Here is a 57,403-nt window from a genome sequence, read left to right as displayed (position 1 = left end):
AAATATCAGGAATAAAGCAGATAAAGCGCTTGCATTTTAGAATAAAGTTTGGTTTTGCAAAATCGTAGAAAAATGTAAGCAATTAATTATTGTCAGACAAATCATAAATTAAAATTTATCAATAAGCGCTATTGTGGTTCGGTCAGCAAAAACTATAGGTACAAAGTCATGGCAACACAACAAAAACAAACAGCGGCTAAATCCTCCCTGAAAGAAGTCGTTATCGAAGGTGCTGAAAAGCTTGAACAAGTTGCAAAAGAAGCGAGTGTCCAAGCCACAGAAGCGGTCACTGAAAGCAAAGAAAAGATCGGAGCAGAGGCAAAGCAGTTGAATGCCAGTGTGCAAGATCAATTGCGTCAGTTGAAGCAAGATGTGTTGAATAAACTTGATCAGCTAAAAGTTCAGTTTGGTTCATCGCAAAAAGATTTTAGTGAACTCAAAGAATTTGTGAAAACTGAGTTTAATACGGTTATTGATGATCTTTCAAAACTTGGAAAAGAGCTGAAAGAAGATGTGACCCAAATTTCAGGAAAGCACAAAGATCATTTAACAGAAACATTTAAGCGTTCTAAGGAACATACTTTGGAAGCGTGGAAAAAAGTTTCACCAGTGAAAACTGATGTTACGGATCAAACCACAGATCTTAAAAGTTAATTGTGAATGACATGAATTTTAAAACGCTTAAGCTAAGTCTAGTCATTCCAGGGAGCTGGATTGGGTGAGAGCGAATTAAACTTCAAGTTAACGCTATATATGCATAAAGGAGTCATTAATGGCTCCCTTATTGTGAATGGTACATTTAAGTCCAAAGCACTTATTTAAAAATAAGCAGGCAATAAAAAAGCAAAAGATCGTACTTTTGCTTTTTATCGAAGATCAAAACATTAAAAAGTTTAGAACTGATGTAGCCAATCACGTTTGTTGTGAAAGTCAGCATTTGGACTACTATGCTGCATGGCATAGTACTGTTCACCTTGAGGGGTTTTCAGTACTGCAGTTAGACCAATATAGAGATCTTCCCATTTAAGTTTGTACTTCAGCATAAATTCTGTCAGATCAAGACTGACATTTAAGCCATAGTGCGTCCGTTTCAACTGATTCAGTTCAATATCGTAAGCAGCTTGTGGCGGCATATCTTCTGGATAGCGATATTCTTCAAACTGGTAAGCCTGCCAAGCTTGTGAAGGGGAGAGGTTGATTTCACGATAAAAGTCTTCATTGCGTACACCAATAAAAACTTCTAAGCAGGTCTGTTCCCACAAAAAATCGATTCGTGGGTGAGATGATACCAATTCTGGCCATTGAATCAGTTGGTTTGGGTCTCGAATCCAATAACCCACATTTAAAGTATATGGGCTTTGTTGTTCGATAGCACCAACGACTGATACAGCCTGAAAGCGACGATCAAAAGCGCTGAGTTCGAAACTTGCCATAAATGCTTAGTTAGACAGGTGTGCGTAGCGAACAAGGTTAGACAGTTTTGCATTTTGTTTTGCCGCTTTGCGGTAAATCAAAGCAATCTTACCAATCGTTTGAACAACTTCAGAACCTGAAACAGTCGCAATTTCAGTAATCATTGCAGCACGAGCTTCACGGTCTTCTGCCACAACTTTCACTTTAATTAACTCATGGTCGTTTAACGCACGGTTTAATTCTTCAACAACGCTTTCTGATAAGCCTTTGTCCGCAACCATTACAACTGGGTTTAGGGTGTGACCAATTTGACGTAAGCGTTTACGTTCTTGAATAGATAAAGCCGCCATAAATATAACCTAATTTTAAAAACGACCTAGTATAGCAAAATCAAAGTTGAAGCGCTGTATTTAATCGGCATTTTCTCGATGAAGATTATTGAAAAAAACATGATTTAAGATGCTTTTTAGATACACATGTCTACTGCAAAAGTGCTGAATTTCACGTACAATCAAGACTGAGAAGTTTTTTTTATTTAGAGAGTTATGGCTACCCGCATTACTAACCAGAAATTATCCAAAAGTAGTCGTGACTGGATGCGTGAGCATCTTGATGACCCCTTTGTGAAAAAAGCACAAAAGGAAGGATATCGTGCGCGTGCCGCTTATAAATTGCTTGAAATTCAAGAAAAATACAAATTGATCAAGCCAGGCATGACCGTTGTCGACTTAGGTGCTGCACCAGGTAGTTGGTCGCAAATTGCCGGTAAACTTGTTGGCGACAAAGGTTTGGTTATTGCTTCAGATATTTTACCAATGGATGCTTTACCCGATGTGACCTTCTTGCAAGGTGACTTTCGTGAACAAGAAGTGTTCGATGAATTGTTAAAAATTTTAGATGGACGTACTGTAGACGTTGTAATTTCAGATATGGCCCCCAATACATCAGGTAATAAGGCTGTAGATCAACCGCGTCAGATCTATCTTTGTGAATTAGCAATCGACTTTGCTCAAAAGGTTCTTGGACCAAATGGACAGTTTGTTGTTAAAGTGTTCCAAGGTATTGGATTTGATGAATACCGTAAGCAAGTTGTAGACACATTTGATGTGCTGAAAACAGCAAAACCGGCGGCTTCACGTGCTCGATCTAAAGAAGTGTTTTTAATCGGGCAGGGACGTAAGAAAGCTTTCAAGTAAAGTTTACTTGCCAACTCGTTAAAAATTGTGCATTTTGTACGTTTTTAAATTATTGCGAAGCTACTCTGCAGCGTAAGTATTAGAGTCACCCATGTAAATGGGATTGAACGAATTAGATAGAAATGGGAATAAAGCTTTGAGCGATCTTTTTAAGAATGCCGTGTTGTGGCTGGTTATCCTAGGCGTGCTGGTTTTAATCTTCAGCAACGTCAGTGACCGCAATCAACCGACCGCGATGAACTATTCTGAGTTCGTGGCAGCCGTAAATGCGGGTCAGATTAAACAAGTCACCATTGATGGCGAAAGAATTCGTGGCGAAAAATCAAACGGTTCAGAGTTTGAAAGTATCCGTCCTGCGGTTCAAGATCCTGAACTTATGCCGAACCTGATCAAGAACAATGTTGTTGTTGAAGGTACAGCGCCACAGCGTCAAAGTATTTTGATGCAACTTCTGATTGCAAGTTTCCCTGTTCTTTTAATCATTCTGTTATTCATGTTCTTTATGCGCAACATGGGTGGTGGAGCTGGTGGTAAGAATGGCCCAATGAGTTTTGGTAAGTCAAAAGCAAAAATGCTGTCTGAAGACCAAATCAAAGTGACATTTACTGATGTAGCGGGCTGTGATGAAGCTAAACAAGAAGTTGTTGAAATCGTTGACTTCCTAAAAGATCCATCTAAGTTCAAACGACTTGGTGCAAGCATTCCGAAAGGCGTGCTTATGGTTGGTCCTCCGGGTACGGGTAAAACTTTACTTGCTAAAGCGATTGCGGGTGAAGCGAAAGTACCGTTCTTTAGTATTTCGGGTTCTGACTTTGTTGAAATGTTCGTGGGTGTGGGTGCGTCTCGTGTCCGTGACATGTTTGAACAAGCAAAGCGTCATGCGCCATGTATCATTTTCATCGATGAGATCGATGCCGTTGGTCGTCACCGTGGTTCAGGTACAGGTGGTGGTAATGATGAGCGTGAGCAAACATTAAACCAAATGTTGGTTGAAATGGATGGCTTTGAAGGCAACGAAGGTATTATCGTTATTGCTGCAACAAACCGTGCTGACGTATTGGATAAAGCTTTACTTCGTCCGGGTCGTTTTGACCGTCAAGTGATGGTATCTCTACCGGATATTAAAGGTCGTGAGCAAATCCTGAATGTACATTTGAAAAAATTACCTTCTGTGACTGGTGTAGATGTTAAAGTCTTGGCACGTGGTACACCTGGCTTCTCAGGTGCTCAGTTAGCTAACCTTGTAAACGAAGCAGCACTGTTTGCTGCACGTCGTAACAAGAACACGGTCGATATGCATGACTTTGAAGATGCAAAAGATAAGCTTTACATGGGTCCTGAACGTAAATCGATGGTGATTCGTGAAGAAGAACGTCGTGCGACGGCTTATCATGAAGCAGGTCATGCAATTGTTGCTGAAATATTGCCGGGTACAGACCCTGTGCATAAAGTGACAATCATGCCGCGTGGTTGGGCACTGGGTGTGACTTGGCAGTTGCCTGAACATGACCAAACCAGCCATTACAAAGACAAAATGTTGAATGAACTTTCAATTTTGTTTGGTGGTCGTATTGCAGAAGAAGTCTTCATTAACCAAATGTCGACTGGTGCTTCAAATGACTTTGAACGTGCAACGAAAATGGCACGAGCAATGGTTACTAAATACGGTATGTCCGATAAAATGGGCGTCATGGTTTACGAAGATGATTCACAGCAGTCATTCATGGGTGGTTTAGGAAGTCGTGTGATTTCTGAAGCAACGCAGCTTGAAGTTGACCGTGAAGTTCGCCGTATTTTAGATGAACAATATAAAGTTGCTCGCGATATTCTTGAAAATAACAAAGATATCGCACATGCCATGGTGAAAGCATTGCTTGAATGGGAAACCATTGATCGTGATCAAATCCGTGACATTATGGAAGGACGTGAACCTCAACCACCAAAAGTGTACATTGCTGAGAATCCAGTGATTGATGTCACACCAACGGATGGTCCAGATGTTCCACCACCATTACCGTCATTGCCAAAAGCATAAAAATTTAAAACCACCTTCGGGTGGTTTTTTTATATGAAAATAAATGCATGTGAACGAAATGCTGAGCAAACTTAGCGTTAAAATAAGCACAGCAAAATCTGGGATGTGTACTATGAAGTTGGTGTCTTTGCCTAATAAAATTTTAAACTGTGGTAATTTGCAATTAGATTTGTCAGAGCCACATGTGATGGGGATTTTAAATGTCACACCGGACTCTTTCAGTGATGGTGGCAAACACAATGGTAAAGACCAAGCTATAGCACATGCCTTACAAATGATAGTGGATGGCGCGACAGTGATTGATGTCGGTGGTGAGTCAACACGTCCGGGTGCATCTGTTGTTGAGGTTGAAGAAGAAATTCGACGGGTCGTACCCGTCGTTGAAGCCTTAACTAAACACAATGTAGTGATTTCTATCGATACCTCACAGCCTGAGGTGATTGAGGCAGCGGTTCAGGCAGGTGCGCATATCTGGAATGATGTACGTGCATTAACTCGGCCGAATGCCTTAGAAACCGCTGCAAAACTGGACATTCCAGTGATCATTATGCATATGCGCGGCGAACCCACCACGATGAATAATCTAGATCAGTATCAAGATGTCGTGGCTGACGTCATCGATGAATTAAAGCAACGTGTGCAAGATGCATTAGACGCCGGTGTGCGTGCAGAAAACATTATGATTGATCCAGGTTTTGGTTTTGCTAAAAATGCACAGCAAAACTTAAAGCTTTTACAGCAATTCTATCAATTGAATGACATGGGCTATCCGATCCTGTCGGCATTATCTCGTAAGCGTTTTATCGGTGAGGCACTTGGTGGTGCAGATGCACAAAATCGCGCTGTAGGCTCGGTTGCAGCGCATCTACTCAGCATTCAACAAGGTGCATGTATGGTTCGCGCACATGATGTCAAAGCAACGGTAGATGCGATACGTGTTTGGCAAGCCATGCGGAATGCAGTCTGATTTGAAAATACTGAATCCCAATAAATTTGGTGAATTGTAGTATTTGTGTTATATAAGCGCCCTGAATATTTTGTGATAGAGTTTCGTATGTTTGCAGATTTACTGCTACCCATGTTTGATGATGAATATTACCCAGATGTGTTGGTTGCAGAGGTGAAGTTATTGGTTGTTCAATTTGCGAAGAAAATTGCAAAAGCAGATTTAAGTTCAACTGATATCTACCATTTTGCCAATGAAACGGTTGCACAGCTCAATAAGATGAAACCTCAATTTGAAGATTTAGATTCGTCTTTGGATGATACGGCTGCAGATTATATTGCAGAAGCCATGATGATGGTGCTGCAAGATGAAGGCCATATGGATATTGAAATGGAAGAGTTGGTTGCTAACCGAGAATGGTAATTGAACTTTAAAAAAAGCCCTGTAGTGACAGGGCTTTTTTGTATCTAGGGATTTAAAAATTATTCAGCTTTGTCTAAAAAATCTTTAAACGATGATTTGATCGATGCTGATAGTTTTTGTTCTTCTTGCATGGCTTGTAGGTGAAGGGTGTAGAAATACGTTTGATGTTCTTTTTGTTTTAAGGATTGTTGGTAAGACCAAAATGCCAGTTGGCGAAGCTTTTGTAGTTTTACTCGTTCAATGGCGCTGCTTTCAGGTTTATAAAATAATTCAGTAAATACACATAAAAAGAGACTAAAAAAAAGTCCACAGAGACTGATGAGGTTTAATACATCTATTTGTAGATACTTAAAGTTTATAGCAAGGATAAATGTGAATCCTCCAAGGAAATACAGTTGTATTTGCAGACGGTGAACGGCGGACTTGCTGCTAAAACGTGCTTGATAATGTGCATACCAGACATAGCAATAGATCCATGGAAGAATAATCAATAAACCAAGATTAAACGCCATTTTGGGGTCGTGTATTGAAAGTGCCGTTGAAAGCATATGACCAAGTACAGCGCTGCTAAGGGGGATAGAAAGTATCAGGCAAAAGCTAAATATTAAAACAGGTGCAGTGGGTGTGAGATTGATAATTTTAAAATGTGCAAACAGCAGCCGTTGATAAAAGGCATCGGGATGCTTGAGTTGTAGTGCGGGGAGATTAAAATCTGAAGGTGTCGGCATCAAATAATAATAGATTTCTAAATTTTAGGCATAAAAAAACCAGCAAATTGCTGGATCTTTTATTGCACCAATCTTAGAAGTATAAGAATGGTGCCCGAGGCCAGACTCGAACTGGCACGCTTTGTGGGCGGGGGATTTTAAATCCCCTGTGTCTACCGATTTCACCACTCGGGCATGTGCGCAATAATAGAGGACGAAATGGAGCTTGGCAAGTGTATTTGATGGTGTTTGTTTTAAAATCAATCAATTCATGCATATAAGTTGAAAATATTCAAAAATAGCGATGTATTGAATGACTTTTTGAGCAGTGATTTAAAGTTTTTTGCACTATATCAATGCCAGCTTATTTCATTAACTCATCAAGATAATGTTCAACATTTTGGTGCTTTAGCTTTTTACATAGCTGATTTTCCTGATGCAGCATTTGTATGTGCAAATTTTGGAACAGGGTAAAGCGCTCAGATAACTGTTTATGATTTGCCTGATTCGGATTACTGAGCGACAAACGTAATTTTGCTTTAAGCATTTGTTTATACGACCAATATGCAATACGACGTGTCTCTTGCAGAAAATAGTATTCTTGCGTGTTACTTCCACCTTTGAAAAGATTTTCTTTATAAAAACGCACAAAGCCGAAACTCATGGCGAAAAAGAACAATACAGATTGAACAAAGGTGCTTTGTAAAAAGGCGATATTGAGTAATTGTAATAAAATCACGATCGCAAGTCTGAACGGCGTATTTTTCAAACTTTGATACAGGGACATTGAACTGTGCTTGATTTGCTTGATGACTAAGGGCACAACCAGCATGAAAAACAGCATAATACTTAGTACAGCAATACCATGAGCGCGAAACTCACTCATTTCTGGAAAATACAGTTGCACTGCATGTCCAATACTCATGCTCAAAGAAATAAAAATCATCGCCGCCAAAACCCAAGGAATAAGCTCTTTAAGTTCGTCTAAAATGCCTTGAGTTTTCAGTTGGCTATAAAATAAATAATTATGTTTAAAGGCTGCTGGATATTGCTGTTTCAGTTGTTGAAGGTAAAGCGCAGCCTGTTTCTTTTGAGCCATATTGTGACGTTAGTATTAAAGCGTGAAAGTAATATAGTTGATTTCGATATTTTTGACAGAATTTTTTTCTAAATCATGTTGTATATCTGAACATTATAAGAGAAATCACAATTTCTATAGTGAAGGTCGCAGTTTTCATCCTTCTTTTATGCGAAAATACATACTTATTGAATATTAAGTTTTTATAGGCAGTTTATGACTGATCATTCTCCTGAAACATTAAGCGATATCGAAATTCTAGACATTCTTCAGTCGATGAAATCAGATGTTTTAAATACTGAAGCAAATGAAGTGATTCGTAGTGGGGGAAAAGCTGGTCGTCAAGAAGCACACAAACAAGCTTTGGTAAAATTAAATCAAGCATTTGAAGATAAATTTGTTGAAGCTGTGACTTTAGCTTTAGGCTTAAATGAAGGCCAAAGTAAAAAAATCCGCTACAAAAAAGACCGTATCCGTATTTTGAAAGTTCGTGGTATCGATTATTTAGCGATTGATGGTGCTGAAACTGCACAAGTATTGTCGCAAGTTGCACAAGCGATTGTACGTGAAGACGCAACGGTGACTCATGACCTCCATAACATTTTTCCATTTTGGAAAGAAGGCTGGCCAATGGTGCAATTCGACAATGTTTATAAAATTTTAGAAGATGATATTCGCATTCATTATGAAGCAGTTCTAGAAGCATTAATTTCAAAGCATTAATTACTACAAATGAACCTGTGAGTGTAAAGCACTGGCTAGTTCTATTGTTAAGCATAAAAAAGCACCTGATGGTGCTTTTTTATCTTTAAAATTTTAAGTTAAGCTCGAATAAAACGGAAACATCCCAAAGATCAGGCCTGCTGCTAACATGACAAAACACGTGATTACAGCCCAGATAATGGTAAATTTCTGATGTTGTCCAAACTCGATACCCGCAAGTCCACAGAGTAAATAGGTCGAAGGGACAAGTGGAGAGAGTAGGTGTACAGGTTGCCCTACGATGGAGGCACGTGCCATTTCTACAGGTGCAATTCCATAATGAGCGGCAGCATCGGAAAGAATCGGCAAAACCCCAAAATAGAAAGCATCATTTGACATAAAGAAAGTCATCGGCATACTAATGACAGCAGTAATAGGTGCTAAATAGGGGCCCATACTTTCTGGGATAATTGCCACTAGTTCTTTAGACATGGCTTCTACCATGCCTGTTCCAGCTAAAATACCGGTAAAAACACCTGCAGCAAAAAATAATACCGACCACATTTAAAGCACTACCTGCATGATGTGCGATTAATTTTTTCTGCAAGTCGACATTTTTGTAGTTGACGACTAGCGCAATACACAAAGCCACCATGAATAAAATAGGCATAGGTAAAATACTAAAAACCAGACAAATCATCAGAACGACGGTTAACAGTGCATTGAATCAACGTAGATCTGCGCGGTTGGCTTCTGGATTATCTGAAATTTGAATGTTTTCACCATGGCTGATATCCAATTGGACAATTCCTAGACGCTTTCTTTCCATGCGACCATACATCGTTCCTAAGAAGTACAACCAGCCGATGGCAAATAACATCGGTAAAACCATCGGAACAAAAACATCACTTGGGTCGACATGAAGCGCGCTGGCGGCGCGGGCTGTAGGCCCACCCCATGGCGTAAGGTTCATAATGCCGCTAGAGAGCATAATCAAACATGCCATAATCAATGGGCTCATACCTAGGCGCTTATAGAGTGGCAGCATGGCAGCAACACAGATCATATAGGTTGTAGAACCATCTCCATCCAAAGAGACAATTAACGTCAGGGTAATGGTTCCAAGGACAACTTTTAACGGATCACCTTTGACCATTTTTAAAATAAATTTCACCGAAGGATCGAACAATCCTGTATCGATCATAATGGCAAAATACAGAATCGCAAAAAGCAGCATGATGCCAGTCGGTGCAAGTTTTTTTACACCTTCTATCATCATTTCGCCAATTTCATTTATTTGTATGTGTGACAAGCTGTCAAAATAAAAACCAAGTAACCACGCAATCAAGGCAAAAAGTAGGGGAATTAAAGTCAGTGCGACAAGTGGGCTTAAGCGTTTCGACATGATCAAATACATAAAGCACAAGATCATGCCCAAACCGAGTACGGTTAACATGGTTCATTCCTTTGAAATATAAAGCTGTTTTTAAATCCAAGGGCAGAGCATAAAGAGAAAATTCATCAGTCAAAACAAAGGTGAGAAAATGTGAAATACATCACTATTTTAGTGGGAAATAGTCATTAATAATGAAGGTATTAGGGAAGGGCGGTTTTTCGATTTATTTTAATTTGTATTCAAAAAAGTGGTCTGTTTACATTTATTCAACATCAGTAGAGAACTGTAAGTGCTGTGCAGATCCAGTTTGATCACAACAAGTACGCTTATGCAAAAATAGACAGTAGGGTCCGAATCGGCCAACTAAATAATCGGAACCAAAAAATTAAGGGATTATAAAAAAACAGACCAAAACGCATGGTTTCGTCATAGCGTTGTCGACCGCGTTCATAGGGATAAGGCGTTAAAAACCAAGCAGTGACGATCAGCGCAACACCGAGCAATAGAAATAAAGGTTGTGGATGAGCTTTAAAAAAATAATAGATCAGATAAGCCCCAGTATAAAAACTAAAGCAAGTCAAAATCGCTTTAAGTGAAAAAGACATCTTCGTATTCCATCGTATTTATATTTTATTGTTTTAGAAAAAAAAGAATCGAATTAATCCGATTCTTCTGGTGTATCTAGTTCAGTTTCAGCCTGTTGTAAGCGGGTCACTAATAATTGGTCAATTTTAAAGTGGTCTACATCCACAACTTCAAATTTGTAGCCATGATAGGTGACAAAGTCCGCTGGACGTGGAATTTTACGCAGTTTAAACATCATAAAGCCCGCAAGGGTTTCATAGTTTTCTTCATCGGGCATTTCATCTAAAGCGAGGGCATGCTTTAAATCTTCGATTGGTGTACTGCCATCGATAAGCCAAGAATCCGCATCACGTTTAATAATTTGTTGTTCTGCTTCAATCGGTGTTACCCAGTCGCCCATCACGGTAATCATAATGTCGGAGAGGGTAATAACGCCGACAACCAACGCGTATTCGTTAATTACTACGGCAAATTTTTCTTTGGTTGAACGAAAGCGATCGAGTAATTCAGACAGTGTTAATGTATCTGGAATCGTGAGGACATTACGAATAGTATTTTCATTGAGCTGTAGAAGTGACTGATTGTTCAAGATACGAACCAAAATATCTTTGGCATCTACATAACCAATCACGTCATCAATATTTTCACTACAGACCAAAAACTTCGAATACGGAAATTCTGCGAGTTTTTGACGAATACTGGCTTCTGATTCTTTTAGGGTAAAGTACACCACATTTTCACGTGTAGTCATACTTGAAGGGACATTACGTTCTTCCAGTTCAAATACGTTTTCAATAAAGTGGTGTTCTTGCTTTTGTAGTACACCAGCTTGAGCACCGGCATCCATCACGGCTGAAATATCGTCAAAGGTAATATTGTCATCACGTGTTGTATTCACTTTGAATAAACGAAACAACAAATTGGCAATGGCATTAATCACCCATGCCATTGGTTTACACACTTTAATGAAGATTTGAATCGGGTCTACAACAGCAACGGCGATTTTTTCAGGTGCGATCATCGCCAAACGTTTTGGCATTAAATCAGCAAATAGAATGAATAAGGAGGTGACTAAAGTAAACGACAGGGTGAAACCAATGGTTTCAGTCCACGGGCCCTGATAAAAACGGGTCACTAAGGTAATGAAATAGGGGCGAAATGCACCTTCACCCAAAATACCACCAAGAATTGCCACAGCATTTAAGCCAATTTGTGATGCGGCGAAAAAGTCTGCTGAGTTGGCTTGTAAGTCAAGCACACGTTGTGCACGTGAATCTCCAGATTCAGCCAAAATTTTAAGTTTTACTTTTCGTGCACCCGCGAGGGCAATTTCTGTTAAGGAAAGAAAACCTGCACCGACGATCAGGAGAATAATAATGACAATATTTTGGAAAAGGCTCACGAATACACCTGTTTGTGATTCATTCTATTTTTCTGTATTTCTAACACAAAAATGGGCAAGGTAGTAGTCTTAACTACTACCTATATGGTGACAGTATACGTTTGAATTAATAAGGAATTAAAGAATTAATTACTGATACTGTGAAAACTGAGAGTTATTCATTAAGTATTCGCGGTTTTCTTCTTCAATCATTTGACGTGCAACATACAAAATAAGTTGACGTAACCAGCGATGAGCAGGGTGATGATGAAGTAACGGACACCACGCCATTTTTAATTCAAATTCAGGAATATAGAATGGAGGATCACGAAGTAATAGGTTTTGACTTTTAGCTTGAAGGCGAGCAATACGGCTTGGCAGAGTCGCAACTAAGTCAACATTCGATGCCAATAAGCCTGGCATTTGATAATGACGGGTGAAAACTGAAATTTTACGTTTTTGGCCAATACGTTCTAAGGCTTGATCAATCCAACCAAGACCCGCTTGTTTTTCAGGATTGACACCAAATCCAACACCCATACCTGTTTTAGACACCCAAATGTGTTGTGCATCTAGATAGCTCTTCAGGTTTAAATTATTTGCAGCAGGGTGCTTGGCATTTAAAAGGCATGAAAAACTGTCACGCCAGACCAATACTTGGTGGAAACTTTGCGGAATTTCATTAAAGCGGTTAATCGCCAAGTCGACTTTACCTTGTTCCATATCTCGATAAGACACATCACTTGGTGTTAAAAAGTCTAGAACCACATTGGGTGCTTCGGAGCGCAAAGCTTTTACTAGGCGCGGTACCAGTGTTGCTTCAGCATAATCTGAAGTCATGATGCGGAAGACACGATTTGAAGTGTAAGGTCGGAACTCGGTACGGGGTTCCAAAATCATCGAAAGGTCAGAAAGTGCATCACGGATACGTGGCTGTAATTCAAGTGCACGTTCTGTAGGTGTCATACCTTCTGAAGAACGAATAAGAAGTGGATCATTAAATAAGTTGCGTAAACGACGTAAAATATTACTCATCGCAGGCTGAGTTACACCCAGTTGCTCGGCAGCACGAGTCACGTTTTTTTCACGAAGAAGTACATCAAGATAAATTAATAGATTGAGATCGACCCGCTCCAGATTCATAAAATAAATACCGACAATAAAATCATGAAATTTATCTGATTATGCCATAACTACTAAGGCTTGTGTAAAAAATGGATGAAAAAATGACGTGTACTTTTGTACTAAAATTCGGCAGTTTTAAGACAAATTTGCTGAAGTGCCAGCACATATTTCTTAAATACTTATTATCTGTTTAGACCGATATTTTTAAGTGAGTGAAATAAAAATACGGAGCAATTTTGTTTATGCGATGTGATGTTCATAAAACAAAAAAATTAGATGAAATATCTCATTTACATGATCATTTGAAGACAGAATAACCAAGTATTTAGCTTGGTGAATTTGGGCAAAAATGGCGTAAAAAATGCTGTTTTTTTTAAAAGTGAATGCTCAGTCGACTTAAGTCTAATGAAGAATAATTCATCAAAATGTTTGAAAAATAGACAAAAAAATTAGCAAAATATTTTAATAAAAGTATTTAAATACAAATACTTATAAATGTTGGTTAATTATTATAATACGACTTTAATCTACATATTTTTTAAATAAATACTGAAAATTAATGCAGAATATTGGATTAATTTTTTTAGTCAATCTACTCTGTGTCTATCGCAACGAAGTGTTCTAAATCTGAACAATCATTCGAGGGTATGATTTTAGCCTTACGTTGCAGAAAAATCCTAATATTATTACAGGAACATATCATGTCTACATACTTAACAGCGATTGATGCAATCCGTGAATTAAAAGCAAAATTCGGAAGCACTTGGCGCGATATTAGCCCAGAAGATGCTGCACGTATGCAAATGCAAAACCGTTTCAAAACTGGTTTAGACATTGCGAAATATACAGCTGCTATTATGCGTCGTGATATGGCTGCTTATGATGCTGATTCTAGCAAATACACTCAATCATTAGGTTGCTGGCACGGTTTCATCGCACAACAAAAAATGATTGCGAACAAAAAATACTTCGGTACAACTGAACGTCGCTATATCTACCTTTCAGGTTGGATGGTTGCAGCTCTTCGTTCAGAATTCGGTCCACTTCCTGACCAATCTATGCACGAAAAAACTTCAGTACCTGCATTGATCGAAGAAATCTACACTTTCCTACGTCAAGCTGACGCGAAAGAATTAAACGACTTGTTCCGTGCGCTTAAAAAAGCAAACGAAGCTGGTGATACTGCTAAAGCTGCTGAAATCACTGCTCAAATCGACGGTTTCCAAACTCACGTTGTGCCAATTATTGCTGACATCGACGCTGGTTTCGGTAACGAAGAAGCGACTTACTTACTAGCTAAGAAAATGATCGAAGCGGGTGCTTGTGCACTTCAAATCGAAAACCAAGTATCTGACGCTAAACAATGTGGTCACCAAGCTGGTAAAGTTACAGTTCCACACGAAGACTTCATCGCGAAAATCCACGCTCTTCGCTATGCATTCTTAGAAATGGGTCTTGATGACGGTATCATCGTTGCTCGTACTGACTCTGAAGGCGCTGACTTGACTCAAAAAATCCCAGTGGTTAAAGAGCCAGGCGACATCGCTTCTCAATACATCAGCTACTTAGACACAACTGAAATTGACATTTCAGAAGCTCAAGAAGACGAAATCCTAATCAAGCGTAACGGTAAACTTCACCGTCCAAAACGTCTTGCTTCTGGCTTGTACCAGTTCCGTCCAGACACGCAAATTGACCGCGTTGTACTTGACTGTGTATCTAGCCTTCAAAATGGTGCTGACCTTCTTTGGATCGAAACTGCGACTCCAAACGTTGAAGAAATCGCTCACATGGTTAACCGTGTTAAAGAAACAGTTCCAAATGCGAAACTTGTTTATAACAACTCGCCTTCATTCAACTGGACTTTAAACTTCCGTCAACAAGCTTACGACCGTTGGGTTGCTGAAGGTAAAGACGTTTCTGCTTACGACCGTGCTAAACTAATGAGCGCTGAATACGATAACTCTGAATTAGCTGCTGAAGCTGACGAAAAAGTTCGTACGTTCCAAGCTGATGCTTCTCGTGAAGCGGGCGTGTTCCATCACTTGATCACACTTCCGACTTACCATACAGCTGCTCTTTCTACTCACGAGCTTGCTCAAGGTTACTTCGGCGACCAAGGTATGCTTGCTTATGTAGCTGGCGTTCAACGTAAAGAAATCCGCGGTACGATTTCTTGTGTTAAACACCAAGCAATGGCTGGTTCTGACATCGGTGACGACCACAAAGAAATCTTCGCTGGTGACAACGCGCTTAAAGCGGGTGACGATGCGAAAAACACAATGAACCAATTCGCTGCTCACTAAGCATTGAACTGATTCGAAAAAAAGCCCAGCGAAAGCTGGGTTTTTTTATGGCCTTAAAATCGTGTTGAATTTAGGTTCTGTTGATATTTCATAATGACAGCCAAATAAATATGTAAGCTAAGGCAACTGATTTTTCATAGTTCTGCTTGAGTCTTGCAAATGTATTCTGGATTGTTTTTTTGGATAGATAGCAAGCCAAACTGGGACAACTCTTAAATAAGCTTTTGAAATTGAAAAGATTTGAATGAAATATTTGAAGCAAAGAAAAGTGGTGGAATGGAGCAGAGATAGAATATTACATTATTGAAGAAGCCTTTAGTGGCAGGTTTGTGCGCCTTTAATCAACAACTCATCGGAATTAAAACAAATACGCTATATCTACACTTGTATATTTAATAAGCTTTCTTTGCGCTAAAAAAGCGACACTTATCTTATGGCTTTGGTCAAAAGGTATGCATAAAAACAAATGAATGGACAATAAAAATGGAAAAAAATCTCTGGATCAGGACACTTCTTTGTATGACAGTTACGGTGTCGCCACTTATTTTCGCAGCGACAACCACTGCACCCGTTCCACCCAATAGCCAGCAAGTCTTTTTTGTCGGCAATAATTGGGATGGTACGGTTACAGTGATCAATCCTGCAAAAAACTATCAGAAAGTTGGTGTCATCAATATGGTGCCCGACAAAAAACAACGCCTCACTGAAATTTACCTCAACCCAGTAAAATTAATCGCTTATAGCTATATTCGTAATACGGCAGGAGAGGGAAATGATCAATTGGTCGATGACATGTATTCCACACCAGATGGCAAATCGGTAGTTGCATCACGCCCAAGTTTTGCAGATGTAGTCTCGATTAACATAGCAACAGGGAAAATTAATTGGCGCACACCCGTTGAGGGATTTCGAGCAGACCATATGGCAGTATCCCCTGATGGGCAACAGGTTGCAGTATCAGCGTCTTCAGGAAATGTCGTACATATACTCGATATCAACACAGGCAAGGAGCTCGGGCGCTTTGCCACAGGAGATAAGCCACATGAAAATATTTACTTTGATGGTGGCACAAAAATTCTTAACTCAGCCATAGGTAATGTGGAAACCTCAATGGATGCAGCGTGGCAGGATTTCACTAAAGGCAAACGCTATATCACCATTGCCGATGCTAATAATTTTAAAGTCTTGAAAAAAATTGATTTTCGACCTGCATTGGATGCCTTTGGCCGTAAAGACCTGTCTAACTCAGTTCGACCGATTGTATTTAGTAAAGATGAATCCAAAATCTATGCTCAGGTCTCATTTTTTAATGGTCTGGTCGAATATGATCTCAATCAAGACAAAGTCACGCGCATTGCACAGCTTCCGGGAAGTACAACTATTCCCTCTGATCGCACGAAATGGGTAAATGACTCACGTCATCATGGGCTTTCAATCAGTGGAGATGGTGAAAAACTATGTGTTGCAGGAACGATGGATGATTATGCCACCATCGTCGATCGTAAAACTTTGACCGCGGCGAAATTGATTGCTGCAGGCAAACCGTATTGGGCAACGCAAAGTCCAGATGGTAAGCGTTGTGTCATTTCTGAAAGTGCCACAGATGCAGTAACCGTGATTGATTTTGCAACAGGTGAAAAAGTCATCACAGTTCCAGTTGGCAATCACCCACAGCGTGTTCGTTTAGGTTATGCACCAGCAGGATGGGGCAGTCAGTAAAACAGTTTAAATCAAAAGAAAATGGAAAAATCAGAGTCAAATCGGCTCTGAATTTTTAATTGAAAAACATTTAGAGATTGAATCATGTATAAGAAATGGATTGTTATTGGGTTAGTGGTTGGCTTGATTTTATTGTTGATGATTCAGTTATTAAAACCAAAGCAGCAGGAGGTTCATGAACAGCTACCGTTAGATCAACAAAAAGTGTCTGAAACACGTTCTGAGCGAACTACAGAAAATGTATTGCAGCATTCAAGTTCTAATTCCAAACAATCAATACTCGACAGAGAAACGCACTCTGAGCTATTACAGCAACGTGAACAGGTATATCAACAATTTCAGCAAATAAACACACAGATGAGTCAGGGGCAGCAGCCGAATCAAAATCAAGTACTCGCTTTACTCGAGCAGCAATACAGATTGGTTGAAAAAGGCGTCGTGAACGTGGATGAAGCTATTTCATCTATTCAATATTTACGCCAAATACTTCCCGAAATGGATCGATTTTTAGATGGGCAGCAAGCTAAATTGGAACAACTCAAAAATTGAATAAGGCGGATTAAATCAGCTTTTGAAGGTGAACAAACTTGAATAAAAATTTTTAACTGATGTTACGCAGTAACATCAAAGCGCAATTTGCTTCAAATAAAACAACGATACGCGGTAACGTCATCCGCAAGTGTTTAAGACAGGACTACTTCTAATCAAAAATGTTTTTGTGATGCTTTGAATAATTTGACGGTAGTGAACGAGTTTTGCGGATGACAATGGTTTTGGGTACTTTTGCCGAAACAAAAGTATCTCCAGCCGAAGGCTAATCTCTTTATTTAATCCTTAGATGTAAGACTCCGTCGAATAGGCTTAAAATTATTTTAAAAATACGAAATTACTTTTATGTGCGTAACATCAGTTTTTAAGAAAAGAACAGGAGTCGAATAGCGCAGAAATAGAATAGTGAATTTTTTAGAATATTTTTGAATTGAGTTGAATGCTGAAAATTCATTTAATGACTTGGAAGATAAACACTCCGAAGATGCCGCTGCAAATGTCGTGACCCTGAACCCGATGAGTTCAAGGTGGACGCGACGTACACTCGCTGGGTTTCCCACACGAGGAGGGCATACGCTCAGAATATACAGAATACATCCATAAGTTTAAGTATCGGCAGGGGATTAGACCTAGCTGGCGAACACCTCAGAGATGTACTCAGTATAACGAATTCAGCGTTATTGGCAAATCACCAAACGCTGACAAAGTGTTTAAAATGAAGCAATCGGGCAAAGTATAATCACTAAACCACCGATTAATCAGTCAATTCTTCCACTTGTTCCAAAATATTTTGCAACAAAAGTTCGCAGTTTGCATATTCTTGCAAACTCTTATTCATCGACAGGACTTCTTGCATTAACTCAAGTGCGACCATAATGATCAACTTGCTTGGTTCCATACGTGGCGCTTTACGACGAAATTCATCGTATTTGTCATTCAGCAGCTGCGCTGCACGTTCTAAATCTGCTTGTTGGTCAGAAGTCGTTGCTAAACGGAAACTATGACCTAGAACTTTTAAATCAACTGCAATTTGTTCACTCATGATCAAACTTCCTCATTACTTTCAGTCGGATGTGCCAATTGTTGAATTTCTTGTGCATGTTGATCTTGAGCAGTACCTAAAATTGCTAAACGTTGAATAATCGCTTCAACTTTGGCCTTGGCATGTTCATTTTTTTGTAGCAGACGTTCACGTTCTTGCTTTAAACCTTGAATTTCTTGCTGAGCATGACGTTGTTCATTTTGCATTTTTTCTTTGACGATACGTAACTCATTACGCTCTGCCAAAATTTCCTGAAAACGATTTTTTAGATCAGTACAGCTTTTTTCGAGGCGGCTGTATCGGTCAGCCAAAGCAGTTGCATCAGTATTGAGCTGTTGAAGTTGAGCACGTGAATCAGTTAATTGCTCATTCAGTGTTTCAATTTCTTCTTGTTTCGAGGTGATAATGCCGTTCTTATGTACAATTTGAGCATGATGCTGCTCATTTGATGAGTTTTTCTCATCATGTAAGGCACCATTTTCGCTTTCAAATTGCGCCAGTCGCGTTTTTAAAACGCTAATATGCGCTTGGAGACGCTGTAATTCTTCTAACATAACGTAGTCGCACAGTCTTGCAAACAAAGGTAATATATACGAAGTATAGAGATTGGATAAGCGAATGCAAGACGATATTTCAGGTTGGTCAGATTGGTCCCACAATTTTTCTAAAATTGAAGAAATTTCAAGCCCAAGTGAGTTACATGGTTTACTCACTGGTATAGTTTGTGTGTCACAACCACCGAGTCGTGAAGAGTGGCAACAAATTTTAGCAACACTTGATGTAGCTGAATTAGATGAAGATGCATTGGCATTGTTAACTGAAGAAGCAGAAGATGTTGCTCATTCACTTTCAGATGATGAACTCGACTATCTTCCTTTATTACCAGATGATGATCACTTACTTGGTGAACGTGTGCAAGCCTTGGCAGACTGGTGTGCAGGTGTGGTTCTTGGTTTTGGTTTAGCGGCAGGACATCTGCGTACCAATGAACAAGAATTGATTGAGCATTTACAAGATGTTGCTTCAGTAGAATTTGAAGATTCAGATGATGATGAAGAAGGTGAAGAAAGCTATCAGGAATTATACGAATTTGTTCGTTTAATCCCAGTGAGTCTGTCGATGGGACGTACCAAAGTTGATGTTTCAGAAACACCGTTGCTACAACTGAGCGCTAAAAATTCATCGGCTCAAGTGGGGAATGTGGTTGAAATGTTCACCCCACATCGTCCGAGCTAAGGCATTAATTTTGCTTATATCTATGTGAGGTATTACGTGTTTTTATACATGCCTCACATAGATTGAGAGATTCATATTCAATTGAATCAAAATTTAAACAATATCAGCCAGCAGGTATAAGAAGTATTTAAATGAAGAAATTAACTCAAGCGGATTTTCAAGAACGTCGAGACATCCTTGCGGGTGAAATGGGACTACGTAGTATTGCAATTATTGCCACGAGCAAAGAAGCCATGCGTAATCGCGACGCAGATTATAAATTTCGAGCTGATAGTAGTTTCTTTTATTTAACAGGTTTTGCTGAACCTGAAGCGGTTGCAGTGATTGAAACCTTTGATAGCGAAGAAGAAGGTTATAGCTACAGTTTATTCTGCCGTGAACGTGACCGTGAAATGGAAATTTGGAATGGTTATCGTGCGGGTGTAGATGGGGCAGTAGATGATTATGAAGCCGATGAAGCTTATGCAATTGATTTGCTTGATGAAGAAATTTTAGAAAAATTACAAAATAAAGATAAATTGTTCTATCGAATAGGTCAGCAAGCTGATTTCGATGCTCGTGTGGCGCAGTGGATTTCGGCTGCAAGTGGTGAATCACGTAAGGGTGCAAGTGCGCCTGCTCAAGTCATTCAACTAGATCGCATCATTGATGAAATGCGTTTGCATAAGTCTGATGATGAACTTGAATTGATGCAGATTGCTTCGGATATTTCAGCAGAAGCGCATACCCGCGCCATGCAAACGGTTAAACCGGGCATGATGGAATATGCACTAGAAGCAGAACTGAATTATGTCTTTGGTCAAAATGGTTGTGTACCGTCCTATAATAGCATCGTTGGTGGTGGTGAAAATGGCTGTATTTTGCACTATGTGGAAAATGACAAAGAACTGAAAGATGGTGATTTGGTACTGATTGATGCAGCGTGTGAATATCAGCTATATGCCTCAGACATTACCCGTACTTTCCCAGTCAATGGTAAGTTTAGCCCTGAACAAAAAGCACTTTATAACGTTGTCCTCGATTCGCAAATTGCGGCGATTGATGCGGTACGCATTGGCAACTCTTATAAAGAACCGCATAACGTCGCAGTACGTATTTTAGTTCAAGGCTTACTGGATCTTGGCATTATGCAGGGCGATATTGACGAAATCATCGCAAAAGAAAGTTACCGCCAGTTCTATATGCATGGAACAGGTCACTGGCTCGGTATGGACGTGCATGACGTTGGTTCTTACAAACAAGACGGTGAATGGCGTGCCTATGAAGAGGGTATGGTTGTGACTGTAGAGCCAGGTCTTTATATTGCGCCTGATGATGAAAGCGTTGATGCGAAATGGCGTGGTATTGGTATCCGTATTGAAGATGATGTTGTAGCAACTCAAAATGGTCCACGTGTTTTAACCGCTGCAGTGGTGAAATCTGTAGAAGAGATTGAAGCGCTGATGGCGAAAGCGAAAGCCGCTTAAGTTTATACAGTATTTAAAAAAGCCGGTCAGATGATCGGCTTTTTTTTATCTATAAGCAGTCATATAAATACTAATCATACAGACAATGTTAATTAGCAATGTAGTTGATTTTCTGATGTTAAGTTTTTACAAAAATTAGATATAAGTCTTTTAAAATTAATCGTATAAATTTTTTATTTTAATCATAATTATGGGCGTTAGAAAAGCTGGGGTGGTTATTCCCTTTAATGGCAATCAACAGGATATAGAAAGACTGGTAAATGATTGGCTGGTTTATTTTGAAGAAAACTCAAAATCTGCATTAGATATAGAGTGGCTGACGGATCAGGTTGTTTGTATCAATAGTGCCGGATTAGCGCATTTTGCTTTTACTGAACCTGAAAAATGGAGCAGCTTGCTGAGCAGTGGGTTACCGATTAAATGGATGATATTCTTTGATTTTGCAGACACAAATTCAAGCTATAGCTATGCGCTTTATAAAGAGGGTGCAGAAATTAGATGTGTCATTCAAGCGGAAGAAGATGAACTTTACATGGATGGGCAAATACAAGATTTTGAAAAAGAATGGTTAAACTTTTCAACAAGATATTTATACGAATATGTTGAAAATGGCAAAATTCAAAAAAAATGGATGACTGATTTAAACAGTTTAAAAGAAGAGATCAATGAAGATTTGGAAAGCTATTATCAATATTATTATTTTAGCGAAAAGGATCATTTAATTTATCATACTCAATTGGTTCGGCTGTTATTGATTGAACTCTTTAAAATCTATGTCGGTTTTGAAATCTTTGATAGTGATTATAATCCAGTAAAGAAAATAAAGTTTAAGTATAACAATCAGCGTACTTATGATGATTATTTAAGTTTAGCATCAAGAGGGGATATTGCAGCCCAAATTAAATTGGGTGAAATGTATGAAATGGGATGCGGCGTCGAAAAAAATGATTTAACAGCACAAGGATGGTATCAAAAAGCGGTTGATCAAGGGGATGATGCGGCGATGCTGAAGTTAGCAGCGCTGTTGTTCAAAAAACCATGTAAAACAGAGGTTCATATTGCTTTAGATCTACTGAATCAGTCAGTGGAAAAGGGAAATATAAACGCAAGAACGGCCCTTGCTGAAATATATGAAAAGGGCGAAATTCTTGATCAAGATTATAATCTAGCTATGAACTTGTACAAGCAATCGGCAAAACAAGGCTGTGCAATTGCCCCCCTATAAAATTGGTTTAATGTATGAGCTGGGTAATGGTGTAAATCTAGACTTAAAGATAGCAAAGCGCTGGTATCACCAAGCTGCGAATGCTTTTAATCAAGATGCAGAAATTCGATTACAGAAATTAATCCAGTATTTTAATGCTTAACTTCCTAAGCACCTTATTTAAATTACTGATGTTACTGCGTAACATCAGTTAGGCAGAATAACAAGGCACTTTTTATGAAGGGCGATGTGAATCATTTGAATGAGGAAGCTGATGCTTGAAATTAAAATGATCTGTGGTTGAGCCGGAAATTTAATCGGCTCAGTCATTTTTATTGTGATTTTAAGTGATTCGCTATTTTTTGAGATGAATATTTACGGCGAGAGATGATTTATTTTGTATTTATTCAGTGCAAATACCCGCAACAAATTTGTATTTCATTATAAAAAATCATGCCCTTGATGTAAGATAAAATCCATTACAGATTATATGTATTTCGAGTGAATTTCCTAAATTCGAATACTTGATAAAAAAGGAAGTAAGCATGCAGCAAGAAGTCATCATTGTGGGTGGTGGTATGGTCGGACTGAGTCTGGCATTGATGTTGGCCAAAGACAAAATTGGCGTAAAACTTTTAGAAGCCACTAAATACCCCAATTATGATGATGCAAACCTTGAGCCTTATCACTCGAGTTTTGATGCACGAAACAGCGCCTTGTCACGCCGTACGGTGCAAATTTATCAAGAACTAGGCCTCTGGGATTCTTTGCAGGAACACGCCACACCTATTTTAGAAGTGAATATTACAGAGCAAGGCAGTTTTGGTAAGGCAAGACTCAAAGCAGAACAAGAAAAAGTCGAAAGCTTTGGGCAGGTGATTGAAAATGCATGGTTAGGTCGTGTGTTGCTCGCAGAAGTCAAAAAAGAACCGTTGATTGAATTAATTGATGGCGTGCAAGTGACTTCACTGACGCAAGATGCAGACTTTGCATATATAGAAGCACAGCGTGCTGAAGAACAGCTCAAACTACAATCTAAAATCGTGATTGCCGCAGATGGCCGTGATTCATTCTGCCGCAAAGCCCTAGGCGTTGGCGCATCAGAACATGACTATGACCAAGTGGCGATTGTCACTACGGTGCAAACCTCTAAACCGCATGCTCATGTCGGTTTCGAGCGCTTTAGTCCACTTGGCCCGTTAGCGCTATTGCCACTTCCGGGTGAATACCGCCGCTCAGTGGTTTGGCCTGTTCCTAAAGGAACTGAAGGCGAGTGGATGGGTGATGAAAATGATCAGCACTTCTTAGATGCCTTACAAGAAACCTATGGCGACCGTGCAGGTAAATTCCAAAAAACGGGTAAACGTTTCAGCTTCCCATTATCCCAAGTGCTTGCAGAAAAACAAGCTGTCGGCCGTGTAGTGCTGATGGGCAATGCTGCACATACCATTCATCCAGTGGCGGGTCAGGGTTTTAACTTATGTATGCGCGATGCCTATGTACTGCGTCGTTATTTAACAGAGCAAGTTGAAAAAAATGCCGATTTGGGTGATGCAGCTATGCTGCTGGATTATGAAAAATCGCGCCTGACCGATCAGCAGCGGGTGATTAAATTCTGTGATTCAGTTGTACGTGGTTTTAGCAACCAGAACCCAATTTTAAAATTGATCCGTAATACAGGATTAGTTGCCTTTGACACCATTCCGGGTATCAAGCCTTTGGTCGCGAATTATGCAATGGGGCTAAAAGCATGAGTTTAAATCATACAGATGTACTGGATGCAGTGATTGTCGGCGGCGGCTTGGTCGGTGGCTTAACGGCATTGTTATTGGCGCAGGGCGGTGTGCAGGCTACGGTATTGGATGCGGCACCTATATTGGATGCAGAAAAAACCAAAAGTGTTGCGAATCCTCGAGTTTTGGCGCTCAGTCAAGCCACCATTCATTTACTCAAGACTGTGGGCGTTTGGGAAAAGCTTGCCCGTCAGCAGCCTTATACAGGCATGCAGGTGTGGAATAAAAATGGCTATGGCGAAATCAATTTTGGTCATGTTGCAGATCAAACACCATCAGTTGAGCAAGCTTTAGGTTCAATGGTTGAACCAAGTGTATTGAATTTAGCCATTCAAGAAAAAATGCTAGAACAGCTTGAAGACTACCGAACCCAAGTTAAGGTCAGTCGAGTTGAGCGTGGCGTTGGTGTGTGGATCATTCACCTTGCAGATGGTACCCAGCTCAAAACAAAATTGGTGATTGGTGCAGATGGTGCAAACTCATTTGTCCGTGAGCAATCTTTCATCGATCTAGATGTGCTGGACTATAAACAAGCCGGTGTGAGCTGTGCAATTAAAACCGCCCAACCGCATCAGCATGTAGCGCGTCAAATTTTCTTAGAAACTGGACCTTTGGCATTTTTGCCGATGGCGAGTCTGAAAAAAGAAGAAAGCGGTTATTGGCAATCGATTGTGTGGACCTTACCAGATGATTATGCCGATGAATATGTGGCTTTATCCGATGTTGAATTTACTGCGTTGCTCACTCGAGAAAGTCATCACATGCTCGGCGAGGTCTTAGAAGCAACGCCACGTGCTAAATTTCCATTGAAGGCACGAGCTGCACAGCAATATGTGCATGATGGTCTGGCGTTGATTGGTGATGCGGCCCATGTGATTCATCCGCTTGCAGGACAAGGCGTGAATATTGGCTGTTTAGATGCAGCAGTGCTTTGTGATGTGCTTTTAACCGATAAAAAACGAGGTGTGTGGGCACATGAACAAAGTTTGAAACGCTATGAACATCGTCGTAAAGGGCAAAACGATGCCATGATGCATAGTATGTCCGCAATTGGTTGGTTAGAAACTACCACTTTTTCACCTGTGGTGTGGGCGCGAAACTTTGGTTTAAAACAAGTGGAAAATCAGACAGTTCTAAAAGATGCGTTTATGGCTCAAGCCAATGGTCTGAGTATTCTAAAAGATACAATCTACGCAGCTTAGGTCAAAGTCAGATATTTTTTAGACAGTTGTATAAACAAGGTTACGATTTTGATTAAAAAAGATACGATTTTTTGATTGTGGGTACTAGTCGAAATGCTCAGAGATTGCTAAATTTCTGTTAATTTAAAACCAGCCATTCGCTGGCAAACAGAAGTCATTCGCGGGGAGAACACAATGACTGATATGAATGATTATGATGATCCAGAAGATTCAGTAGTTGATGAAGATGAAGCACAAGCAGCTGAAAAAGGTGCAGGTGACGCAGCTGATTCTGCCTCTGATGGTGACACCTCTGAAGCTGAAACATTAACAGTGACAGCAAAACTAAAACAACGTCAGGCGCTTGAAGATGAAGTTGCTGCGTTCTTAGCGCGTGGTGGTCGTATTACCGAAGTCCCTCCAGACGAATCGGCAAAAGATTAAAAATGAAAAAACACCACGTCATGTGGTGTTTTTTTTGCTTCATTCGCTTGTGCGAGGCTGAAGGTCATTCATTTTTAAACTAAGCATGTTTAGTTATGACGTTGTGTAGTTATTTTAAGTCGTCTTTGGCTTCATATATTTACGACTGATCGCGTAAATAGGATAGAAAACAAAATGCAGTAAAAGCAAAAACATACAATTAATAATAAATGCAGCAATATACGGCGGTGCATGCATGGCCGCCACAGCAGCGACAAAAGATTGAAAAAGTAATACCGCACTCAAAACGACATAAGCCCAATAGCGATGCCTATCCCAAAATTGGCTCAGTTTCAGTAAATTACCGACTACAAAATAGAGGGAACAATATCCACAGACCATCGCAATCGCGCTATGATCGGCCGTCATTTGCTCGCCACTAATATAGTGCGGATAGGGTTGAATGCCAGTATAAATAATATGTGCAAGGGCGGTGAGCCAAACCAGATTAAAGAGAATGAACATCAGCGGTTTTTTGACAGATAGATTTATGGACATGTTATAAGCAACTTTTTTCATTATATTTAAATTATTGTATGGGATAGCTTATGGAACCCGTAGGTCCCATAAGCGGTTCAAATTAAAAATAAAAAAAATTAAGCTTAATCGTTCGCTTGGGTTAACTCTAAAGCACGTTGATAGGCCACTTTCTTTTTAATCCCAGTTAAATCTGCAGCCAACTGAGAGGCAGCTTTAACGGACAAATCTTGAAGTAAACGTGTCAGCAATTTGTCTAACTTTTCTTGCTCTAGGTCTTTTTCTTCGGTCGCACCACCAATAACCAAAACAATTTCGCCTTTTTGCTGATTATGATCAGATTCGACAAAATGAACCAATTCACCCAACGACATTTTTTTAATGGTTTCAAATGTTTTGGTAATTTCACGTGCAAAGCCTACAGGACGATCGGCACCAAAGACATTCGACATATCTTTTAGGCAATCCACAATACGGTGCGGCGCTTCATAAATAATCATGGTTTGAGTTTCGTCTTTCAGTTTTTCTAGTGCTAAAAGACGTTGTGACTGTTTAGAAGGTAAAAAGCCTTCGAAACTAAAACGGTCACTGGGCAGACCGACAGCACTGAGAGCTGCAATGGCAGCACAGGCACCCGGCACAGGAATGACACGAATATTTTTTTCTTGTGCAGCACGAACCAGTTTAAAGCCGGGGTCACTGATCAATGGTGTGCCTGCATCACTAATCAGCGCCATATTTTCACCCTTTTCTAGGCGTTCAATGAGCTGGTCTATTTTGTTGCTTTCGTTATGGTCGTGACAAGCAGTTAAAGGCGTATTGATACTAAAATGTTTAAGTAATTGTGCGGAAGTTCGTGTATCCTCGGCGGCAATAATTTTAACCGACTTCAATACCTCAATTGCACGATAACTAATATCATCTAAGTGCCCGATTGGAGTTGCAACAACAAATAACTGAGCACTCATAGGTTTCTCCATGTTGGATAATAAGAACAAAATTTTGGGTCTTTGCCTTTTAAGCAGTCTGTTTACTGCTGCACAGGCAGACGTCTTGGTCATTCTACCTGAATCTGGCCCTATGGCGCGAGCCGCATCCAGTATTAAGCAAGGTTTCAATAGTGCATATCAATCGTCAGACTACAAAGTACCCATTAAGTTTGTAGATTCAAATCAAAAGCAAATTGCAGCGATATTGAAGCAACAGGTAAATAAAAAAACTCAATTGGTGATTGGCCCTTTAGCACGCCAAGATGTTGAAGCACTTGTAAAAGCAAAGCCTAAAGTCCGCGTGTTGGCTTTAAATGAAACGACCAGCCAAATTCCAAACGTCTGGCAGTACAGTCTATCGAAACGTGATGATGCTTTAGCACTCCAAAAAGTCTTCGAAAAAGACAAATTAGCGCAAGTGATAGTGTTACGTCAGCCCGCAACTGAGGCAGAACATGAATTATTGCTCATGTCCTTAATCAGCCAAAGTTCAGTGCCGATTCAAGTGGTTGAACAGCTCCCAACGAAGCTGGACAAAAATCAAGGGGTGCTGTTGCTGGGCAATAATGAATGGTTAAACAGTCAAAAAAAACTACCTAAAGCAAAACTATATACCGTTGCCAATGCGATTGAAGCCACAAAGCCCATTCCTGTAGGGCTGAAATTTTGTGATGCACCTGCCTTGCATGACGCACGTTGGCCTGACCTGATCCGAGCTTATGAGGAAAATCCAGTAGATATGCCATATCAACGTCTTTTAGCTTTTGGCGGAGACACATGGCATATCGCAAAACAATATTTGCAAGAACCGAAATTAAAAAGCATTGAGTTTCAGGGAAGAACAGGGCTAATCAAAATTAGTCAAAACAATATTCAGCGTGTTCCTCACTGCTATGAGCGAAGTAAAAAAGGCATCGTGGCAATCTCACTTTAGGGATGAAATGATGCAGCTAAACTTAGAGCAGATGAATTTGGGACAGATGAATCTGGGGCAGTGGGCAGAACGGCAAGCGCTGCATTTGGTTGAGCAGCAAGGCTATGTACAGGTGCAACAGAATTATCATAGTCGTTATGGTGAAATTGATTTGATCATCACACGTGGTCAAGAATTGGTGTTTATTGAAGTTAAAGCTCGTTCGCATACCCGTTATGCCCAAGCCATCGAAAGTATCTCTATTCATAAACAACGTAAGATGATGAAGACTGCGTTGCATTTTTTAAATGAACAGTCACATTTTCAAAATTATTATTGTCGCTTTGATGCAATTTGTTTTGATTTTTATCAACACTTTGCAAAAACACTACAGCAAGACTTTTCTAAATACCCGTATCATCAGCAATGGATTGAAAATGCTTTTACTTTTGATCAAGAGTTGATTAATCTTTGATAAAACAAACTGTGTAAACGCATAGAAAAATACGTGTGGAAATTTGAGGAGTCGTGCTGAGTGGTTAAGCGTATTGCAATAACGATGCTTTGTGTCGCAAGTTTATCTGGCTGTGCGAGTTTTATTTCGAATGGAACAGGATCAGCACCTGTAGGAACTGAAAGCGGCGCACGCTCATTGGGACAAGTTTTTATTGACTCTTCCATTGTTCGAACAGCAAAAATTAACTTATATAAATTAGATACTCGTTTTAAACAGTCACGTGTCAATATTGAAAGTTTTCATGGCAATGTCTTATTGACTGGGCAGGTGCCAGATAATCATTTAAAAGAATTGGCAGAAGAAAATGTCCGTTCAATGAGTGATGTCAAAACTGTACATAACTATATTACAGTGGGTAATCAGATCAGCTATAGCACCATCATGCAAGATACTGCGGTCACTGCGAATACCCGTGGTTTGATTATGAAAGCGCCTGTGGTATCTGACAGCAAAGTACACATTCATACTGAAGATGCTGTTCTTTATGTGATGGGCCGTTTAAACAGTGCGGAAATCACAGACTTAAATCAAATCTTGCAACAAGTGGGTAATGTAACGCGAATTGTCACTTTAATCGATAATATTGATCAGAACCCAAATCCACAGGCACGTTCAATTAACTCAAGTTACACCACACCTGCTGTAGGTAATGTGCAACCTGAAGTACAAACGCCTGTAGCGATAGATCCGGATGCTGTCGATCCAAATGCTCAATAAAATGTCGGAAATGATGCTGTAAAATATGAATCAATGGTCTCTGCGGCTTCAGCAAAAAATGGATTTGGCTAAATCTTTATACCGAAATTTTCGGTTATATGATTTTGGCAGTTATGCATTAAATCGACTGACACCCAAACAAGGATATCATGTTCAAAACAATATCCCTTATGGTCTAAAAGCGCGCCATCGCCTAGATTTGTATCGCACGTCAGCACCTCGTCAGCAACGTCCACTCATCGTGTTTGTACATGGTGGAGCGTGGATGCATGGTGACAAAAAGGATTATGGATTCATTGGTGAAGCTTTTGCCAAAGAAGGCTTCGATGTTGCTGTCATTAATTACCATCTCGCACCTGAATATATTTTTCCGGCTTCAATTGATGATCTTAGCCTTGCATTAAACTATTTGACGCAGTCTCAGCATAAGTTGCAGATTGAAGTGGAAAATGTGGTGTTAATGGGACATTCGGCAGGGGCATTTAATGTCATGTCTGCACTGTATCATCCGACGCCTTATCAGCTACAAGTGAAAGAGAATATTCGTGCAATTGTGGGATTGGCAGGGCCATATCATTTTGATTATAAAGGTGATCCGATTTGTGCAGATGCCTTTGATCAAAATGTACCTTATCAACAAGTGATGCCATATTATTTTGTTGAGCATAATCAAGTGAAGCATTATCTATTCACTGCGGACAAAGACAATATCGTTGGCTATAGCAATAGTGAAGATTTAGATCGTCGATTAAAAGCCTCAGGCAACCACAGTCAGTTGATTCAAATCCCACGTGTTGGGCACATCACGATGATTGGTTCAGTTTCGAGTTTATTTAGTCGCTTCTTTAAAACCAAAGCTGAAATCATGCGTGTACTCGATGAAATTAGTCCACGCTAGTAGATAGCTTTCATAAGTCAAAAAAATGATCATTAATTCGTAGCAAGATTAATACTGAAAGCCCTTCTTCCTCTAAGATGAGGGAAATTTTTCATATAAATCCTCTCCTTCTTGCGCGTAATTATGCTCATCCTTGAAAAGGAGAGGGAATATTTTTTGTGAATTAAGTATTGATTTAAAATTGATTTATGAAAGAAGTTTAGTGTTTGACGTTAAATACTAATTTAAGTAATAAAAAAACCACCATATTTTGGTGGTTTTTTTCTTCTTAGATTTGAATTCCAATTAGGCAGATTTCGCGTAAATATTGGCTTGTATCCACAGATTGCCACGAATATATTGCCCAACATTGAAATCTTTATGCGCCGGATTTCGTGTTGCAACACGAACAATCACCGCTTCTTGGTTTTCTTCGTGGATTAAGGTCACATCATACAGCGTATAGTCTTGCTCTTTAAATTGCATGGCAGTTTTGCCAACAATATGCCCTTGGAACCAAGCTTCGTCTTCTTGGCCAAGATTTTCACCATATAGGTATGCAACCATTTTAGAAAAATCGACGGTGACTGGTGCTTTGTCATCTTCAGACTTCGGTTGCCACGCTTTAATCTGTTCGTGTAAGTCTGCAGGGGCAACACCATTATTTGCTGTCAAGATATCGTTTAAAGCACGATGATGTTTTATCGATGCAGGATCGTCAACGACGAGCTGTTCATGTTCAGCGACAGCTTCAAGTTCATAGGCCCAAGCATTGAGTTGCACACTGTAGCTTGCATCTTTTTCATATTGGTCGTGATTGACGCTATATAAACTATCAAAAGCATACACACTGGTATTTGCGCCTAAGTCGAGGCAAAGCACAGCTTGCGTATTGGATTTACAGGTAATAATACGTTCAATGGTGGCTTTGGTTTTATATGGGCTATCAAAACTTGGAAATGCAGTTTTAACGGCTTTAGGTTTATTATTTTCTACCGCAATCACTTGGCACAGTTGAATCGACGCTTGTGATGGACCTTGAATCAGCCAGGTACTTTGATCCATATCAGATTCTTGTGCGCATAAGCCCATCGGCATAATGGGTGCATCCAATGCCTGACCCAGCCAAACTGGTACATCCGTTGTCGGGTTGCCTGTAAGCAAATTCCAATGTTCAACATGACTACCAAAAGTTTGATCTTCAATAGTGATAATTTCAGGGCTATTTTGTTTTTTCATATGCACAATTGATATTGGGTTGGTTTCATAATTAATAAATCGAGGGTTATTTGAAATTTTCAAGTCACCGACGTCATATTTATCATGAAATCATGCATAAAAAATGTTTTCAGTAGGATTTAAGTGTAAAAGCCTTGGGAACTTGGCTTAAGTTAGGCACATTTTGCAGCTTTTCGATTCTCATGATTAGAGAAATGTAGATCCATTCAGCGGATGCAGATCCCCAAATTGTCATGTAGATTTGTTACTATGAGTCATGTTTAAAAGTGAATGGAAAATCAGTGCTGCCATTTAAATTATGGGTGGATGCAGATGCGCTACCACGCATTTTACGTGATGTGATTATTCGGGCTTCTGATCGTTACCAGTTAGAAGTCACGTTTGTCGCCAATCAAAATGTTGGGATAACGCCTTCAGTGCGGATTAACTCGATTCAAGTGATGAGTGGGGCAGATGCAGCGGATAAAGAAATTATTCAGCGCATGAAAGAGCACGATATCGTGATGACACAGGATATTCCACTTGCTGCTGAAGTGATTGAGCGGGGCGGTATAGCGATACATCCACGCGGTGAGATTTATACCACAGCAAATGTCAAAGCTCGCCTACACTTACGCGACTTTATGGATACATTACGGGGCGCAGGTGTGCAAACCGGTGGTCCAGCACCGATTTCAGAACGTGATAAGCGCGAATTTTCCAGCAGCTTAGATCAAACCATTCAAAAGCAAAAGCGTAAAACGGCGCAGAAGTAAAAACCATGCCATCTAAAACAAATCTAGCGACGACCTATGCGTTGTTGGTCTTCATTTGGTCGACCACGCCACTTGCCATCGTTTGGAGTGTCAGTGATATCAATGCGTTTTGGGCACTGATATTACGCTTTTTTATCGCATTACCTTTGGCTGTCGCATTATTGTTTATTTTTAAACATAAACTGCCGATGGATAAAACCTCGCTGCACAGTTATTTGGCCGGGGCGTTTAGTTTTATTGGTTCTCAGATTTTTACCTATATGGCAACGGCCTATCTCAGCTCAGGCATTATTGCCCTGATGTTTGGTTTGGCACCAATTATGACGGGTCTGATCGGTCGTTTCTTCTTTCATACCTATCTGCATCGCTTGCAATGGATTGGGATGTTGATTGCCGTCTGTGGTTTAGCCATTATTTGCTTAGGCGGCAGTGATCAGCACGTACAGCCTGTTGGTATCGTCTTAATGTTAATGAGCGTGTTCGTCTACTGTATGTCGATTTTTTGGGTGAAAAAAGTCAATGCACCTTTGCAGCCCATGTCTCAAGCCACAGGTTCGATTCTTATCTCAGCACTATTTTCTTCCGCGATGCTACCGTTTATATGGCAGTATGCACCGACACAGATGCCTTCAACTAAAGCGCTCATTGGCTTATTTTATGCAGTGATTATGGCTTCATTGATTGCAATGTTTTGTTATTTCAAACTGGTACAAAACATCAAGGCGACAACTTTGTCTTTAACAACGGTACTCACACCCATGCTTGCTATGCTCTTTGGTGCTTTACTGAATGATGAAAAATTATCATTGATGGTTTTACTTGGTGCTGTGATTCTATTATCAGGCTTGTTTGTTTATTTTTATAAAGATTTTCGGGCGAACAGAGAGCTCGCCCACAAATTAAAACATTGATTAAAAATCACTCTTTGTTTTGGGTCAGTGCGATACACTCTGCAAGTTTGACGCGGTCTTGAGGGAGCAGCGTGATAAAATAGGCACCCGTACGATATAAGTTGCTTTCTTCTTCACGGCTATAAACCACTTGTGCTGTTGCCGCAATATGGAAGAAATTTTCAGGGTGGCTTAAGGTCACATGGATATAAGTACCTTCTTTAATCGCGCGTTCGCTAAAAAAGCTCAAACCAGTCTCTGAGAAATTCACATGCTCAGGCACTGGTAACATGCTTTGTACAATTGCGTCGTATAAAGAACCCGTAATAAGGTTTAACTTTTGGTTAAATAAGGATAAGATTCGAGCAATTTGTTGATCTTTCTCAGCTAATTGTTCTAATTCGTAGTTGAGTGCATGATCAAATTGATCTAATTCAGCAAGTAGTAGAAAATAGCGCGGCAATACAAAATTAGGATCGTAAGGATCATTCAGTGCAACATCATCAGAGATAATCTGATAGTTGATGCGCAAAGCAGCATCGATACGCGACATTACACGGCGTTCAGTTTGAACGCTTTGATGCTGTAAATTTTCCATAATATATTACCTCGGACTAGATGGTTATGTTTAAACCAATCTCGCTGTATATAGGGTTGAGATACACTCGCGCTCGGCGCAGTAACCACTTTATTTCTTTTATTGCTCTGGTATCCATGATCGGCCTCACGCTTGGTGTGGCAGTCCTTATTACAGTTTTATCTGTGATGAATGGTTTCGATCGTGAGCTGAAAACTCGTGTCTTAGGAATGATACCTCAAGCCACTGTTTCTTCAACACAAATTTTAACAAATTGGCCTGAACTTGCAAAAAAAATTGAGCAGCATGAGCATGTTCAAGGGGTCGCACCATTCACCCAATTACAGGGAATGTTGACGGCACAAGGTCAAGTGTCTGGCATTATGGTCAGTGGGATTGAACCGCAGTATGAAAAAAAGGTATCAATTATCCAAGACCATATGGTGGAAGGCAGTATCGATAACCTGAAAAAAGGTGAGTTTGGTATTGTCCTTGGCAAGCAAATGACAGATGCCTTAGGTTTAGGTTTGAATGACAGTGTGACCTTGGTGCTTCCTGAAGCAACACCTTCGCCGGCTGGGGTCGTTCCGCGTTTTAAACGATTTAAAATTGTGGGTATTTTCAGTATTGGTGCAGAAGTTGATTCGATGATGGGCTATATTGCTCTGAACGATGCATCAACTTTATTAAGACTACCAGACGGTGCGCAAGGCATCCGTATGAAGTTGGATGATATTTTTGCAGCGCCACAAGTGTCTCAAGAAATTGTGCGTGATCTACCTGCAAACTTCTATGCTTCAGATTGGACTTATACGCACGGCAATCTGTTCAGTGCGATTCAAATGGAAAAGGCAATGGTGAGTTTGTTGCTGTTCCTGATTGTATTGGTTGCAGCATTTAATATTGTGTCTTCATTGGTGATGGTGGTCACTGATAAAAAATCCGATATTGCCATTTTGCGTACACTAGGCGCTTCACCGGCTACAATCACACGGATCTTCATGGTGCAAGGTACAGTGATCGGGGTGATTGGTACGGTGTCTGGGGCAATTTTAGGGATTATTGCTGCATCGAGTATTAGTAATTTAGTCGGTTGGTTGAATACCACACTGGGCTTAAATATGTTTGATGCTTACTTCATCAACTATTTACCGTCTTATTTAAGATGGCAAGATGTTGTGGTGATTGTGTCCTTATCATTGGGTCTTAGCTTTATCGCGACTATTTATCCGGCTTTACGTGCAGCTAAAGTTCAACCTGCAGAGGCTCTACGCTATGAGTAATTTAGTTTTAGATGCCCAAAACATTACCAAATCTTTTACCGATGGGAAGTCTACAGTCGATGTGATTCGTGGACTTTCATTACAAGTCAAAGCGGGTGAGTTTGTTTCGATTGTGGGGTCAAGTGGTTCTGGTAAAAGTACGTTGTTGCATGTATTGGGTGGCTTAGATCGTCCAACATCGGGTCAAGTGTTGATTAATGGTCAACGCTTTGACACTTTAGGTGAAGCAGAGCGTGGATATATTCGTAATGAGCATTTAGGTTTTGTATATCAATTCCATCACTTACTACCTGAATTTACCGCCTTTGAAAATGTGGCGATGCCATTAATGTTACGGAAGTCGAGTAACTTCAAAGAAGTCAAGCAGCAAGCTGAATACCTGTTGGAACGTGTTGGACTTTCCCACCGCATGACGCACAAACCCGGCGAACTTTCAGGCGGTGAACGTCAACGTGTGGCTTTGGCCCGTGCATTGGTAGCAAGACCTAAGTTGATGATGGCTGATGAGCCAACAGGGAACTTAGACCGAAAAACCGCAGTGAAGATTTTTGAGTTGCTATCTGAGTTGCGTAAAGAATTTAACATGGCCATGTTAATCGTGACCCATGATGAATATTTAGCTCAATCTGCTGATGCGATTTTGCATATGCAAGATGGTTTATGGGTTGATGACTAAGCGCTAAATTGATTTCGCAAAAATTAGTGGATTAAGATTGTTTGATTGAAGCTCACCTCGGTGGGCTTTATTATTGCCAGCACATAATAAAAATAATGATGACTCATGTTGCAAAGCTTTTGTATTGGCTGGATTTTAGGCATTTCTTTTATGGGTTTCAGGTTTTGGAATCCACAACTCTCGACAGCTCAGTTGCTTTTTATTGTCCTGATTTGGCTAGGTTTACAGCTTGGTATTTCATCAAAACTAAAAAGTATTTTTTCGAAAATCTTACAGCTCAGTACAAATCTATGCATGGGTGCAATTCTCGGCTTCAGTTTCGCCAATACTCAACTTGATCAGCGTTTGGCATTGGTTGAGCATCAGAGCAGACAAGGCGAGTTTATTGTGTATATCCCACAAATTAGCCAACTCAAAGACCAAGCGATACATCAAAAAGTCGAAGTGCTAAATGTGAATCAGCAGATTCAATATTTTATGGCGTATTTACCCAATTCGATTTTGCAAAATAATGACCAGACGATCCAGCTAGTTCCCGGGCAATACTATCGCATGTATGGTGAGTTACGGCCTACACAGAGTTATGTGACCGAAGGTGCATTTGATCAAGAACGGTGGAGCATACAGCAAAATATACATGCCAGTTTAAAGGTGAAGTCAGTCGAATTGATACCACCCCAACATATGACTGCAATGGGCTATGGTCATCAGTATCAACGACATCAAGGTGTGTTGCATCAGTTCAAAATAAAAGTCGAACAGCAGCGTTTATATTTAAGAGCGTTTATATATCAACAACCACTACGAAATCATGGCTTGCTGCTAGCACTGCTTACTGGTGATAAAAGTTTACTCACTGAAGGCACCAGTGAATTATTTCAACGCTTTGGCATGAGTCATTTACTGGCGATCTCTGGTCCGCATGTACTGGTTTTTGCCAGCATGCTCTGTTGGGCGATGCAGTTGGGTATCCGTAAATATTGTCCCAAAATTTATCTCAAATGGCCTAAACAATATGTATTGGTCGTGCCCTTTATCTTCTGTGTCCTTTTATATTGTGCATTTACCGGTTTTGAAATACCAGCACTAAGAACGCTGACGATCTGCCTTGTCGCAAGTAGCATGCTTTTGTTACGGCAAACCATTCAGCCTTTTCAACTGCTGGTTTTTAGTGCCGCTATTTTATTGCTCGTGGATCCCTTTAGTATTTTATCCGCGGCATTTTGGTTGTCTTATGGCGCATGCTTTATTTTACTGCGGATATATCAAACCTTAAGGATGCATTTACTGGCTCAAGCGGAAGTCAGTTTTTGGCAAAAGTTAAAGCATTCAATGTGGTTGATGGTGGAATCACAATGGAAAATCTTTGTCGCCTTATTTCCATTGATGGTGATTTTTTTCAAGCAAGTGACTTGGATTAGCCCATTAAGTAATTTATTCGCCATCCCGTGGTTAGGGGCTGTGGTGGTTCCTTTAGATATCATCGGAGGGGCACTTTCTTATATTTCTACACCTTTGGCGCATTTGGTCTTTTTATTCAATGATCTGTGTTTAGAAGTGTTGCATGTATTTCTCTATGGCTTAGATCGACTCTTTGCACCACAAATGCAAGATGTCGCATTGACGTCAACTCAGATCGTACTGTTGATACTCGTTATAGTAATCTTATTTTTACCTGAAGGAATCTTGCCAAAATATTGGGCGGTCATTGCCTTTTTTGCTCTGTTTATCCCATGGAGAAATTCAGCAAATTTTCAGCTTTCAATTTTAGATGTGGGGCAAGGGCAGGCGATCTACATCCGATCTGTAGATCATCATATGATGGTGGACTTCGGTGGAAACTATGATGAAAATAAATTTAGTGTTGGGCAAAATATCATCCGGCCATTTTTGAGTGTGCAAGGTGTCCATCGACTAGATCGGGTGTTATTGACTCATTTAGATCAAGACCATAGTGGTGGCTTTTTCTCATTGGAGCAACAGCTTGATATTGGACAGCTTTCAAGTAATGAGCGGGTACAAACCATAAACCAAGCTCCACAGCGCTTATGTCAGCGTGGTCAGCAGTGGAATTGGGATCAGCAAGTATATTTTGAAATACTCTCGCCAAAGCCTGAAGATCTGACAAATGCTCAATGGAATGCCAATGAACGTTCTTGTGTTCTATATGTCACGGTCAAAGGCGTCAATGGCCCACGACATTTTCTATTGATGGGGGATGCGGGTTGGGAGACGGAATATCAAATGTTAAGTGATTATCCAGACCTAAAAGTCGATGTCTTGGTGCTTGGACACCATGGTAGTCGGCACAGTTCATCCTATGCGTTTTTAAACCATTTTAAGCCCAAGTTGGCGATTGCTTCCGCAGGTCGCTTTAATCGTTATGGACATCCTGCAAAGATGACCCAAACACGTCTCAAACAATTAGACATTCCACTCTTGCAAACTGCACAAAGTGGAAGTATTCATTTCAAGCAAAATAAACAACAAATTGAACTAATTGAAGAGCGTACAAAGTATAAATGGCTCGATCTATATCGCAGGCTATCTAAAGAATCTGAATAGAAAACTGCTTCAAGTGTATTGCTTGAAAATGTCATTCTGTCACATTTTTAATTTTTTGCTGTCTTTGATATTCCTCACGAATATCACGAATGCGTTGAGCGGCTTCCTCATCACTAATATTGTATAGATTTCTCAATTTTGGATTGGCTTTAAAGCGTTTATAGCTCCAGTGATAATGTTCTGGATAACGATGAATTAAATCTTCCACTGCTTTAAAAATAACCATTGAGCCATCATCTGCATTGCCTTGATAAATATTGTCATCGATAGGTTCGATATGCATATCAAAACCATGATTATCATTACGAATGGCGTACAGTAAGAGCGCACGTGCTTTGGTTTTTTGAATTAGTTTTGCACTTAAGTTGCTGGTTTTTAGTGGAATACCAAAGTATGGAATCATTTCACCGCCGGCATTGGGGGTATGGTCTGGCAAAATCACCGTCGTCCCACCTTGTTTTAAGGCTTTGAAAATTTGACGTACACCTGATTCATCCGTAGGAACCAATATTGCTTGCTCACGGCTTCGAGCAGCACGGACAAAATTGTTGGCAGATTCACTTTTTACCGGCTTGTACATGATGGTCATTTGAGTGTACTGCGCAACCCATGCATTCATGATTTCCCAAGTACCAAAATGTGGTACCACGAGTACAACGCCTTTTTGTAGGGCGAGCGCTTCATGTAAATATTCAGCGCCATGTACGTGATGAATTCGTTGAATATTTTTTTCTGTACTTGCACCCCAAATGTTAAAAAATTCAAAATAAGAACAAAGTTCGTTTCGAATCGCTTGTTTAGTGAGTTGAATGCGAGCTGACTCTGATAATTCAGGCAATGCAATTTTAAGATTGCGTTGAATCGTAGAGTAGGTTTTAGAGATTTTTAAAACATTGACTAACCCAGCCAAACCTTTTGCAATTAATCTAGAAATTTGAATAGGTTGACGGCTGATAAATTTTAACAGGTGATATGTGGTGTCCTGTGAATTTTGGTCGGTCATCTTATTTAAGTCTGAAAGAAATGAAAGAAAATTTAAAATAATTATAGGGGAAAATGAATTGATTAGACAGTTATAGCGATTAGCGTGTATATAATGACTACAAATTAACGATCAAATGGGTTTTTTTATGTCCGAATGGCCACCAAAACCTGAAGAAAAACAGCAAAGTTCTTCAAACAATATCCAGCAGCCAACTGGAAATGAATGGAAAATATTAGAAAAAGCCGTGCTTTCTTCCGTTGAGGAACAACGTAGAGCACGTAGATGGGGTATATTTTTTAAATTTTTAACCTTTGCTTATTTGCTATTTATTATCATTGCGATGGCGAAAAGTTGCAGCATGTCATCATCAGATCCTGCAGCAACAGCGGGTTCACATATTGCCGTGGTTGATATCATTGGGACCATTGCAGCGGACAAGCAAAGTGTAAACAGCGCAAATACCATCAAAGCTTTGAAAAAAGCTTATGAAAATAAACAAAGCAAAGCGGTTGTTTTAAATATTAATTCACCGGGTGGTTCACCTGTTCAGTCTGATGAAATCTGGCAAGAAATTCAGTACTTGAAAAAAGCCCATACCGATAAAAAACTGTATGCCATTATTGGTGATACAGGCGCTTCAGGTGCGTACTATATTGCTTCTGCCGCAGATGAAATTATTGTCAATCCTTCAAGTTTAGTGGGTTCAATTGGCGTGATCATGCCGAACTATGGCGTTAGTGGTTTGATGCAAAAGTTTGGTGTAGAAGATCGCACCATGACTTCGGGTGAGAACAAAGCGATTTTATCCATGACTCAACCTGTCGATGCTGCACAAAAAGCACATGTTCAAGGTGTACTCGATAACGTTCATGCGCATTTTATTAATGCCGTGAAAGAAGGTCGCGGTAAGAAATTAAAATCGAATGATCCGGCTATTTTCTCAGGTTTATTTTGGACAGGTGATCAGGCTGTGAAGCTGGGTATTGCTGACCGTACAGGTAGTTTAAATAGCCTGAAACGTGAGTTGAAAACTGAAAAAGCTGTGAACTACACCATTGAAAATAGTCCATTTGATTCTGTACTTGGTCGTATGGGAAGTTCATTTGGTCAAGGTTTGGCAAGCGCATTGTCACAACAGGTTCAATCTGAAAACAGCACGAAGTTACAATGAAACCGTTAATTCATTTTGCGCACGCCAATGGCGTGCCATCACTGGTTTATCAAAAATTGTTTGATTTATTGAGTGATGAATATGATGTGATCTATGTGCCGCTACTTGGGCCAGATAAGCGTTACCCAATCGATAACCATTGGAAGAGCTTAACACAGCAAGTCATTGATAGTATTGTACGTCAGGCCAATGGTCGTAAGGTGATTGGATTAGGTCACTCATTAGGTTCGGTTTTAACATTTCAGGCTGCGTTACAACGCCCAGAATTGTTTGAACAAGTGTTAATGATTGATCCGCCTATGATCATGGGTAAAGAGTCTTTTGCTTTGCACATTGCAAAACTCCTCAAACTCAAAGTTGTCGATAAAATGTCGCCCGCAGGCTTGTCGAAACGTCGTCGTGATCATTGGGACAGTCGTGAACAAGCAGCGGAGCTTTTAAGGCCGAAAGGTTTTTATAAAGATTTCGATCCAGACTGTTATCAAGCTTATATTGATTATGCCTTGATGGACGATAAACTGCGTGGTGGGGTGGAGTTGACGATTTCACGTGATGATGAGGTTCATATTTTTCGAACCAATCCTTCACTGTGGTGGTTACCTCAGACTCAACCACAAGTGCCTGTGCAGCAGTTAATTGCAGAGCAGGGGCCATTTTTAGCTCGGCACTTTCCACAAAAGGTTGAGAAAAAATTTGGGATTCCATTTAAAGTTGTTGCGGGGAGTCATATGTTCCCATTGGAACATCCTGTGGAAACTGTTGAATTGATCAAAGATTTACTTAAATTGCCTAAGCGTCATCATTAAAGCTTAAAAACGACAACACAAAAAAAAGCACTCTATAGAGTGCTTTTTTTATGAATGAAACATTCTACTTTTGAGATTTATTTCGCATTTTCAAATTGTAAAACAACTTTGTTGTTGGCATCTAAAAATTTCAAATGATCTTTAGAGGCATCATAATGAGTAACTTGGCTCAATGCCTGCGAAAAATGTTGAGGAATATTTGTCGCAGTCAAACACGCTCTTTGTGTTGTAGCAAGGTTTGAAAATTGGATTTTTGTGTTTTGCACAGCGTAACCGCCCATGAATCGATTACAACCATCAGAACCACTTACACGAGTATCGTCGAAAGTGATGGTGGGTACGTTCGAATTGTTAGGGTCAGCTTCAAGCTTAACGCCTTGAATTTCACTCGCAACCCAATTTTTGTTTTGTAATTTATCTAAATTACGATCAGTAGCCGGATTTGATGTCGTAGCACAACCAATCATACCCAGTGTTATACATGCACAAGTCGCCAGTGTGATGGATTTTAACATGTGATTTTCTCCACTTTTTTTGAAGGATGTAATATTTCTAGATTTATAAGGTTTACTAATTGCAATATAAGCTTATTATTTTAATGATGCTAAAAGCTTTAATTTAACTAAAAACTACATATTGATCATAAAGTTGAACATTCTGCAAAAATGGATTTTAGATTTTAGATTTTAGATTTTAGATTTTAGATTTTAGATTTTAGATTTTAGATTTTAGATTTTAGATTTTAGATTTTAGATTTTAGATTTTAGATTTTAGATTTTAGATTTTAGATTTTAGTAATAAATAGAGTTTTATTTGGCACTGAAAAACAAAACGCACCCTAAGATGCGTTGATTGTTAAATTATACAGTTGCTTAGAACTTACAGAATTGAACAGGTTGTTGCAAAGGCTCGCCACGATATAAAACACCGTTTTCAGTGTGTTGAATGGTGCCATTACAAATCCATTCTGCCACTTGAGGGTAAATCACATGCTCAAGCACGTGAACCCGATCTGCCAGACTTTCAGCATGATCATGCACATTGACTTTAAGTACGCCTTGAGCAAGCGCTTGACCAGCATCCAGCTCTGCAGTCACATAGTGAACTGTACAGCCATGGAAGACATCACCGGTGTTTAAAACACGTTGATGAGTATGCATGCCTTTATAATTTGGCAGCAGAGAAGGGTGGATGTTAATCATTTTTCCTTCCCATGCTTTGACAAATTTTGCGCTTAAAATGCGCATAAAGCCTGCTAAAATGACCAAATCAACATCCCAGTCGAGCAGTTGTTGATGCATCACATCATCAAAAGCTTCACGACTTGGATATTGTTTATGTTCAATGACTGCAGTTGCAATCTTTGCTTTTTCTGCACGTTGCAGTGCAAAAGCGTCAGGTCTATTGGAAATCACCCCAACGATTTGACCTGATAGATTGGCATCGATCAGGGCTTGCAGGTTAGATCCGCTGCCTGAAACAAGTACAGCAATTTTAATCATGAACGTTGCTTATGCGAAAACTACACGGATTTTTTCGTCAGCGCCTTCAACAGATTCAGCATTATCTGCAATGTGACCCATTGTGAATGCTTTTTCGCCAAGGCTATTGAGTAATTCAACAGTTTTGTCAGCATCGGCTGCATCAACCACGAGAACCATACCTACGCCACAGTTAAATGTGCGGTACATTTCAAATTGTTCAACACCACCTTCTTTTTGAAGTAGTTTGAATAATTCTGGCCATTCCCAAGATGCTTCATTGACTACCGCTTGAGCACCATTTGGCAGTACGCGAGGTAAGTTACCCGGTAAACCGCCGCCTGTGATGTGCGCCATAGCGTGTACATCCACTTCTTTCAATAACTGAAGAATTGGTTTTACATAAATACGTGTTGGTTCCATTGCTGTATCTGCAAGTGGACGACCATCAACGATTTGAGTAAGGTCAACGTTTTTCACATCTAAAATTTTACGAAGAAGTGAGTAACCGTTTGAGTGTGCGCCAGAAGATGCAACACCAACTAAAACGTCACCCGCTTTAACTTTAGAGCCATCAATAATTTTGCTTTGCTCAACTACACCTACGCAGAAACCTGCAAGGTCATAGTCTTCGCCTTCATACATACCTGGCATTTCAGCAGTTTCACCGCCAACCAATGCACAGCCTGCAAGTTCACAACCCGCACCGATACCAGTTACAACATTTGCTGCAACGTCAACGTTGAGGTGGCCAGTTGCATAGTAGTCAAGGAAGAACAGTGGTTCAGCACCACATACAAGAAGATCGTTTACGCACATTGCAACCAAGTCTTGACCAATTGTGTCATGACGGTTCAAATTCAATGCTAAACGCAATTTTGTACCAACACCATCTGTGCCAGATACGAGAACAGGTTCTTCATAACCTTTAGGAATTTTACAAAGAGCGCCGAAGCCGCCTAGGCCGCCCATTACTTCAGGACGTGCAGTACGTTTCGCGACAGATTTGATACGATCGACTAACGCGTCGCCCGCTTCAATGTCGACACCTGCATCTTTGTAGCTTAAACCAGTGTTTGGGGTAGAAGTTGAGTTGCTCATAATGAAGTCTCCGCATTCGCGCGGGGATTATAACCTGAATATGCAAAACTCTTATGCTATTTCGCACTAAAATGTTATCTTTATTAAAATATTTTCCTTTCTATAACGATTACATTGAAAAAAGGTGACTTTATATGGGTGATCGCACCTTGCGCCGAATATTTATTCTTGCTGGGATAGCATTGATCCTATGGGTTTTATACTTATTAAAGCCTGTAGTTGTTCCTTTTATCGGCGCATTTCTAATTGCATATTTATTTAGCCCTTTAGTCGATAAATTACATAATATTGGCTTGCCGCGCTGGTTATCTATCAGTTTGGTCTTTATTGGAATTGGTGTTGCTATATTCCTTGCCATGTGGTTCCTCGTACCACTGGTATGGGAACAGTTGATGTATGCGAAAAACAATATTCCAAGCAATATTCATTGGGTCAACTATACATTCCTGCCGTGGTTATCAGAGACATTTAATCTTGTACCGATGGAAATTGATACAGAGCAAATGTCAGCAGCGATCATGGAGTATATTCAAACCAACTATAGTGCAGACAGTATCCAAGCCATGTTGTTAAAAGTGGCACAATCGGGTCTGAATTTCATACAGATTGGTGGCACGATTGTCTTAATTCCAATCATAGCTTTCTATTTCTTATTAGATTGGGAACGAATGTTAGAAAACATGCGTCGCCTTATTCCACGTAAATATGAAAAAAGCACGCTCACAATCGTGGGCGAATGTCATGAAGTTTTAGGTGCATTTGTAAAAGGCCAATTCTTGGTAATGTTCTTATTGGGCGTTGTATATGCGGTTGGACTTCAATTGGTGGGTATTGAGGTCGGCATCATCATCGGGATGATTGCGGGTCTAGCCAGTATTATTCCGTATTTGGGTTTTGCGGTTGGTATTATTTCGGCAATTGTGGCTTGCCTGTTCCAATTCGGTTTGGATTGGGTGCATTTGGCCTTAGTACTGGTGGTATTCATGGTAGGGCAGGCAATAGAAGGTTATATTTTACAGCCTTTCTTATTAGGCGACAAAATTGGTTTGTCTCCAGTAGCCGTAGTTTTTGCGGTGCTTGCAGGCGCGCAATTGGCAGGACTCCTCGGAATGCTCATTGCACTACCCGTTGCAGCGATTATTGTGGTGTTATTACGTCATGCGCGTGAAAATTATGAGAAAAGTAATTTATACCGAAATGATGTACTTGTGGTGAATGATGCTGAAATTGGCACATTAAGCGTAGAAACCAATCAAATTGCTGTCGATATAGAGCTCAAAAATCAGTCTGCAAATTCGCTGCAAGATCCTGAAATTTCGAGTAACATTGAACGATCAGAACATAAAGATTGATAAGGCCAAAATATAGATATGCGTCAATTGCAGTTAGATATAGAACCCCAGCTCGATGCCCGAATTAGTGATTTTTCTGGGCCGAGTTGGGGACATGTAATCGATGGTGTACGTCAATTACATGCAGGATTAATGAATCGTTTCTATATCTATGGTGGAGCTGGTACAGGAAAAAGCCATTTACTGTCTGCAATATGTGATTCTTATTTAGAAATTGGCAAATCAGCAATTCAAGTTTCATTGCTTGAACTGCTCGATGCGCCCACTGAAGCGATTACTTCGCTCGATCGCTATGACTTGGTGGCTTTAGATGATATTGAAGCCATCAGTGGAGTTCCACATTGGCAAAAAGCCGTTTTTCACCTGATTAACTATAATAACGAAGAAGGTGGTCAATTGGTCTTTTCATCTCGACTGGCGCCCATTGAACTCAAACTTGAACTGCCAGACCTACAGTCTCGATTAACTCAGGCTGTTAGTGTGAAAGTGCCGAATGGTAGTTTATACGCAGACCGTCAAGCGCTCGTTAACTCTGTTTTAGCGCGACGTGGCATCCATATGGATCAACAAATTGTGGATTATTTGTTGGCACATGGGCCGCATCAGGCGTCTATTTTACTTCGCTCTTTAGAACAACTTATTCAGATGTTAAAAGGTGAAAAAGTCAAATTGAGTCATGCCAATTTAAGACAGATTTTTGCCCTAATTGATGAATATCGGTAAGCAATAAAAATTCTTGAGTAATTACTCAAGCTGTGACAAAGTACATAAAAATATTTTAATGTTGCAAGGATTGTGCAACTTAAGAATAAAAAGATAAAAAATATTTAAGGAGATGGATATGCTCAAACAGAGCATAGGCATTGGCATGCTTCTCATGGCAGGTCATGCATTTAGCGCAGAAATTATCGTTACAACCACTGAAGATGTTGTAAAGGATGACAAGGAATGTTCACTTCGTGAAGCCATAGAATATATCAATAATGGTATGCCAGAAGCCGGATATAATGGTTGCGGGGGTAAAGACGCCTATGCCTCAATTTCGCTGAAAAAAAATGAAGTTTATAAACTCACTAAAAAAATTGATATTAAAGCAGAACTGAATCTGAAAACGGCGTATGGCAGTAACGTCAATGAAGATGTCGTACTCGGTCTTAATAATGCCGTCATTGAAATGACGGGTAAGGATCAAATTTTTAATATTAATGATGGCGAAAAAGAACTACTTGCGATCAATTTTAAAGAAATTTCATTTAAAGGATGTAAGCAAGATCAATGTGCTGATAAAGGCGGCATCATTTTTAATAATGAAAAACTTACACTTGAAAATGTAAAGTTTGAAGATGGCTATGCACGACTTGGTGGTGCAATCTACAATGTTGGATTTTCAGAAGATGGCGCAGCTGTAGCAAGCCGTCTATATATACGAACCACGATTTTTCAAAACAACAAAGCGGTAGATGGTGGTGCAATTTACTCAGAAGCACCGGCTTATGAAATCTATACATCTTTGTTCAAAAATAATGAAAGCACTTCTGGTCGAGCGATTGTTTACAATCAAAATGGGCTCGCAGACATCAGCAAGTTGGTGTTCAGTAACCCTCAAAATATCATTGCCAATAGTACTTTTTTCAAAAACAAAGGTTTTGCTGTCAACTTACGTGATGGTTTAGCACTCAATAATATTACAGTACTGAAGAACAGTGGCGGTATCGAACTAAATAGTACCTCTGAGCATGCTTATTTAGCCAATAGTGTGGTGATTGGTAATGCGCTCAGTGGTACCGCTCAAGATTGTAAAGTCGTGAACTCAGGAACAGACCAATCTGTTTTTTATAACAACTTAGTGGCTGCGAGTTGTCCTGTTGGGCCTGCTGCAAATTTAAATGATGTATGGTCTGGGACGAGTTTAATTGCGGGTGAAGATGAAGGTAGCTGTAAAACCTTAACAGAAGATCGTAATGCACTTTTCTGTCCATTTACCACAGCAAATAACGCATTTATTGGTTATTTACGTCCTCGTATTTTATTAGATTACGAAACGATTTTCTCAAGCCCGATATTAAATAAGGGGAAGACCACAGCAGATGGCAATGAGCATCATGTGTATTGTGAGTCTTCTGATCAGCGTGGAAAAAATCGTAATTTGGATGATGTTTGGTGTGATCGTGGGGCTATCGAAATTGTGGTTCCTGTGAGCATGCCTCGCTTAGGTAAAGACATACGTACAGGTGAAGTGGCGAAGTTTAATATCTTAGATGCTTTAGGTGACAGTGATTTAATTCCAAAAGAAGAATGTACAAAAGTGATGGGTATGGCAAATCCAACAGGTGAGCCATGGCAAGATGGTTGTCCAATAGTTGTACAAAGCACCGAATCAAAAGGTAAATTTACACTGAATTTGAATGGTGATTTTGAATACACGCCAAATGGAAATTGGCATGGCGCAGATATTTTTGAATTGCGTGTGGTGACGTCTTCAACCCGTTTTAATACTTCGGCAAAAAATTATTTAGCTGCAGAAGTGCGTATTTTCCAAGAACCAAACAATGAAATGGAAAGTAAAACCGTTAAAACTTCGGGTGGTGCTCTAGGCTGGGCGAGTATTTTTGCGCTGCTTGGCTTAGTTGGATTTCGTCGCTTTAAAAAATAGTCTGGATAGAATTAAGGACAGCACATGAAAAATTATAAAAAAGGATTGCTGGCGGTCATGGTCCTTGCGGCTATGTCATCTATGGCAGCGACAAGTAACATCATCAAAGTTACGACCTTTGATGATGAAAATGGTGAAAATCTCAATCAATGTTCTTTACGTGAAGCGATTGAAACTGCACGTAAAAACAAATCTTTTGGTGGATGTAATGTCGGTAATCCAAATAATGGGCAGACCGATTATATTCAACTTGAAGCAGGTGAATATCTTCTGACTAAAGGTGAGTTAGTTCCGCTCAATCAGATCGTGATTGAGGGGAAAAGTCGCTTTAACTATGATTCAAAAAATTTACTGACGCAGAAATTTCCTGCCTATGAAGATATTAGAACGACGATTAATGCCCAAGGCAAATCGCGTATTTTTAATACTTCACGTTCAGAAGCCAACTTTATCGTCAATAATGTTCGCCTTACTGGCGGGATGGCAGAAGATCGAGGTGGTGCCTTGTATTTAGGGGGAGCATTTACCTTAAATAATGGTGCAATTGAAAACTCTCAAGCCAAAGTTGCTGGCGGTGCAATCTACTCCGTTGCGCATAATATATCGAAAAAAACATTATTGGTGAGCAGTTTAGTTCAGGGCAACGTTGCACCTAAAGGTAGTGTTGTTGCTATGGACTGTATCGGGAACTTGGGGGATACCCAGCCTGAAATTGTGTTCCAGCAAAGCAGTATTATTCAAAATGGTTCATCGACGAGTAATAGTGTGATGGACTTCTGTGGAAAGGCCAAAGTTGAATTGACAGCAAATACGATTGCAAAAAACCAAGCAAATCCAAGTGCGGGTAGTATTATCCGTGCCATTTCTCAGGGAACGGATCGTTTAAGTGCTTTTTCTAGCTTCGTTTTAACCAGTAATACAATAGTCGAAAATAATGCGGCTAGTACTTATTATTATGACAATAATGGTGGAAAAGCTTGGTATTTCAATGTGTTGTCCTATAATACTGGTGGTAAGTCTTGTCGTTATCTGAATAATGCTGTACCTGATAATGGTCAAAAGTTTGTTGCGAGTAATAATGCTTTTGAACTGGCAGCTGGGCAGTGTGATTTACCCGAAAGTGTGCTGAATAATACAGAAAGCTTTCTGCAAAACCATGATGTAAGTAGTTATGCTATGGGCACTTTATTAAGCGCCCTACAAACAAAATCTGCTTATAACTTGTATTTACCTTTGTATTACCCGAAAGCGATCGGCAGTGGTTTTGACTTGATCAATCTTGGCTTAGAGGGATGTAGTAAAGCCGATCAACGGGGTATTTTGCGGATTACGAATGGTACCTTGCAGCTATCACCTGCACAACGAAATACTTGTGAGATTGGTTCGGTTGAATTAATGAATTTAACTGCAGCAGATATGGCAGAGATTACCAACGAGTCCTTAGCAGCTATTCAAGAGAAATATCAAAAAACAATTGATGATTTGAAAAAGGATATCGAAGATCCAGATTATGCAGAATACAAAGTTGCCAATCAGGATGATTTAACAAAATACGAAGCGGTATTAAGTGCATTAAAAAATAACCTCAAATATCGTGCAGTTTATTTTGATCCATTCCCAGCATCATTACCTCAAGAAGAGTCTGTGAACGGAAGTGCTGAAACACGACAAATTGCCTTAAATGCTGACAACTATACCGTGACGACTTCACCAATCGGCATTGGTAGTGAAATTACGGTGTCTAGTACAGGCGAAGCAAGTATTGTGGGTAATCCACCACATGACCTGCACTGTGATTGGGATGCTGGAATAAAACAAATCGTTATATATCGCACCAGTGGGGCAACAACAGCGCCTACCGAATACGGTTTTTGTAAATATACGCTAAAACAAAAGACAGGGAGTCAGGCGGAATCCTCTGGTGTGGTCCGTGTGGCATTTAAAAATATGACCCCAGTGGCCAAAGCTGCTCAATATACAATTAGTCCGTCAAATAATTTGTCTGTTACCGTCAATAATTTATTAGAAAATGCTAATGATGATGGTGATGGTCCAGTTACATCTATGCCAGCGGGCAAATCGGTATGGCATAAAAATGAAGAAGGTCAAATTATCCCAATTCGTTTTACGAAAATCCCAGCAGGTTTAAACTTTGAAGCTGAGTATAGTGGCAGTTGCCCAGCAAGTTATTTAAAGGAAACTTGCTACGGTGGCAAGATTACCTTCTCTGTAAAAAATGGCTTTAGTCAGTTTGACTATCCTGTTGAATATAGCGTTGTCGATAGTGATGGCATTGCATCAAGCAATGCAATTCTGACTCTTAAGAATACCGCGAAAAACACCAACTCTTCTTCTAGCGGCGGTGGTTCGATGGGATTATTTGGGCTGTTGACACTGATTGGTTTAGGTATGTATCGTCAACGTCGGTTGAGCAAGTAATACAATAAAAAAGCCTCGATAAGAGGCTTTTCATGGCTTAACTAATTTAATTGATTTGATTTTCGCAACATGCTGCTGTTTTAGATTAGTGAGCGACAGCGATAGGCTGTAAATATTTGTTGATATACTCATCGCGAATAGCAGGTCGTTCATCAGGACTAGCTTTTTGCATACGTGTCGCGAGTTCTTTACGTTCTAAAGTACTCATTTTTTGCCAAGTTTCGCGCATACGTTGCTTTTCACTATCTGGAAGTTGAGTGAACCAATCCATGCGCTGTTGCAAGCTGACACGTTGATCTGCAGGAATCTCTTTGAGTGCCTGATACTTTTTAATTAAAGCCTGTTGTTCTGCTTCAGATAGCGAATCCCAAGTTTCATTGACTTGAGTATCAGCATCTTTTGAAAAAATCCAAAAGCGATCAAAGCCAGCAAAACTGGTTTGCAAAAAACTAAAAGCACAGAATGCAATTGCTAATTTTTTAGCTGCCATGTGGAACTTTGTCCTCACCCAGAACCATCAACATTTCAAGATCTTCCACCATTTGAGGGGAGAGCTTAGGGGTTGAAATCACCTGATTTTGTGGTTTGTCATCCAGTACAGTCGCATTCGGTAAAATGACAAAACCTGCAATTGCTGCTGCAAGTGCAAAGCCAGACATTTTCCAGAAACCATAACGAGAAGTTTCGCGCTGATGAATATCTTCAAGCACGTTATTCATGACAGTTGCTTTGTCTTTATGGTGCTGTGCGAGTCCATCAAGTTTGGAAGTTACTTGCTTTAAGAAATCATCTTGTTTCATTCGGATGATCCTCCCATATGTGGATTCAAATGTGCCAAAGCGGTACGTAAACCTTGAATGGCACGGTGGTAATGTGTTTTCACACTGCCTTCGGAACAATTCATAATTTCTGCAGTTGTATGCGTATCAAAGCCTTCCCAAGCTCGCAACATAAATGCTTGTTGCTGGCGGACTGGAAGTTCTGCGATAGCATCTTGTATTTCCTCTGCAGTGACAGCCTGATCCAGAAAGTCGAAAGGGTTTGGTGTAGATTCATCTACAACATCCTGTATTTCGACATCGTCGTCATCTAGGCTGACTTTTCTAAATAGGGAAAACGGCTGCGAACGACGTGCTTCCTTTCGACGCCAATCTTGCAGCTTATTATTTAAAATGGTGTAAAACAGGGGATACCATTCCTCTGTGGACTTTTCAGCATAAGCTTTATGTAAGGAAATAAAGGCTTCTTGCACCAAGTCCATGGCAATGCCATGTTGACCGTGCGTTGCACTTTCCATCATTACTAAAGCACGCCCCGTCACTTCATTCATGAAGTTTTTCAGGCGAGACTCAGCCGTGCTTTTTAAAACACTGCTGTCTTGCGTCTCGGACTTTTTGGGTGCTAAATCCATAGAGATGGAAAATCCTGTCATCGGATACCCACCATTATTTCCATATTCATATACAAATAACGATGGAAATAACGGTTAGGTTGACAAAAAGAATTATTATTTTTTCTAGTGTAGTCTATTTTTTTCAGGCTTAAGCGCTAAATACAATAAAATAACGATTTTACTGACGCTGACGTACCATTTCAAAAAAACAGATCGAGCCAGCAATGGCTACGTTTAGTGATTCTTGACCACCCGGTTGAGGAATCGCTACGGCTTCTGCATGTTGTAATGCATACTCAGAAACACCTTGACCTTCATTGCCTAAAATCCACACACATTGTTTGCGCAAATTTTTGCTATATAGGTTTTCAGACTGATGTGAGCTTGTTGCATACACTGGAATTTTGAATTTCGTCAAAATATCTTCAAGGGCAATATTTTCAAAGGTATTTAATGAAAAATGTGCGCCCATACCTGCGCGTAATACACGCGGTGACCAGAGTGATGCAGAGCCTTTGGTACAAACGACTTGCTCAATACCTGCTGCGGCAGCAGAACGGAGTAGGGCGCCTACATTACCAGGGTCTTGAATGTTGTCTAAAATTAAGGTGTCTTCACTGAAGTTAAGCGCTTCACTTGAACTTGGTAAATCCACAATCGCTAAGCAAGCAATAGATGTTCCAAGTGTACTGATATCTTTGTATAAAGATTCACTTAGAATAAACACCGCACCTTGATATTGTTCCGCAATGCGGTCGAAGTCGGCATGATTAATTGCTTGTTCAGTGGTGAAAATCGATTTGATTGGACGTTTTGAGTCTAACCATGACAACACCAAGTGTGTGCCTTCCAAAACAGTTTGACCTTGTTTTTTACGGTAGGCATTTTGTTCAATTAAGCCACGTAGGTGCTTAATTTTCGGGTTGTCTTTTGATTCGAGATAAATCAGAGCCATGGGGGAGATATCCACGAAAGTCAGCAAAAATACTGACTTTCGTTATAAGAAATTAATTATGGTATGACGTAACTAGGTCAACTTCGTTTTTAGAACCAATAATCACAGGAACACGTTGATGAAGTTCTGTTGGTTGGATGTCTAGAATGCGGACACGGCCTGTTGTAGAAGCACCGCCAGCTTGTTCCATCAACATACTCATTGGGTTTGCTTCGTACATTAAACGTAGACGGCCTGCTTTTTTCGGATCTTTGAAGTCGTATGGATACATGAAGATACCGCTACGGCAAAGAATACGATGAATATCACCCACCATACATGCGACCCAACGCATATTGAAGTCTTTTTCACGCGGGCCAGTTTTACCTGCAAGCAGTTCGTCGATATAACGTTTTACAGGTTCTTCCCAGTGACGTTGGTTCGATGCATTAATTGCATATTCTTTAGTGTCTGCTGCAACCGCAATCGCATCTTTAGTTAATAAGAATTCTTTGCTTTCTGGATCAAAAGTAAAGAAGACTACGCCAGCACCGACAGTTAGAGCCATCATTGTTGATGGACCATACAGTACATAACCTGCAGCCGCTTGATTCACACCCGCTTGCATGAAATCTTCAGCTTGCGTTACCGCATTTTTTGCAGGAAGAATTGAGAAAATTGTGCCAACACACATGTTGATATCGATGTTGCTTGAACCATCTAATGGGTCGAACAAAACAAGATAATCGCCATTTTCTTGAGCTGGTGTGAATTCATCTAATTCTTCAGATGCCAAACCACCGACATGTGGATGAACTTTTAATGCATCGATGAGGTAATCATTTGAAATGACATCAAGTTTCTTTTGTTCTTCACCTTGAACGTTTTCGTGTTGCGCGCTACCCAATACACCAGCCAAAGCACCTTTTTGTAAAAGAAGGTCGATGTCTTTGCATGTATTACCAATTGTTTCAATAACTTGTGCTAATGCAGGAGTAAGATTACCACTTTGTTGTTGTAGAAATTGGGAAAGGGTGAGATTTGACATAACCGGAAAACTCCAAATATTAATTTATCAAAAATGATAAAATGTGATTGTGCAACATTTTAGATGAGAACGAAGGAAAAGAAAAATTAAACTAGACTATTTGTCGTGATTTTACCCTTGCAAGTCCTGAATAACATGCTATGTTGAATCTAATGTATAAATCGAAAGACAGGGAGCACAACAATGACCACACAAAAATTTGATGCGACTCCGACTGCAACTGAGGGATTGAATTTAGACGATATTTCTGCGGATACCGTTAAAGCTGCATGGAGCAGTTACGAAGCAAAAGCAGAGTATAAAAAGTTCAATAAACATGATCTCATTGAGTCGATGCAAACAGAAAAAGAAAATGCTGAACATCCAGAAGCAGAAGCGTAATGATTTGGATTATTAAGCTAATTTTCTAGTTGGTAAAGCTAAGGATATCGTTTTAAAAGTCGTTCATTTGCATTTTTAATTGGATATTTTCTTAAGTTCTAAAGCCGCTAATCGAATTTATCCTGAGTTAAAGGGCTAAATTGAGTTAAAGCAAAGAACGTTGAATAGAACGGTGCAAATGAAACGATATAAATTAAATGATACAGGTTAAATCAAAAAAGCACTCATTAATGAGTGCTTTTTTAGCTCAGTCTTATTCAAGTCTTATTCAAGTCTTATTTAAGTAGCGGAGGAACAGCTTCGTAGTTAATTTCTACGCGGCGGTTTTCTTTCCATGCATTTTCATCATGACCCGCATTGATTGGCATTTCTTTACCATAACTAACTGCTTCAAGCTGATTTGAACTTACGCCTGTTGTAATCAGGAAGCTTTCAACAGCTTTGGCACGACGCTCACCAAGCGCCATGTTGTATTCACGAGTACCACGTTCATCGGTATGACCTGTTAAAGCTACGCGTGAGTTTGCATTAGCAACAAGGAACTGTGCATGAGCTTGAAGGGTTTGTAAGTCTTCATTGCTAAGCTCTGTACTGTCGTAGTCAAAGTGTACTACGCGCTTCGCTAAAAATGCTTTATTCGCTTCAGTTACACCTTTAGATGATGCACCGGCTAGGTTTTGTGCATTGAGTGCTGCATCTTCACTTAAACCAGAAGTGTTTACAGTGGTTGAGCTATTTGGGTTTTGTCCTGCTTGTACGTCTGCTGCAGGTTTACGGCTGGCACAACCAGTCATTACTAATGCTGTAGCTAAAACAGGTAATGCAATCAGTTTCATCGCTTTCATATTGATCTCCATGACGGTTATTTATGATGTTTCATTAAAAAGTTATTGTTGAATAAATCATGCAGTGTTTATTTCGGTGCCCAAGCTGGTTCACGAACTTCACCTTGTTCACTTGGTAAGTTCATGCGGAAACGACCATCTAAAGACATGATCGAGAGCAAACCACGGTTTGCTTCACGCGTTGCGTACACCACCATTTGACCATTTGGTGAGAAGCTTGGGGATTCATCTAAACTTGTTGGCGTTAAAATATTCGTTACACCAGAACCAATGTCTTGAACCGCAACTTTATAGTTACTACCGCTAGGACGATGTACCAAAGCTAATTTTTTACCGTCCGCACTTAACGTACCACGTGCATTGAAAGCGCCACGGAAAGTCAAGCGTTTGACACTTTCAGCACTTAAGTTGTAGGTGTAAATTTGTGGAGAGCCACCACGGTCAGAGGTAAAAATAAATGATTTACCGTCAGGTGCATAACGTGCTTCTGTATCAATCGCTGTGTCATTGGTCATGCGTTTTAATTGGCGAGTCTGTAAATCCATTTGATAGATTTCAGGATTGCCATGCATCGATGCGGTAAATAACATTGATTTACCATCAGGTGAGAAGCTTGGTGCACCATTCAGGCCACGGAAACTTGCTACTTTTTCACGGTTACCACTTGCTAAATCTTGGATGTAAATCGCAGGGCGTTTGGTTTCAAATGAAACATAGGCTAGCTTTTTCGCATCAGGCGTCCATGCAGGGGACAAGATTGGATCACGTGAAGTCAAAATGGTACGGGGTTGTTCACCATCCGTATCTGCAATTTGTAGGGTATAGCGCTGATCTGGTGTTGCTGCATTACGCAATACATAGGCAATACGGCCGCTGAAGTCACCTGGAATACCCGTTAAAGCTTGATAGATTGCATCACTGATCATATGCGCTGCTTGACGATAACGTGAAGCAGGCACAGTGAGTAGTTCATTTAACAGGTATTGTTTTTTTTCAACATCATACAGTTGGTAGTGAATTTCATAAGAGCCATCAGCCGTTGTTTTTGATGTGCCTGTCACGACATAGGGTACGCCCGCAGCTTTCCATGCTTCTGCATTAGGTGAATTTATTGTTGCAGTTGCAGGTAAGTTTTTAGAGGCACTGGTAAATTTACCTGAGCGGTTCAAGTCATTTTCAACCACTGGATAAATATTTGAGTCATTACTAAAAGGCACGATCGCAATTTTAGGTGCTTCTTCAGGAGCTTTAGTGATTTCGAGGTGAAGCTGCGCATGCGTTTGAGTCACTAAAACTGGGCTCAAAGCAGTGAATACGGCTAAGCAAAGAAGATGTTTACGCGTCATTTCCATCATTCGCTAATTACTCTAAAAATGTGAGTTATTGTCTGTATTTGGTTGTGTCACATAATGGCATGATTTTGGGATATTGAAAGCACAACATTATGATTAATCTGTTATTCGTCTGTGAATTCGTGTCTAAACAATCACATTTTATGATGACACTCATTTAAATCTAATGCTTTGATTCGCTAATATTCTTATTTGGATAGAAAAGAAATGGAAATGAACTGAGATTCACGGCGAGCATCTGGATTTTCTGGTAATTCAAAAGGTGCAGAACGGCGTATGGATTTTTCAATACTTTTTTTAAAAGCTGAATTTGGTACATCATTAATGACAATAGATTGAATTGAGCCTGATGGTGTTAGAGTAATTCTCGCGTGGGCTTTTTGCCCAGTTGATTCTGCTGGCGCTTGCCAGTTGCTAAGGATAGTTTGCTGTATTATTTTCTTTGTATTAGATGCAATTTTTTTTGCTTCAGCTTTTTTAGCCGCATCTACTTCAGCTTGCCGTTTCGCTTCAGCAATTTTATGTTCTAGTTGAAGCTTATCTTGTTCAGAATATGACTTCGTCTTAGCCGCTGTTGCGTTCGAGGAACGCTCTGCTATTTTCTCAGGTTGAATCTTGTCAGCCGTTTGAATGCTGGTAGGGGTTGCAAAGGTTAATGATGAGCCTGCGATTACAGAAAATAGAAACGAAAATTTAAAGAAATGCATCATTTTAGCTTAATCCAATTGGAAGATTAGAGATTTTGATCAATAGAAAAATCCCCGCAATCAATGCAAGGATTTATCAAACTTAATTTGAAGATCTAAATGTAGAGGTAAAACTTTGTGCTTCACGTCTAGCATCTGGGTCGCTAGGCATCGGATATGGTGCAGCAGCACGAACTGCAGCCTCAATACTGGCTTTCATATCAGGATCACTTGAGCTTACGATGACTGCTTGGACAGCACCTGTTTCAGATAAAATCACGCGAGCAATGGCCGTTTTACCGCTAGAGCCAGGTGGTGTATCCCAAGCACGTTTG

Annotated in this window: 56 protein-coding genes, 1 tRNA gene, 1 other RNA gene and 3 pseudogenes (1 of these 61 cut by a window edge); 31 read left to right on the top strand and 30 right to left on the bottom strand. The window is 40.0% G+C overall.

Annotated features, from left to right (window positions below; genetic code table 11):
• The first annotated feature begins 168 nt into the window (after positions 1–168).
• A complete protein-coding gene (locus FTU79_RS01235) occupies positions 169–654 on the top strand; it encodes a hypothetical protein (protein WP_180048744.1) in 486 nt (161 codons plus the stop codon).
• Between the two features lie 239 nt (positions 655–893).
• Here FTU79_RS01235 and FTU79_RS01230 read toward each other — a convergent pair whose 3' ends face one another.
• Positions 894–1,433, bottom strand: a complete 540-nt coding sequence (locus FTU79_RS01230) for a DOMON-like domain-containing protein (protein WP_180048743.1) — start codon at positions 1,431–1,433, stop codon at positions 894–896.
• A gap of 6 nt (positions 1,434–1,439) precedes the next feature.
• Positions 1,440–1,763, bottom strand: coding sequence for a YhbY family RNA-binding protein (locus tag FTU79_RS01225; protein ID WP_078191340.1), 324 nt, complete (start codon positions 1,761–1,763; stop codon positions 1,440–1,442).
• Positions 1,764–1,958: 195 nt separating this feature from the next.
• Between FTU79_RS01225 and rlmE the strand changes: the two genes are divergently transcribed.
• The 4 genes from rlmE (at position 1,959) to FTU79_RS01205 (ending at position 6,013) form a co-directional block, all read left to right on the top strand.
• On the top strand, positions 1,959–2,609 hold the full coding sequence (gene rlmE, locus FTU79_RS01220) for a 23S rRNA (uridine(2552)-2'-O)-methyltransferase RlmE (protein ID WP_078191339.1): 651 nt from the start codon (positions 1,959–1,961) through the stop codon (positions 2,607–2,609).
• Between the two features lie 136 nt (positions 2,610–2,745).
• Positions 2,746–4,644 carry an ATP-dependent zinc metalloprotease FtsH gene (gene ftsH / locus FTU79_RS01215; protein ID WP_078191443.1) on the top strand — a complete coding sequence of 633 codons (1,899 nt, stop codon included), beginning with the start codon at positions 2,746–2,748 and terminating at the stop codon, positions 4,642–4,644.
• Positions 4,645–4,756: 112 nt separating this feature from the next.
• Positions 4,757–5,611 (top strand): dihydropteroate synthase, encoded by an 855-nt coding sequence (gene folP, locus FTU79_RS01210; RefSeq protein ID WP_218945344.1) that lies wholly within the window; start codon positions 4,757–4,759, stop codon positions 5,609–5,611.
• 87 nt (positions 5,612–5,698) lie between these two features.
• The gene (locus FTU79_RS01205; protein ID WP_078191338.1) at positions 5,699–6,013 is read left to right on the top strand and encodes a DUF5713 family protein; all 315 of its coding nucleotides are present in this window, start codon (positions 5,699–5,701) and stop codon (positions 6,011–6,013) included.
• 59 nt (positions 6,014–6,072) lie between these two features.
• Here the strand turns inward: FTU79_RS01205 and FTU79_RS01200 are convergent, their stop codons facing one another.
• From FTU79_RS01200 to FTU79_RS01190, 3 genes are all read right to left on the bottom strand, one after another.
• Positions 6,073–6,525 (bottom strand): hypothetical protein, encoded by a 453-nt coding sequence (locus FTU79_RS01200; RefSeq protein WP_218945343.1) that lies wholly within the window; start codon positions 6,523–6,525, stop codon positions 6,073–6,075.
• Positions 6,526–6,829: 304 nt separating this feature from the next.
• Positions 6,830–6,915, bottom strand: a tRNA-Leu gene (locus FTU79_RS01195).
• A gap of 169 nt (positions 6,916–7,084) precedes the next feature.
• A complete protein-coding gene (locus tag FTU79_RS01190; RefSeq protein WP_180005427.1) occupies positions 7,085–7,819 on the bottom strand; it encodes a hypothetical protein in 735 nt (244 codons plus the stop codon).
• Positions 7,820–8,014: 195 nt separating this feature from the next.
• Between FTU79_RS01190 and FTU79_RS01185 the strand changes: the two genes are divergently transcribed.
• The gene (locus FTU79_RS01185) at positions 8,015–8,521 is read left to right on the top strand and encodes a hypothetical protein (protein WP_078191335.1); all 507 of its coding nucleotides are present in this window, start codon (positions 8,015–8,017) and stop codon (positions 8,519–8,521) included.
• Between the two features lie 93 nt (positions 8,522–8,614).
• Here the strand turns inward: FTU79_RS01185 and FTU79_RS01180 are convergent.
• The 4 genes and pseudogenes from FTU79_RS01180 to FTU79_RS01165 all read right to left on the bottom strand — a co-directional run bounded on the left by FTU79_RS01180 (position 8,615) and on the right by FTU79_RS01165 (position 13,005).
• Positions 8,615–9,956 (bottom strand): annotated as a pseudogene (locus FTU79_RS01180) (CitMHS family transporter).
• A gap of 266 nt (positions 9,957–10,222) precedes the next feature.
• Positions 10,223–10,501: a hypothetical protein gene (locus FTU79_RS01175; protein ID WP_180048741.1), complete on the bottom strand. Its 279-nt coding sequence runs from the start codon at positions 10,499–10,501 to the stop codon at positions 10,223–10,225.
• 53 nt (positions 10,502–10,554) lie between these two features.
• Positions 10,555–11,883 carry a hemolysin family protein gene (locus tag FTU79_RS01170; protein WP_078191332.1) on the bottom strand — a complete coding sequence of 443 codons (1,329 nt, stop codon included), beginning with the start codon at positions 11,881–11,883 and terminating at the stop codon, positions 10,555–10,557.
• 129 nt (positions 11,884–12,012) lie between these two features.
• Entirely contained in the window at positions 12,013–13,005 is a 993-nt protein-coding gene (locus FTU79_RS01165; RefSeq protein ID WP_078191331.1) for a LysR family transcriptional regulator, read from the bottom strand.
• A 683-nt stretch (positions 13,006–13,688) separates the two neighbouring features.
• Between FTU79_RS01165 and FTU79_RS01160 the strand changes: the two genes are divergently transcribed.
• Complete coding sequence (locus tag FTU79_RS01160; protein WP_168378085.1) at positions 13,689–15,293, top strand: isocitrate lyase; 1,605 nt, start codon at positions 13,689–13,691, stop codon at positions 15,291–15,293.
• A gap of 88 nt (positions 15,294–15,381) precedes the next feature.
• Here FTU79_RS01160 and FTU79_RS16700 read toward each other — a convergent pair.
• Positions 15,382–15,483, bottom strand: a pseudogene (locus tag FTU79_RS16700) (IS5/IS1182 family transposase); the annotation flags it as partial.
• A 329-nt stretch (positions 15,484–15,812) separates the two neighbouring features.
• Here FTU79_RS16700 and FTU79_RS01155 point away from each other — a divergent pair.
• Entirely contained in the window at positions 15,813–17,012 is a 1,200-nt protein-coding gene (locus tag FTU79_RS01155) for a YncE family protein (protein WP_257223193.1), read from the top strand.
• Between the two features lie 84 nt (positions 17,013–17,096).
• Positions 17,097–17,561, top strand: a complete 465-nt coding sequence (locus tag FTU79_RS01150) for a hypothetical protein (RefSeq protein ID WP_180048739.1) — start codon at positions 17,097–17,099, stop codon at positions 17,559–17,561.
• A 472-nt stretch (positions 17,562–18,033) separates the two neighbouring features.
• On the opposite strand, the gene ssrS is transcribed toward FTU79_RS01150, so the two are convergent.
• The 3 genes from ssrS to FTU79_RS01135 all read right to left on the bottom strand — a co-directional run bounded on the left by ssrS (position 18,034) and on the right by FTU79_RS01135 (position 19,157).
• Positions 18,034–18,216, bottom strand: a non-coding RNA gene (gene ssrS / locus FTU79_RS01145) — 6S RNA.
• 99 nt (positions 18,217–18,315) lie between these two features.
• Positions 18,316–18,603, bottom strand: a complete 288-nt coding sequence (locus FTU79_RS01140; RefSeq protein WP_168378082.1) for a cell division protein ZapA — start codon at positions 18,601–18,603, stop codon at positions 18,316–18,318.
• 2 nt (positions 18,604–18,605) lie between these two features.
• The gene (locus FTU79_RS01135) at positions 18,606–19,157 is read right to left on the bottom strand and encodes a hypothetical protein (RefSeq protein WP_180008929.1); all 552 of its coding nucleotides are present in this window, start codon (positions 19,155–19,157) and stop codon (positions 18,606–18,608) included.
• Between the two features lie 64 nt (positions 19,158–19,221).
• Between FTU79_RS01135 and FTU79_RS01130 the strand changes: the two genes are divergently transcribed.
• The 6 genes from FTU79_RS01130 to FTU79_RS01105 all read left to right on the top strand — a co-directional run bounded on the left by FTU79_RS01130 (position 19,222) and on the right by FTU79_RS01105 (position 25,927).
• Positions 19,222–19,839, top strand: coding sequence for a UPF0149 family protein (locus FTU79_RS01130; protein WP_180048738.1), 618 nt, complete (start codon positions 19,222–19,224; stop codon positions 19,837–19,839).
• Positions 19,840–19,970: 131 nt separating this feature from the next.
• Positions 19,971–21,305 carry a Xaa-Pro aminopeptidase gene (gene pepP / locus FTU79_RS01125; protein WP_180048737.1) on the top strand — a complete coding sequence of 445 codons (1,335 nt, stop codon included), beginning with the start codon at positions 19,971–19,973 and terminating at the stop codon, positions 21,303–21,305.
• Positions 21,306–21,495: 190 nt separating this feature from the next.
• Entirely contained in the window at positions 21,496–22,530 is a 1,035-nt protein-coding gene (locus FTU79_RS01120) for a tetratricopeptide repeat protein (RefSeq protein ID WP_180048736.1), read from the top strand.
• A 524-nt stretch (positions 22,531–23,054) separates the two neighbouring features.
• On the top strand, positions 23,055–24,263 hold the full coding sequence (gene ubiH / locus FTU79_RS01115) for a 2-octaprenyl-6-methoxyphenyl hydroxylase (RefSeq protein ID WP_180048735.1): 1,209 nt from the start codon (positions 23,055–23,057) through the stop codon (positions 24,261–24,263).
• The gene (locus FTU79_RS01110) at positions 24,260–25,504 is read left to right on the top strand and encodes an FAD-dependent monooxygenase (RefSeq protein ID WP_180048734.1); all 1,245 of its coding nucleotides are present in this window, start codon (positions 24,260–24,262) and stop codon (positions 25,502–25,504) included. Before ubiH ends, FTU79_RS01110 begins: the two co-directional genes overlap by 4 nt.
• A gap of 174 nt (positions 25,505–25,678) precedes the next feature.
• Positions 25,679–25,927, top strand: coding sequence for a hypothetical protein (locus tag FTU79_RS01105; protein WP_078189169.1), 249 nt, complete (start codon positions 25,679–25,681; stop codon positions 25,925–25,927).
• A gap of 114 nt (positions 25,928–26,041) precedes the next feature.
• Here FTU79_RS01105 and FTU79_RS01100 read toward each other — a convergent pair whose 3' ends face one another.
• Both FTU79_RS01100 and rsmI read right to left on the bottom strand, forming a co-directional pair.
• Positions 26,042–26,464: a hypothetical protein gene (locus tag FTU79_RS01100; protein WP_180048733.1), complete on the bottom strand. Its 423-nt coding sequence runs from the start codon at positions 26,462–26,464 to the stop codon at positions 26,042–26,044.
• A 104-nt stretch (positions 26,465–26,568) separates the two neighbouring features.
• On the bottom strand, positions 26,569–27,411 hold the full coding sequence (gene rsmI / locus FTU79_RS01095) for a 16S rRNA (cytidine(1402)-2'-O)-methyltransferase (RefSeq protein WP_078189168.1): 843 nt from the start codon (positions 27,409–27,411) through the stop codon (positions 26,569–26,571).
• Between the two features lie 10 nt (positions 27,412–27,421).
• On the opposite strand from rsmI, the gene FTU79_RS01090 reads away from it, so the two are divergent.
• From FTU79_RS01090 to FTU79_RS01075, 4 genes are read left to right on the top strand one after another with little or no spacing between them, the layout of a single operon-like run.
• Positions 27,422–28,366: a penicillin-binding protein activator gene (locus FTU79_RS01090; RefSeq protein WP_180048732.1), complete on the top strand. Its 945-nt coding sequence runs from the start codon at positions 27,422–27,424 to the stop codon at positions 28,364–28,366.
• 46 nt (positions 28,367–28,412) lie between these two features.
• Entirely contained in the window at positions 28,413–28,820 is a 408-nt protein-coding gene (locus FTU79_RS01085) for a YraN family protein (protein ID WP_180048774.1), read from the top strand.
• Positions 28,821–28,880: 60 nt separating this feature from the next.
• Positions 28,881–29,579, top strand: coding sequence for a BON domain-containing protein (locus FTU79_RS01080; protein ID WP_078192932.1), 699 nt, complete (start codon positions 28,881–28,883; stop codon positions 29,577–29,579).
• A gap of 25 nt (positions 29,580–29,604) precedes the next feature.
• A complete protein-coding gene (locus tag FTU79_RS01075; protein WP_180008944.1) occupies positions 29,605–30,477 on the top strand; it encodes an alpha/beta hydrolase in 873 nt (290 codons plus the stop codon).
• A 285-nt stretch (positions 30,478–30,762) separates the two neighbouring features.
• Here FTU79_RS01075 and FTU79_RS01070 read toward each other — a convergent pair whose 3' ends face one another.
• The gene (locus tag FTU79_RS01070) at positions 30,763–31,695 is read right to left on the bottom strand and encodes a hypothetical protein (RefSeq protein ID WP_168378073.1); all 933 of its coding nucleotides are present in this window, start codon (positions 31,693–31,695) and stop codon (positions 30,763–30,765) included.
• A 266-nt stretch (positions 31,696–31,961) separates the two neighbouring features.
• Here FTU79_RS01070 and FTU79_RS01065 point away from each other — a divergent pair, with 266 nt between their 5' ends.
• Both FTU79_RS01065 and FTU79_RS01060 read left to right on the top strand, forming a co-directional pair.
• Entirely contained in the window at positions 31,962–32,450 is a 489-nt protein-coding gene (locus FTU79_RS01065) for a YaiI/YqxD family protein (RefSeq protein WP_372491130.1), read from the top strand.
• Between the two features lie 5 nt (positions 32,451–32,455).
• The gene (locus FTU79_RS01060) at positions 32,456–33,361 is read left to right on the top strand and encodes a DMT family transporter (protein ID WP_180048731.1); all 906 of its coding nucleotides are present in this window, start codon (positions 32,456–32,458) and stop codon (positions 33,359–33,361) included.
• A 7-nt stretch (positions 33,362–33,368) separates the two neighbouring features.
• On the opposite strand, the gene FTU79_RS01055 is transcribed toward FTU79_RS01060, so the two are convergent.
• Positions 33,369–33,938 (bottom strand): PilZ domain-containing protein, encoded by a 570-nt coding sequence (locus FTU79_RS01055; protein WP_078192054.1) that lies wholly within the window; start codon positions 33,936–33,938, stop codon positions 33,369–33,371.
• A gap of 26 nt (positions 33,939–33,964) precedes the next feature.
• On the opposite strand from FTU79_RS01055, the gene FTU79_RS01050 reads away from it, so the two are divergent.
• The 3 genes from FTU79_RS01050 to FTU79_RS01040 all read left to right on the top strand — a co-directional run bounded on the left by FTU79_RS01050 (position 33,965) and on the right by FTU79_RS01040 (position 38,441).
• On the top strand, positions 33,965–35,200 hold the full coding sequence (locus FTU79_RS01050) for a lipoprotein-releasing ABC transporter permease subunit (protein ID WP_180048730.1): 1,236 nt from the start codon (positions 33,965–33,967) through the stop codon (positions 35,198–35,200).
• Positions 35,193–35,876 carry a lipoprotein-releasing ABC transporter ATP-binding protein LolD gene (gene lolD, locus FTU79_RS01045; RefSeq protein WP_078192053.1) on the top strand — a complete coding sequence of 228 codons (684 nt, stop codon included), beginning with the start codon at positions 35,193–35,195 and terminating at the stop codon, positions 35,874–35,876. Before FTU79_RS01050 ends, lolD begins: the two co-directional genes overlap by 8 nt.
• Positions 35,877–35,981: 105 nt before the next feature.
• Positions 35,982–38,441, top strand: a complete 2,460-nt coding sequence (locus FTU79_RS01040; protein WP_180008948.1) for a DNA internalization-related competence protein ComEC/Rec2 — start codon at positions 35,982–35,984, stop codon at positions 38,439–38,441.
• Between the two features lie 31 nt (positions 38,442–38,472).
• On the opposite strand, the gene FTU79_RS01035 is transcribed toward FTU79_RS01040, so the two are convergent.
• Positions 38,473–39,444, bottom strand: a complete 972-nt coding sequence (locus FTU79_RS01035; RefSeq protein ID WP_180008950.1) for a lysophospholipid acyltransferase family protein — start codon at positions 39,442–39,444, stop codon at positions 38,473–38,475.
• Positions 39,445–39,571: 127 nt separating this feature from the next.
• On the opposite strand from FTU79_RS01035, the gene sppA reads away from it, so the two are divergent.
• Both sppA and FTU79_RS01025 read left to right on the top strand, forming a co-directional pair.
• A complete protein-coding gene (gene sppA, locus FTU79_RS01030; protein WP_078190385.1) occupies positions 39,572–40,597 on the top strand; it encodes a signal peptide peptidase SppA in 1,026 nt (341 codons plus the stop codon).
• Positions 40,594–41,403: an alpha/beta fold hydrolase gene (locus FTU79_RS01025; RefSeq protein WP_180008952.1), complete on the top strand. Its 810-nt coding sequence runs from the start codon at positions 40,594–40,596 to the stop codon at positions 41,401–41,403. Before sppA ends, FTU79_RS01025 begins: the two co-directional genes overlap by 4 nt.
• Before the next feature lie 77 nt (positions 41,404–41,480).
• Here the strand turns inward: FTU79_RS01025 and FTU79_RS01020 are convergent, their stop codons facing one another.
• The 3 genes from FTU79_RS01020 to purM all read right to left on the bottom strand — a co-directional run bounded on the left by FTU79_RS01020 (position 41,481) and on the right by purM (position 43,985).
• Positions 41,481–41,918 (bottom strand): META domain-containing protein, encoded by a 438-nt coding sequence (locus tag FTU79_RS01020; RefSeq protein ID WP_078192049.1) that lies wholly within the window; start codon positions 41,916–41,918, stop codon positions 41,481–41,483.
• Between the two features lie 357 nt (positions 41,919–42,275).
• Complete coding sequence (purN, locus tag FTU79_RS01015) at positions 42,276–42,905, bottom strand: phosphoribosylglycinamide formyltransferase (protein ID WP_180008955.1); 630 nt, start codon at positions 42,903–42,905, stop codon at positions 42,276–42,278.
• A gap of 9 nt (positions 42,906–42,914) precedes the next feature.
• Entirely contained in the window at positions 42,915–43,985 is a 1,071-nt protein-coding gene (gene purM, locus FTU79_RS01010) for a phosphoribosylformylglycinamidine cyclo-ligase (RefSeq protein WP_078190382.1), read from the bottom strand.
• Between the two features lie 134 nt (positions 43,986–44,119).
• Here purM and cxpE point away from each other — a divergent pair, with 134 nt between their 5' ends.
• From cxpE to FTU79_RS00990, 4 genes are all read left to right on the top strand, one after another.
• Positions 44,120–45,337, top strand: a complete 1,218-nt coding sequence (cxpE, locus tag FTU79_RS01005; protein ID WP_180048729.1) for a chloramphenicol efflux transporter CxpE — start codon at positions 44,120–44,122, stop codon at positions 45,335–45,337.
• A gap of 18 nt (positions 45,338–45,355) precedes the next feature.
• Positions 45,356–46,060 (top strand): DnaA regulatory inactivator Hda, encoded by a 705-nt coding sequence (gene hda, locus FTU79_RS01000; RefSeq protein ID WP_078190380.1) that lies wholly within the window; start codon positions 45,356–45,358, stop codon positions 46,058–46,060.
• A gap of 118 nt (positions 46,061–46,178) precedes the next feature.
• Positions 46,179–47,990 carry a rhombotarget A gene (rbtA, locus tag FTU79_RS00995; RefSeq protein WP_180048728.1) on the top strand — a complete coding sequence of 604 codons (1,812 nt, stop codon included), beginning with the start codon at positions 46,179–46,181 and terminating at the stop codon, positions 47,988–47,990.
• Positions 47,991–48,014: 24 nt separating this feature from the next.
• Positions 48,015–50,429 (top strand): CSLREA domain-containing protein, encoded by a 2,415-nt coding sequence (locus FTU79_RS00990; protein ID WP_180048727.1) that lies wholly within the window; start codon positions 48,015–48,017, stop codon positions 50,427–50,429.
• Between the two features lie 85 nt (positions 50,430–50,514).
• On the opposite strand, the gene FTU79_RS00985 is transcribed toward FTU79_RS00990, so the two are convergent.
• The 5 genes from FTU79_RS00985 to FTU79_RS00965 form a co-directional block, all read right to left on the bottom strand.
• Positions 50,515–50,919 (bottom strand): DUF3106 domain-containing protein, encoded by a 405-nt coding sequence (locus FTU79_RS00985; RefSeq protein WP_078192044.1) that lies wholly within the window; start codon positions 50,917–50,919, stop codon positions 50,515–50,517.
• Positions 50,909–51,229 (bottom strand): hypothetical protein, encoded by a 321-nt coding sequence (locus FTU79_RS00980; protein ID WP_078190377.1) that lies wholly within the window; start codon positions 51,227–51,229, stop codon positions 50,909–50,911. The genes FTU79_RS00985 and FTU79_RS00980 overlap by 11 nt, the downstream gene beginning before the upstream one ends.
• The gene (locus tag FTU79_RS00975) at positions 51,226–51,840 is read right to left on the bottom strand and encodes an RNA polymerase sigma factor (RefSeq protein ID WP_111883945.1); all 615 of its coding nucleotides are present in this window, start codon (positions 51,838–51,840) and stop codon (positions 51,226–51,228) included. Before FTU79_RS00975 ends, FTU79_RS00980 begins: the two co-directional genes overlap by 4 nt.
• A gap of 160 nt (positions 51,841–52,000) precedes the next feature.
• On the bottom strand, positions 52,001–52,777 hold the full coding sequence (locus FTU79_RS00970) for an RNA methyltransferase (RefSeq protein ID WP_180048726.1): 777 nt from the start codon (positions 52,775–52,777) through the stop codon (positions 52,001–52,003).
• A 52-nt stretch (positions 52,778–52,829) separates the two neighbouring features.
• Positions 52,830–53,804 carry a class 1 fructose-bisphosphatase gene (locus FTU79_RS00965; RefSeq protein WP_078192041.1) on the bottom strand — a complete coding sequence of 325 codons (975 nt, stop codon included), beginning with the start codon at positions 53,802–53,804 and terminating at the stop codon, positions 52,830–52,832.
• A gap of 183 nt (positions 53,805–53,987) precedes the next feature.
• Here FTU79_RS00965 and FTU79_RS00960 point away from each other — a divergent pair, with 183 nt between their 5' ends.
• Positions 53,988–54,185 carry an NF038105 family protein gene (locus tag FTU79_RS00960; RefSeq protein ID WP_078190373.1) on the top strand — a complete coding sequence of 66 codons (198 nt, stop codon included), beginning with the start codon at positions 53,988–53,990 and terminating at the stop codon, positions 54,183–54,185.
• Positions 54,186–54,460: 275 nt separating this feature from the next.
• Here the strand turns inward: FTU79_RS00960 and pal are convergent, their stop codons facing one another.
• The 4 genes and pseudogenes from pal to FTU79_RS00940 form a co-directional block, all read right to left on the bottom strand.
• Positions 54,461–55,030, bottom strand: coding sequence for a peptidoglycan-associated lipoprotein Pal (pal, locus tag FTU79_RS00955; RefSeq protein ID WP_180048725.1), 570 nt, complete (start codon positions 55,028–55,030; stop codon positions 54,461–54,463).
• Positions 55,031–55,098: 68 nt separating this feature from the next.
• Positions 55,099–56,382 (bottom strand): Tol-Pal system beta propeller repeat protein TolB, encoded by a 1,284-nt coding sequence (tolB, locus tag FTU79_RS00950; RefSeq protein ID WP_171319182.1) that lies wholly within the window; start codon positions 56,380–56,382, stop codon positions 55,099–55,101.
• A 188-nt stretch (positions 56,383–56,570) separates the two neighbouring features.
• The gene (locus tag FTU79_RS00945; RefSeq protein ID WP_257224221.1) at positions 56,571–57,092 is read right to left on the bottom strand and encodes a TonB C-terminal domain-containing protein; all 522 of its coding nucleotides are present in this window, start codon (positions 57,090–57,092) and stop codon (positions 56,571–56,573) included.
• A gap of 79 nt (positions 57,093–57,171) precedes the next feature.
• A pseudogene (locus FTU79_RS00940) lies at positions 57,172–57,403 on the bottom strand (cell envelope integrity protein TolA); its annotated part runs 74 nt beyond the window's last position; the annotation flags it as partial.

It is taken from the genome of Acinetobacter sp. YH12144 (assembly GCF_013418345.1).
Lineage (GTDB): Bacteria > Pseudomonadota > Gammaproteobacteria > Pseudomonadales > Moraxellaceae > Acinetobacter > Acinetobacter amyesii.
This window is presented reverse-complemented; position numbering and strand designations above follow the sequence as displayed.

Bases quoted from the DNA above. Each gene is read 5' to 3' on its own strand.
- FTU79_RS01110 (WP_180048734.1), top strand. From the start codon at position 24,260: ATGAGTTTAAATCATACAGATGTACTGGATGCAGTGATTGTCGGCGGC.
- FTU79_RS00945 (WP_257224221.1), bottom strand. From the start codon at position 57,092: ATGATGCATTTCTTTAAATTTTCGTTTCTATTTTCTGTAATCGCAGGC.
- FTU79_RS01075 (WP_180008944.1), top strand. From the start codon at position 29,605: ATGAATCAATGGTCTCTGCGGCTTCAGCAAAAAATGGATTTGGCTAAA.
- rsmI (WP_078189168.1), bottom strand. From the start codon at position 27,411: ATGAGTGCTCAGTTATTTGTTGTTGCAACTCCAATCGGGCACTTAGAT.
- FTU79_RS01185 (WP_078191335.1), top strand. From the start codon at position 8,015: ATGACTGATCATTCTCCTGAAACATTAAGCGATATCGAAATTCTAGAC.
- FTU79_RS01190 (WP_180005427.1), bottom strand. From the start codon at position 7,819: ATGGCTCAAAAGAAACAGGCTGCGCTTTACCTTCAACAACTGAAACAG.
- FTU79_RS01225 (WP_078191340.1), bottom strand. From the start codon at position 1,763: ATGGCGGCTTTATCTATTCAAGAACGTAAACGCTTACGTCAAATTGGT.
- hda (WP_078190380.1), top strand. From the start codon at position 45,356: ATGCGTCAATTGCAGTTAGATATAGAACCCCAGCTCGATGCCCGAATT.
- FTU79_RS00980 (WP_078190377.1), bottom strand. From the start codon at position 51,229: ATGAAACAAGATGATTTCTTAAAGCAAGTAACTTCCAAACTTGATGGA.
- lolD (WP_078192053.1), top strand. From the start codon at position 35,193: ATGAGTAATTTAGTTTTAGATGCCCAAAACATTACCAAATCTTTTACC.
- FTU79_RS01105 (WP_078189169.1), top strand. From the start codon at position 25,679: ATGACTGATATGAATGATTATGATGATCCAGAAGATTCAGTAGTTGAT.
- FTU79_RS01200 (WP_218945343.1), bottom strand. From the start codon at position 6,525: ATGGCGTTTAATCTTGGTTTATTGATTATTCTTCCATGGATCTATTGC.
- FTU79_RS01025 (WP_180008952.1), top strand. From the start codon at position 40,594: ATGAAACCGTTAATTCATTTTGCGCACGCCAATGGCGTGCCATCACTG.
- FTU79_RS00970 (WP_180048726.1), bottom strand. From the start codon at position 52,777: ATGGCTCTGATTTATCTCGAATCAAAAGACAACCCGAAAATTAAGCAC.
- FTU79_RS01060 (WP_180048731.1), top strand. From the start codon at position 32,456: ATGCCATCTAAAACAAATCTAGCGACGACCTATGCGTTGTTGGTCTTC.
- FTU79_RS01090 (WP_180048732.1), top strand. From the start codon at position 27,422: ATGTTGGATAATAAGAACAAAATTTTGGGTCTTTGCCTTTTAAGCAGT.
- folP (WP_218945344.1), top strand. From the start codon at position 4,757: ATGAAGTTGGTGTCTTTGCCTAATAAAATTTTAAACTGTGGTAATTTG.
- FTU79_RS00985 (WP_078192044.1), bottom strand. From the start codon at position 50,919: ATGGCAGCTAAAAAATTAGCAATTGCATTCTGTGCTTTTAGTTTTTTG.
- FTU79_RS01230 (WP_180048743.1), bottom strand. From the start codon at position 1,433: ATGGCAAGTTTCGAACTCAGCGCTTTTGATCGTCGCTTTCAGGCTGTA.
- purM (WP_078190382.1), bottom strand. From the start codon at position 43,985: ATGAGCAACTCAACTTCTACCCCAAACACTGGTTTAAGCTACAAAGAT.
- FTU79_RS01085 (WP_180048774.1), top strand. From the start codon at position 28,413: ATGAATCTGGGGCAGTGGGCAGAACGGCAAGCGCTGCATTTGGTTGAG.
- FTU79_RS00975 (WP_111883945.1), bottom strand. From the start codon at position 51,840: ATGGATTTAGCACCCAAAAAGTCCGAGACGCAAGACAGCAGTGTTTTA.
- FTU79_RS01055 (WP_078192054.1), bottom strand. From the start codon at position 33,938: ATGGAAAATTTACAGCATCAAAGCGTTCAAACTGAACGCCGTGTAATG.
- FTU79_RS01100 (WP_180048733.1), bottom strand. From the start codon at position 26,464: ATGTCCATAAATCTATCTGTCAAAAAACCGCTGATGTTCATTCTCTTT.
- FTU79_RS01020 (WP_078192049.1), bottom strand. From the start codon at position 41,918: ATGTTAAAATCCATCACACTGGCGACTTGTGCATGTATAACACTGGGT.
- FTU79_RS00965 (WP_078192041.1), bottom strand. From the start codon at position 53,804: ATGTCAAATCTCACCCTTTCCCAATTTCTACAACAACAAAGTGGTAAT.
- FTU79_RS01120 (WP_180048736.1), top strand. From the start codon at position 21,496: ATGGGCGTTAGAAAAGCTGGGGTGGTTATTCCCTTTAATGGCAATCAA.
- FTU79_RS01165 (WP_078191331.1), bottom strand. From the start codon at position 13,005: ATGAATCTGGAGCGGGTCGATCTCAATCTATTAATTTATCTTGATGTA.
- rbtA (WP_180048728.1), top strand. From the start codon at position 46,179: ATGCTCAAACAGAGCATAGGCATTGGCATGCTTCTCATGGCAGGTCAT.
- FTU79_RS01050 (WP_180048730.1), top strand. From the start codon at position 33,965: ATGTTTAAACCAATCTCGCTGTATATAGGGTTGAGATACACTCGCGCT.
- FTU79_RS00960 (WP_078190373.1), top strand. From the start codon at position 53,988: ATGACCACACAAAAATTTGATGCGACTCCGACTGCAACTGAGGGATTG.
- FTU79_RS01150 (WP_180048739.1), top strand. From the start codon at position 17,097: ATGTATAAGAAATGGATTGTTATTGGGTTAGTGGTTGGCTTGATTTTA.
- FTU79_RS01135 (WP_180008929.1), bottom strand. From the start codon at position 19,157: ATGTTAGAAGAATTACAGCGTCTCCAAGCGCATATTAGCGTTTTAAAA.
- purN (WP_180008955.1), bottom strand. From the start codon at position 42,905: ATGATTAAAATTGCTGTACTTGTTTCAGGCAGCGGATCTAACCTGCAA.
- FTU79_RS01175 (WP_180048741.1), bottom strand. From the start codon at position 10,501: ATGTCTTTTTCACTTAAAGCGATTTTGACTTGCTTTAGTTTTTATACT.
- FTU79_RS01040 (WP_180008948.1), top strand. From the start codon at position 35,982: ATGTTGCAAAGCTTTTGTATTGGCTGGATTTTAGGCATTTCTTTTATG.
- FTU79_RS01140 (WP_168378082.1), bottom strand. From the start codon at position 18,603: ATGAGTGAACAAATTGCAGTTGATTTAAAAGTTCTAGGTCATAGTTTC.
- tolB (WP_171319182.1), bottom strand. From the start codon at position 56,382: ATGGAAATGACGCGTAAACATCTTCTTTGCTTAGCCGTATTCACTGCT.
- pepP (WP_180048737.1), top strand. From the start codon at position 19,971: ATGAAGAAATTAACTCAAGCGGATTTTCAAGAACGTCGAGACATCCTT.
- FTU79_RS01235 (WP_180048744.1), top strand. From the start codon at position 169: ATGGCAACACAACAAAAACAAACAGCGGCTAAATCCTCCCTGAAAGAA.
- cxpE (WP_180048729.1), top strand. From the start codon at position 44,120: ATGGGTGATCGCACCTTGCGCCGAATATTTATTCTTGCTGGGATAGCA.
- pal (WP_180048725.1), bottom strand. From the start codon at position 55,030: ATGAAAGCGATGAAACTGATTGCATTACCTGTTTTAGCTACAGCATTA.
- FTU79_RS01070 (WP_168378073.1), bottom strand. From the start codon at position 31,695: ATGAAAAAACAAAATAGCCCTGAAATTATCACTATTGAAGATCAAACT.
- FTU79_RS01160 (WP_168378085.1), top strand. From the start codon at position 13,689: ATGTCTACATACTTAACAGCGATTGATGCAATCCGTGAATTAAAAGCA.
- ubiH (WP_180048735.1), top strand. From the start codon at position 23,055: ATGCAGCAAGAAGTCATCATTGTGGGTGGTGGTATGGTCGGACTGAGT.
- FTU79_RS01035 (WP_180008950.1), bottom strand. From the start codon at position 39,444: ATGACCGACCAAAATTCACAGGACACCACATATCACCTGTTAAAATTT.
- FTU79_RS01130 (WP_180048738.1), top strand. From the start codon at position 19,222: ATGCAAGACGATATTTCAGGTTGGTCAGATTGGTCCCACAATTTTTCT.
- FTU79_RS01155 (WP_257223193.1), top strand. From the start codon at position 15,813: ATGACAGTTACGGTGTCGCCACTTATTTTCGCAGCGACAACCACTGCA.
- FTU79_RS01205 (WP_078191338.1), top strand. From the start codon at position 5,699: ATGTTTGCAGATTTACTGCTACCCATGTTTGATGATGAATATTACCCA.
- sppA (WP_078190385.1), top strand. From the start codon at position 39,572: ATGTCCGAATGGCCACCAAAACCTGAAGAAAAACAGCAAAGTTCTTCA.
- FTU79_RS00990 (WP_180048727.1), top strand. From the start codon at position 48,015: ATGAAAAATTATAAAAAAGGATTGCTGGCGGTCATGGTCCTTGCGGCT.
- rlmE (WP_078191339.1), top strand. From the start codon at position 1,959: ATGGCTACCCGCATTACTAACCAGAAATTATCCAAAAGTAGTCGTGAC.